The 54,609-nt window shown below is 65.1% G+C and carries 60 protein-coding genes; 32 read left to right on the top strand and 28 right to left on the bottom strand.

All coding sequences use genetic code 11. The features are described 5' to 3' along the window. Positions 1-54 precede the first annotated feature (54 nt). Together ABID26_RS00005 and ABID26_RS00010 are read left to right on the top strand one after the other, a co-directional pair. On the top strand, positions 55-3,672 hold the full coding sequence (locus tag ABID26_RS00005; protein WP_354413199.1) for a CheR family methyltransferase: 3,618 nt from the start codon (positions 55-57) through the stop codon (positions 3,670-3,672). Continuing rightward, entirely contained in the window at positions 3,659-4,021 is a 363-nt protein-coding gene (locus ABID26_RS00010; protein ID WP_245459999.1) for a response regulator, read from the top strand. The genes ABID26_RS00005 and ABID26_RS00010 overlap by 14 nt, the downstream gene beginning before the upstream one ends. 146 nt (positions 4,022-4,167) lie before the next feature. Here ABID26_RS00010 and ABID26_RS00015 read toward each other — a convergent pair whose 3' ends face one another. Beyond that, complete coding sequence (locus tag ABID26_RS00015) at positions 4,168-4,791, bottom strand: TetR/AcrR family transcriptional regulator (RefSeq protein WP_435528528.1); 624 nt, start codon at positions 4,789-4,791, stop codon at positions 4,168-4,170. A 473-nt stretch (positions 4,792-5,264) separates the two neighbouring features. Between ABID26_RS00015 and ABID26_RS00020 the strand changes: the two genes are divergently transcribed. Genes ABID26_RS00020 through ABID26_RS00030 form a run of 3 tightly spaced genes read left to right on the top strand, consistent with a single transcriptional unit; the run spans position 5,265 to position 9,003 of the window. Beyond that, positions 5,265-5,732, top strand: a complete 468-nt coding sequence (locus ABID26_RS00020; RefSeq protein ID WP_354414200.1) for a (2Fe-2S)-binding protein — start codon at positions 5,265-5,267, stop codon at positions 5,730-5,732. Next, on the top strand, positions 5,729-6,712 hold the full coding sequence (locus ABID26_RS00025) for an FAD binding domain-containing protein (RefSeq protein ID WP_292303981.1): 984 nt from the start codon (positions 5,729-5,731) through the stop codon (positions 6,710-6,712). Before ABID26_RS00020 ends, ABID26_RS00025 begins: the two co-directional genes overlap by 4 nt. Further along, positions 6,709-9,003: a xanthine dehydrogenase family protein molybdopterin-binding subunit gene (locus ABID26_RS00030; RefSeq protein WP_292303979.1), complete on the top strand. Its 2,295-nt coding sequence runs from the start codon at positions 6,709-6,711 to the stop codon at positions 9,001-9,003. The genes ABID26_RS00025 and ABID26_RS00030 overlap by 4 nt, the downstream gene beginning before the upstream one ends. A gap of 226 nt (positions 9,004-9,229) precedes the next feature. On the opposite strand, the gene ABID26_RS00035 is transcribed toward ABID26_RS00030, so the two are convergent. Further along, complete coding sequence (locus ABID26_RS00035) at positions 9,230-9,613, bottom strand: SgcJ/EcaC family oxidoreductase (protein WP_292303978.1); 384 nt, start codon at positions 9,611-9,613, stop codon at positions 9,230-9,232. A gap of 161 nt (positions 9,614-9,774) precedes the next feature. On the opposite strand from ABID26_RS00035, the gene ABID26_RS00040 reads away from it, so the two are divergent. Then, on the top strand, positions 9,775-10,260 hold the full coding sequence (locus ABID26_RS00040) for a hypothetical protein (protein ID WP_292303976.1): 486 nt from the start codon (positions 9,775-9,777) through the stop codon (positions 10,258-10,260). Positions 10,261-10,286: 26 nt separating this feature from the next. Here ABID26_RS00040 and ABID26_RS00045 read toward each other — a convergent pair whose 3' ends face one another. Next, positions 10,287-11,297 carry a zinc-dependent alcohol dehydrogenase family protein gene (locus ABID26_RS00045; protein WP_292303974.1) on the bottom strand — a complete coding sequence of 337 codons (1,011 nt, stop codon included), beginning with the start codon at positions 11,295-11,297 and terminating at the stop codon, positions 10,287-10,289. A gap of 98 nt (positions 11,298-11,395) precedes the next feature. On the opposite strand from ABID26_RS00045, the gene ABID26_RS00050 reads away from it, so the two are divergent. Next, a complete protein-coding gene (locus ABID26_RS00050; protein WP_292303972.1) occupies positions 11,396-12,400 on the top strand; it encodes a LysR family transcriptional regulator in 1,005 nt (334 codons plus the stop codon). On the opposite strand, the gene ABID26_RS00055 is transcribed toward ABID26_RS00050, so the two are convergent. Both ABID26_RS00055 and ABID26_RS00060 read right to left on the bottom strand, forming a co-directional pair. After that, entirely contained in the window at positions 12,369-13,127 is a 759-nt protein-coding gene (locus tag ABID26_RS00055; protein WP_126100830.1) for a slipin family protein, read from the bottom strand. The two genes, ABID26_RS00050 and ABID26_RS00055, sit on opposite strands and share 32 nt — an antisense overlap. Beyond that, a complete protein-coding gene (locus ABID26_RS00060) occupies positions 13,124-14,533 on the bottom strand; it encodes an NfeD family protein (RefSeq protein ID WP_292303970.1) in 1,410 nt (469 codons plus the stop codon). The genes ABID26_RS00055 and ABID26_RS00060 overlap by 4 nt, the downstream gene beginning before the upstream one ends. A 192-nt stretch (positions 14,534-14,725) precedes the next feature. Between ABID26_RS00060 and ABID26_RS00065 the strand changes: the two genes are divergently transcribed. The 5 genes from ABID26_RS00065 to ABID26_RS00085 all read left to right on the top strand — a co-directional run bounded on the left by ABID26_RS00065 (position 14,726) and on the right by ABID26_RS00085 (position 18,912). Then, positions 14,726-14,962, top strand: coding sequence for a DUF1127 domain-containing protein (locus ABID26_RS00065; RefSeq protein ID WP_292303969.1), 237 nt, complete (start codon positions 14,726-14,728; stop codon positions 14,960-14,962). A gap of 273 nt (positions 14,963-15,235) precedes the next feature. Continuing rightward, complete coding sequence (locus ABID26_RS00070; RefSeq protein WP_292303967.1) at positions 15,236-15,829, top strand: OsmC family protein; 594 nt, start codon at positions 15,236-15,238, stop codon at positions 15,827-15,829. Positions 15,830-15,902: 73 nt separating this feature from the next. After that, the gene (locus ABID26_RS00075) at positions 15,903-17,129 is read left to right on the top strand and encodes a flavin-containing monooxygenase (protein WP_354413204.1); all 1,227 of its coding nucleotides are present in this window, start codon (positions 15,903-15,905) and stop codon (positions 17,127-17,129) included. A 17-nt stretch (positions 17,130-17,146) separates the two neighbouring features. Then, a complete protein-coding gene (locus ABID26_RS00080; RefSeq protein ID WP_292303964.1) occupies positions 17,147-18,460 on the top strand; it encodes an NAD(P)/FAD-dependent oxidoreductase in 1,314 nt (437 codons plus the stop codon). Next, complete coding sequence (locus tag ABID26_RS00085) at positions 18,457-18,912, top strand: MaoC family dehydratase (protein ID WP_126100836.1); 456 nt, start codon at positions 18,457-18,459, stop codon at positions 18,910-18,912. Before ABID26_RS00080 ends, ABID26_RS00085 begins: the two co-directional genes overlap by 4 nt. 55 nt (positions 18,913-18,967) lie before the next feature. Here the strand turns inward: ABID26_RS00085 and ABID26_RS00090 are convergent, their stop codons facing one another. Then, positions 18,968-20,539: a bifunctional AfsR/SARP family transcriptional regulator/alpha/beta hydrolase gene (locus ABID26_RS00090; protein WP_292303962.1), complete on the bottom strand. Its 1,572-nt coding sequence runs from the start codon at positions 20,537-20,539 to the stop codon at positions 18,968-18,970. Between the two features lie 148 nt (positions 20,540-20,687). Then, positions 20,688-22,121, bottom strand: a complete 1,434-nt coding sequence (locus ABID26_RS00095; protein WP_354413207.1) for an MFS transporter — start codon at positions 22,119-22,121, stop codon at positions 20,688-20,690. Between the two features lie 134 nt (positions 22,122-22,255). Here ABID26_RS00095 and ABID26_RS00100 point away from each other — a divergent pair, with 134 nt between their 5' ends. Beyond that, complete coding sequence (locus tag ABID26_RS00100) at positions 22,256-23,182, top strand: LysR family transcriptional regulator (protein WP_126102758.1); 927 nt, start codon at positions 22,256-22,258, stop codon at positions 23,180-23,182. A gap of 173 nt (positions 23,183-23,355) precedes the next feature. Here the strand turns inward: ABID26_RS00100 and ABID26_RS00105 are convergent, their stop codons facing one another. Then, complete coding sequence (locus tag ABID26_RS00105; RefSeq protein ID WP_126100840.1) at positions 23,356-23,652, bottom strand: hypothetical protein; 297 nt, start codon at positions 23,650-23,652, stop codon at positions 23,356-23,358. Between the two features lie 51 nt (positions 23,653-23,703). Here ABID26_RS00105 and ABID26_RS00110 point away from each other — a divergent pair, with 51 nt between their 5' ends. Beyond that, positions 23,704-23,859, top strand: coding sequence for a hypothetical protein (locus ABID26_RS00110; RefSeq protein ID WP_292304553.1), 156 nt, complete (start codon positions 23,704-23,706; stop codon positions 23,857-23,859). Positions 23,860-24,582: 723 nt separating this feature from the next. On the opposite strand, the gene ABID26_RS00115 is transcribed toward ABID26_RS00110, so the two are convergent. Then, complete coding sequence (locus ABID26_RS00115) at positions 24,583-25,515, bottom strand: hypothetical protein (protein ID WP_292304551.1); 933 nt, start codon at positions 25,513-25,515, stop codon at positions 24,583-24,585. 239 nt (positions 25,516-25,754) lie between these two features. On the opposite strand from ABID26_RS00115, the gene ABID26_RS00120 reads away from it, so the two are divergent. The 4 genes from ABID26_RS00120 (at position 25,755) to ABID26_RS00135 (ending at position 29,564) form a co-directional block, all read left to right on the top strand. Further along, positions 25,755-25,976: a hypothetical protein gene (locus tag ABID26_RS00120; protein ID WP_292345977.1), complete on the top strand. Its 222-nt coding sequence runs from the start codon at positions 25,755-25,757 to the stop codon at positions 25,974-25,976. 296 nt (positions 25,977-26,272) lie between these two features. Continuing rightward, complete coding sequence (locus ABID26_RS00125; RefSeq protein WP_435528529.1) at positions 26,273-26,821, top strand: RidA family protein; 549 nt, start codon at positions 26,273-26,275, stop codon at positions 26,819-26,821. A gap of 60 nt (positions 26,822-26,881) precedes the next feature. Then, a complete protein-coding gene (locus tag ABID26_RS00130; protein ID WP_126100844.1) occupies positions 26,882-27,103 on the top strand; it encodes an alkylphosphonate utilization protein in 222 nt (73 codons plus the stop codon). A gap of 502 nt (positions 27,104-27,605) precedes the next feature. Beyond that, complete coding sequence (locus tag ABID26_RS00135) at positions 27,606-29,564, top strand: acyltransferase family protein (RefSeq protein WP_292345981.1); 1,959 nt, start codon at positions 27,606-27,608, stop codon at positions 29,562-29,564. 175 nt (positions 29,565-29,739) lie between these two features. Here ABID26_RS00135 and ABID26_RS00140 read toward each other — a convergent pair whose 3' ends face one another. Further along, positions 29,740-30,093 carry a cupin domain-containing protein gene (locus tag ABID26_RS00140; protein WP_126100846.1) on the bottom strand — a complete coding sequence of 118 codons (354 nt, stop codon included), beginning with the start codon at positions 30,091-30,093 and terminating at the stop codon, positions 29,740-29,742. 128 nt (positions 30,094-30,221) lie between these two features. Here ABID26_RS00140 and ABID26_RS00145 point away from each other — a divergent pair, with 128 nt between their 5' ends. The 4 genes from ABID26_RS00145 to ABID26_RS00160 all read left to right on the top strand — a co-directional run bounded on the left by ABID26_RS00145 (position 30,222) and on the right by ABID26_RS00160 (position 33,326). Beyond that, positions 30,222-30,677, top strand: a complete 456-nt coding sequence (locus ABID26_RS00145; protein WP_292339446.1) for a hypothetical protein — start codon at positions 30,222-30,224, stop codon at positions 30,675-30,677. Positions 30,678-30,940: 263 nt separating this feature from the next. Next, the gene (locus tag ABID26_RS00150) at positions 30,941-31,267 is read left to right on the top strand and encodes a hypothetical protein (protein WP_292339447.1); all 327 of its coding nucleotides are present in this window, start codon (positions 30,941-30,943) and stop codon (positions 31,265-31,267) included. A gap of 146 nt (positions 31,268-31,413) precedes the next feature. Then, positions 31,414-31,800 (top strand): hypothetical protein, encoded by a 387-nt coding sequence (locus tag ABID26_RS00155; protein WP_354413213.1) that lies wholly within the window; start codon positions 31,414-31,416, stop codon positions 31,798-31,800. A 260-nt stretch (positions 31,801-32,060) separates the two neighbouring features. Further along, the gene (locus tag ABID26_RS00160) at positions 32,061-33,326 is read left to right on the top strand and encodes a DUF763 domain-containing protein (protein WP_292339449.1); all 1,266 of its coding nucleotides are present in this window, start codon (positions 32,061-32,063) and stop codon (positions 33,324-33,326) included. 295 nt (positions 33,327-33,621) lie between these two features. Here the strand turns inward: ABID26_RS00160 and ABID26_RS00165 are convergent, their stop codons facing one another. From ABID26_RS00165 to ABID26_RS00180, 4 genes are all read right to left on the bottom strand, one after another. Next, the gene (locus tag ABID26_RS00165) at positions 33,622-34,218 is read right to left on the bottom strand and encodes a DUF6456 domain-containing protein (protein WP_354413216.1); all 597 of its coding nucleotides are present in this window, start codon (positions 34,216-34,218) and stop codon (positions 33,622-33,624) included. A 108-nt stretch (positions 34,219-34,326) separates the two neighbouring features. Continuing rightward, positions 34,327-35,139: a GcrA cell cycle regulator gene (locus ABID26_RS00170; protein WP_292339451.1), complete on the bottom strand. Its 813-nt coding sequence runs from the start codon at positions 35,137-35,139 to the stop codon at positions 34,327-34,329. 155 nt (positions 35,140-35,294) lie between these two features. Beyond that, the gene (locus ABID26_RS00175) at positions 35,295-35,690 is read right to left on the bottom strand and encodes a hypothetical protein (RefSeq protein WP_354413219.1); all 396 of its coding nucleotides are present in this window, start codon (positions 35,688-35,690) and stop codon (positions 35,295-35,297) included. Continuing rightward, positions 35,687-35,980 (bottom strand): hypothetical protein, encoded by a 294-nt coding sequence (locus tag ABID26_RS00180; RefSeq protein ID WP_292339453.1) that lies wholly within the window; start codon positions 35,978-35,980, stop codon positions 35,687-35,689. Before ABID26_RS00180 ends, ABID26_RS00175 begins: the two co-directional genes overlap by 4 nt. An 80-nt stretch (positions 35,981-36,060) precedes the next feature. Here ABID26_RS00180 and ABID26_RS00185 point away from each other — a divergent pair, with 80 nt between their 5' ends. The 6 genes from ABID26_RS00185 (at position 36,061) to ABID26_RS00210 (ending at position 41,902) form a co-directional block, all read left to right on the top strand. Beyond that, a complete protein-coding gene (locus ABID26_RS00185; RefSeq protein ID WP_354413221.1) occupies positions 36,061-36,705 on the top strand; it encodes a LexA family transcriptional regulator in 645 nt (214 codons plus the stop codon). 180 nt (positions 36,706-36,885) lie between these two features. After that, positions 36,886-38,274 carry a tetratricopeptide repeat protein gene (locus tag ABID26_RS00190; RefSeq protein WP_354413224.1) on the top strand — a complete coding sequence of 463 codons (1,389 nt, stop codon included), beginning with the start codon at positions 36,886-36,888 and terminating at the stop codon, positions 38,272-38,274. After that, positions 38,157-40,124, top strand: a complete 1,968-nt coding sequence (locus ABID26_RS00195) for a tetratricopeptide repeat protein (RefSeq protein WP_354414203.1) — start codon at positions 38,157-38,159, stop codon at positions 40,122-40,124. Before ABID26_RS00190 ends, ABID26_RS00195 begins: the two co-directional genes overlap by 118 nt. Before the next feature lie 47 nt (positions 40,125-40,171). Beyond that, complete coding sequence (locus tag ABID26_RS00200) at positions 40,172-40,942, top strand: hypothetical protein (RefSeq protein WP_354413227.1); 771 nt, start codon at positions 40,172-40,174, stop codon at positions 40,940-40,942. 148 nt (positions 40,943-41,090) lie between these two features. Continuing rightward, positions 41,091-41,435 carry a hypothetical protein gene (locus tag ABID26_RS00205; protein WP_354413229.1) on the top strand — a complete coding sequence of 115 codons (345 nt, stop codon included), beginning with the start codon at positions 41,091-41,093 and terminating at the stop codon, positions 41,433-41,435. Between the two features lie 257 nt (positions 41,436-41,692). After that, complete coding sequence (locus ABID26_RS00210; protein ID WP_126100858.1) at positions 41,693-41,902, top strand: hypothetical protein; 210 nt, start codon at positions 41,693-41,695, stop codon at positions 41,900-41,902. Positions 41,903-41,909: 7 nt separating this feature from the next. Here the strand turns inward: ABID26_RS00210 and ABID26_RS00215 are convergent, their stop codons facing one another. The 5 genes from ABID26_RS00215 to ABID26_RS00235 all read right to left on the bottom strand — a co-directional run bounded on the left by ABID26_RS00215 (position 41,910) and on the right by ABID26_RS00235 (position 44,217). Then, on the bottom strand, positions 41,910-42,410 hold the full coding sequence (locus ABID26_RS00215) for a porin (protein WP_292370010.1): 501 nt from the start codon (positions 42,408-42,410) through the stop codon (positions 41,910-41,912). A 16-nt stretch (positions 42,411-42,426) separates the two neighbouring features. Then, on the bottom strand, positions 42,427-42,927 hold the full coding sequence (locus ABID26_RS00220) for a porin (RefSeq protein WP_292303285.1): 501 nt from the start codon (positions 42,925-42,927) through the stop codon (positions 42,427-42,429). Positions 42,928-43,277: 350 nt separating this feature from the next. Next, positions 43,278-43,523 (bottom strand): DUF2934 domain-containing protein, encoded by a 246-nt coding sequence (locus ABID26_RS00225; RefSeq protein ID WP_354413233.1) that lies wholly within the window; start codon positions 43,521-43,523, stop codon positions 43,278-43,280. A gap of 108 nt (positions 43,524-43,631) precedes the next feature. After that, positions 43,632-43,841, bottom strand: a complete 210-nt coding sequence (locus ABID26_RS00230; RefSeq protein WP_059185484.1) for a hypothetical protein — start codon at positions 43,839-43,841, stop codon at positions 43,632-43,634. A gap of 76 nt (positions 43,842-43,917) precedes the next feature. Next, complete coding sequence (locus ABID26_RS00235; RefSeq protein ID WP_126100861.1) at positions 43,918-44,217, bottom strand: DUF1236 domain-containing protein; 300 nt, start codon at positions 44,215-44,217, stop codon at positions 43,918-43,920. 219 nt (positions 44,218-44,436) lie between these two features. Here ABID26_RS00235 and ABID26_RS00240 point away from each other — a divergent pair, with 219 nt between their 5' ends. Further along, complete coding sequence (locus ABID26_RS00240; protein WP_292303287.1) at positions 44,437-44,775, top strand: DUF982 domain-containing protein; 339 nt, start codon at positions 44,437-44,439, stop codon at positions 44,773-44,775. A gap of 83 nt (positions 44,776-44,858) precedes the next feature. Here the strand turns inward: ABID26_RS00240 and ABID26_RS00245 are convergent, their stop codons facing one another. Together ABID26_RS00245 and ABID26_RS00250 are read right to left on the bottom strand one after the other, a co-directional pair. Further along, positions 44,859-45,080, bottom strand: coding sequence for a hypothetical protein (locus tag ABID26_RS00245; RefSeq protein ID WP_292303288.1), 222 nt, complete (start codon positions 45,078-45,080; stop codon positions 44,859-44,861). A 230-nt stretch (positions 45,081-45,310) separates the two neighbouring features. After that, positions 45,311-45,610, bottom strand: coding sequence for a DUF1236 domain-containing protein (locus ABID26_RS00250; protein ID WP_292303289.1), 300 nt, complete (start codon positions 45,608-45,610; stop codon positions 45,311-45,313). Positions 45,611-45,827: 217 nt separating this feature from the next. On the opposite strand from ABID26_RS00250, the gene ABID26_RS00255 reads away from it, so the two are divergent. Together ABID26_RS00255 and ABID26_RS00260 are read left to right on the top strand one after the other, a co-directional pair. Then, the gene (locus ABID26_RS00255) at positions 45,828-46,634 is read left to right on the top strand and encodes a DUF1236 domain-containing protein (protein WP_292303290.1); all 807 of its coding nucleotides are present in this window, start codon (positions 45,828-45,830) and stop codon (positions 46,632-46,634) included. Positions 46,635-47,468: 834 nt separating this feature from the next. Continuing rightward, complete coding sequence (locus ABID26_RS00260; RefSeq protein ID WP_292303291.1) at positions 47,469-47,735, top strand: hypothetical protein; 267 nt, start codon at positions 47,469-47,471, stop codon at positions 47,733-47,735. A 307-nt stretch (positions 47,736-48,042) separates the two neighbouring features. Here the strand turns inward: ABID26_RS00260 and ABID26_RS00265 are convergent, their stop codons facing one another. The 5 genes from ABID26_RS00265 to ABID26_RS00285 form a co-directional block, all read right to left on the bottom strand. Beyond that, a complete protein-coding gene (locus ABID26_RS00265; RefSeq protein WP_292344322.1) occupies positions 48,043-48,450 on the bottom strand; it encodes a hypothetical protein in 408 nt (135 codons plus the stop codon). A 475-nt stretch (positions 48,451-48,925) separates the two neighbouring features. Beyond that, a complete protein-coding gene (locus ABID26_RS00270; RefSeq protein ID WP_292303293.1) occupies positions 48,926-49,711 on the bottom strand; it encodes a hypothetical protein in 786 nt (261 codons plus the stop codon). Positions 49,712-50,248: 537 nt separating this feature from the next. Beyond that, positions 50,249-50,680 (bottom strand): TadE/TadG family type IV pilus assembly protein, encoded by a 432-nt coding sequence (locus ABID26_RS00275; RefSeq protein ID WP_292303294.1) that lies wholly within the window; start codon positions 50,678-50,680, stop codon positions 50,249-50,251. Continuing rightward, a complete protein-coding gene (locus ABID26_RS00280; protein ID WP_292303295.1) occupies positions 50,670-51,110 on the bottom strand; it encodes a TadE/TadG family type IV pilus assembly protein in 441 nt (146 codons plus the stop codon). Before ABID26_RS00280 ends, ABID26_RS00275 begins: the two co-directional genes overlap by 11 nt. 5 nt (positions 51,111-51,115) lie before the next feature. After that, on the bottom strand, positions 51,116-52,372 hold the full coding sequence (locus ABID26_RS00285) for a pilus assembly protein TadG-related protein (protein ID WP_292303296.1): 1,257 nt from the start codon (positions 52,370-52,372) through the stop codon (positions 51,116-51,118). Positions 52,373-52,652: 280 nt separating this feature from the next. On the opposite strand from ABID26_RS00285, the gene ABID26_RS00290 reads away from it, so the two are divergent. Beyond that, a complete protein-coding gene (locus ABID26_RS00290; protein ID WP_354413240.1) occupies positions 52,653-53,870 on the top strand; it encodes a TadE/TadG family type IV pilus assembly protein in 1,218 nt (405 codons plus the stop codon). A 26-nt stretch (positions 53,871-53,896) separates the two neighbouring features. Here the strand turns inward: ABID26_RS00290 and ABID26_RS00295 are convergent, their stop codons facing one another. Together ABID26_RS00295 and ABID26_RS00300 are read right to left on the bottom strand one after the other, a co-directional pair. Further along, positions 53,897-54,133, bottom strand: coding sequence for a hypothetical protein (locus ABID26_RS00295; RefSeq protein WP_059185605.1), 237 nt, complete (start codon positions 54,131-54,133; stop codon positions 53,897-53,899). Positions 54,134-54,197: 64 nt separating this feature from the next. Beyond that, positions 54,198-54,449, bottom strand: a complete 252-nt coding sequence (locus ABID26_RS00300; RefSeq protein ID WP_292303298.1) for a polymerase — start codon at positions 54,447-54,449, stop codon at positions 54,198-54,200. Positions 54,450-54,609: the final 160 nt, after the last annotated feature.

Here is a 54,609-nt window from a genome sequence, read left to right on the forward strand (position 1 = left end):
ATGCGGCTCTCATCGAGAGCATCCTCGAAAGCAGACGGGTTCAGGTAACAGGCAATGGCTCGGTCGACGAGGAAAGCAAGCACAAGGAAGGCAAGAGCTAGTTCGCGCGAGGCCGGGGAACAGCCCGCGCCCTTCCCCATCATCGGCATCGGCGCGTCGGCTGGTGGTATCGCGGCGCTGCAGACACTCTTTCCGGAAGTTCCAGCCGACAGCGGCTTTGCCTATGTGGTGATCCAGCATCTCGACGCCGAGCACGAAAGCGTGCTCGCAAGCATCATTCAGCGCTGCACCGCAATCGAAACGAAAACTGCGGCCGAGGGGCTGGAGATCGAGCCCGACCACATCTACGTCACCCCTCCGGGCGTCTCGGTGACAGTCGAAGGGCAGCGTTTTCACGTAGCCAAGATGACCACCATGCGTGCCAGACGAACGCCGATCGACGATTTCTTCGCCTCGCTGGCGCACGACCAGGCTGAGAATGCGGCCGGGATAATCCTTTCCGGAACGGGCAGCGACGGCACCATCGGGCTGAGGGCAATCAAGGAGCGCGGCGGGCTGACGCTGGCCCAGGAGAGCGCCGAATATGACGGCATGATGCGCAGCGCCGTCCAGAGCGGCATGATCGACATGGTGCTTCCCGCGGAACAAATGGCCGCGAAGCTGGTCGGCTATTTCAGCCACGCCAACCGTACCGAAAGCGAGCGCGACCGGCGCAAGCGCGACGTGGCGGAACAGCTTTCGCGCATCGCGGCGCTGCTTCGCACACGCACCGGCCATGATTTCAGCGGCTACAAGGACAACACCATCCTGCGGCGTATCCAGCGCCGCATGCAGGTGCTTCAGATCGACGAGCCGGCCGCCTTCTACGAGCGGCTGCGCGACGAGCCGCAGCAGGTGGACCTTCTGTTCCAGGACCTGCTGATCGGCGTGACCAGCTTCTTCCGCGACCCGCAGGCCTTCGAGGCGCTCGAACGCTTCGTCATTCCCAAGCTTTTCGAGGACCGCAAGCCTGACGAGACGATCAGGGTCTGGGTGCCAGGCTGCGCCACCGGCGAGGAAGCCTATTCGATCGCCATGCTCCTGAAGGAGAACGCGCCGCGCGGTGCCGCCTCGCCCAACCTGCAGATCTTCGCCACCGACATCGACGAGCGCGCCCTGGAAGTGGCCCGCGCCGGCCGCTATCCGGCGACGATCGCGACCGATGTGACGCCCAAGCGCCTCAAGGAGTTTTTCTCGCGCGAGGACGGCACCTATCGTATCGCCTCCGATCTGCGAGAAATCTGCCTGTTCTCGGCGCATAATCTGTTGCGCGATCCGCCCTTTTCCAAGCTCGACCTGATCGCCTGCCGGAACCTTTTGATCTACATGGGACCGGAGCTGCAGGAGAAGATCGTCCCGATCTTCCATTACGCGCTGCGCAACAACGGCTATCTGTTCCTCGGCTCCTCGGAGAACGTCACGCGCCACGGGCGCCTGTTCTCGACCGTCGACAAGGCGAGCCGCATCTTCCAGAAGCGAAGCGGAGTCGCCATGCAGCGGCTGCCGGAATTCCCGCTGGCGGCCGCGGCCAGGCCGGCGCTCCCGCTTGCACGCCGGGGGGCGCCGGCGAGTACCTTGCGGGAGGTTGCGGAACGCGTTCTCGTCGAGCGCTATGCGCCCGCCTATGTCATCATCAACGCCGACGGCGAGCTGATGCACAGTTCGGGAGGCACGGGCAAATATCTGGAGCTCGCCGCAGGCGCCCCCGACCACAACGTCTTTTCCATGGCGCGCCGCGGGCTGCGCATGGATTTGCGGGCGGCGCTCCACAAGGCGGTCAGCACCGGACAGGTGGCGGTCCAGAACAAGATCAGCATCGGCACCAATGGCGGGCGCCAGACGATCAGCCTGGCCGTGCAGCCGCTGCCGCCCGACGGCTCGCCCGACCCGCTCTACATGCTGGTCTTCCGCGACATCGGCGGCATCAAGCCGGAGGCCGAGGACGAGCCGGTCCACACCACCGACGATGTCGAAAGCGCCAATGTCAGCCAGCTCGAAAAGGAGCTGAGAGAAACCAGGGAGCGGCTGCAGATCACGACGGAGGAGCTCGAATCCTCCAACGAGGAGCTGAAATCCTCGAACGAGGAACTGTCCTCGATCAACGAGGAACTGCAGTCCTCCAACGAAGAGCTGGAAACCTCCAAGGAAGAGCTGCAGTCGATCAACGAGGAGCTGCAGACCGTCAATGCCGAGCTCAATATCCGCGTCGACGAGCTCAGCCGCGCCAACAACGACATGGCGAACCTGCTCGAAAGCACGCAGATCGCCACCGTGTTCCTCGACCGCGACCTCTGCATCAAGAGCTTCACGCCGACTGCGCGCGACCTGTTCAGGCTGGTCGAGAGCGATGTCGGCCGGCCGCTCGCGCATGTGCGCCCGCGTTTCCCCGCCGACGGGCTGCAGGCCGACATGGAACATGTGCTGCATAGGCTCGGCACGATCGAGCGGCAGATCGAGGGCGCCGAGAACAGCAAGCGCTACATCATGCGCGTGCTGCCCTACCGCACGGTCGACAATGTCATCGCCGGCGTCGTCGTCACCTTCGTCGACGTCACACAGATCGCGCGGGCGGAGGAAAGGATCGGCGCGCTCTCGCATGATCTGCGCAACCGTGTCGAAAGCCTGGAAACGCTGCTGGACCTCGTGCCGGTGGGCATCTTCATCGCCGAAGACGGTAACGGCGAGGCGATCCGCGCCAACCGCCGCGCGACGGAACTCGCCGGACGGCGCGCCACGGACGGCAAGCTGACGCAGGTGCCGGCCGGGCTGCCGCTGATGATCGACGGCGCTGCAGTGGCAACGGGCGATCAGCTCCTGCAGAAGGCGATGCGAACGGGCAAGGCCATCCCCGGCTATGAGGCGCGGATCGCACGGTCGGACGGATCGAGCATCGACGTGATGATGTCGGCCAATCCGCTGTTCGACGAATCCGGCAAGGTGCGCGGCGCGATTGCGACCCTGGTCGACATATCGAACCACAAGGAAGCGGAACGCAGCCAGGAAAGGCTTCTGCACGAACTGCAGCACCGCGTAAAAAACATCCTCGCCACGATCACGGCGCTGGCCTCGCGCATGATCCGCTCGTCAAATTCGATGGGCGAATTCTCGACCTCGTTCCAGGATCGGCTGCACGCGATGGCCCGTACGCATGAGGTGCTGTCGTCCTACAATTGGGGCGATGCCGACCTCGAGCAGCTGCTCAGGGCGATGCTCTCTCCCTACAGCAGCGAACGCCAGAGCCTCGTTGTCCGCGGCCGGCCGCTCCACCTCGATGGAGTGACGGCGGCGACGCTCGGCATGGTGTTCTTCGAGCTTGCCAGCAACGCCGCCAAATACGGAGCGCTTTCCGTCGATACCGGGCGCGTCGAAGTCTCCTGGGGCTTCGCGAAGCCGGGCGTGCTGTCGGTCACCTGGAAGGAAATCGGCGGTCCAGCGGTAGAAAAGCCATCCCGCATGAATTTTGGAACAACTTTCATCCAGCAGAGTTTAGAGTACGAATTGAGGGGAAGTGTCGAATTGAACTTCAGACCTGCCGGCCTGGAGTGCCGGCTTGAGATTCCCTTGTCCCAAACGGAAACCGTCGACCAGTTGCCTGGCACGAATGAACAAGAGCGCCCCATTGTCCGGCCTTAAGATCCTCGTCGTCGAGGACTCGTTCCTGGTTGCGCTCGATCTCTCCGACGAATTGACCGATGCAGGCTGCGATGTCGTCGGTCCCGCGCCCTCCGTCAAACAGGCGCTCGAGCAGATCGATGGCGTCGAGCTGGACGGGGCGGTGCTCGACGTCAACCTGCATGGCGAACGCAGCTTCCCGCTCGCCGAGCACCTCGCCACGCGCGATGTCCCTTTTGTTTTCCTCACCGGCTATGACAGCTCCACGATCTTTCCCGAGCAGTTCCGGGATTCGCCAAGGCTGTCGAAGCCCGTCGAGACCAGACAGCTCATCGAGGCGGTTTCGCGGTTTGGCGAGCGCAAGCATTGAGGGTTTATTCCTTCTCCCCTTGTGGGAGAAGGTGGATCGGCGCGCAGCGCCGAGACGGATGGAACGCCAGCGTCTCATTCCGCTGGAACACCCCTCATCCGTCGCCTTCGGCGACACCTTCTCCCACAAGGGGAGAAGGAGAGGCGCTACCCCCTCGCCCCGAACCTCAGCCCATCCATCAACAGCTTCACCAGCCGTCCCGAGCGCTCGCGCCAGTCGGGCGTGTTGGGGGCGGAGTAGATGCCGCCGAGCGCATGCATCACATCCGAGGCGTCGACGTCGGCGCGGATTTTTCCCGCGGCGGCGGCCGCCTCGACCAGGCTTCGCATAGCGCCCGAGACGCGTCCGGACGTGTCAGAGAACAGCGTCGAGTTGGTGGTGAGCAGGATGCGAAGGCTTGTGGCCAGGCCGCGCTTGGTGGCGATATAGACGACGAAGCGCTGCATCCAGAGTTCCAGCGCGACGTCGGCCGGATGATCGCGGGCGAGTTCGTCGGCCGCCTGGCAGAGCCCTTCCACCTCGCGGCGATAGACCACCTCGACCAGATGCTCTCGCGTCGGGAAATGCCGGTAGAGCGTGCCGATGCCGACCCCTGCCCGTTTCGCGATCTCCTCCAGCGAGGCATCGACGCCGTCGGCCGCGAAAGCCTGCGCCGCCACCTCGACGAGCTTGTCGCGGTTGCGCTGCGCGTCGGCGCGCAGCGGCTTCTGTGCCGGCACCTCAGGCTTTTCGGCGGTCTCTGGCGGCTCGTCGGACAGTTTTTTCTCCACTCTGGCAATATGGGGCTTGAACCGACGCGGATCAGCCCCCACGTAAATAAACGGAGGCGCCTCCGTTTTAGTGGAGCACCTTTATCATATAATCAGGGGAAGCGGTATGTCACGTGTTGAGCGCCAAACCTCCCCCCTCGAGGGGGAGATGTCGCCGAAGGCGACAGAGGGGGTCGTTGCGCGTGAAGCGCCAGCGCCTTGCGCGACGACAGACCGCGCCGGCGCTCTACGTGAGACGACCCCTTCTGTCCTGCCGGACATCCCCCCCAAGGGGGGAGATTAGCAGCTTCCACGCCTTGCCCCTCTCCCTCCAAGCCCCATTTCCATCCGCCTAGCGTCCAGCAATCGGAGCCCGACGCCCCATGACAAGTCAAATCCACACAGGCCAGCCCATCATCGATCCTCCCGAAGACGGCCATTTCAGGAATGACGATGCCGCCAGCGGCTCAACCAACCCGCCCAGCCCGACCACCCTGTCCCTCCATCTCACCATCAACGGCGAGACCCATGCGCTCGACCTCGAGCCGCGCGTCACCCTGCTCGACGCGCTGCGCGACCGGCTCGCGCTCACCGGCACAAAGAAAGGCTGCGACCAGGGCCAGTGCGGCGCCTGCACCGTGCATGTCGACGGCGAACGCGTGCTCGCGTGCCTGACGCTGGCAGCGCAAGTCGAGGGCCGCGAGATCACCACCATCGAGGGGCTGGTCGATGAGGACGGCACGCTTCATACCGTGCAGGCCGCCTTCCTCGAACAGGACGCCTTCCAGTGCGGCTATTGCACGCCGGGCCAGATCATGTCGGCGGTGGCCTGCATCCGCGAAGGCCATGCCGGCTCCGACGAGGAGATCCGCGAATACATGGCCGGCAATCTGTGCCGTTGCGGTGCCTATCCGCACATCGTCGCCGCCGTCCGCCAGGCAGCCAGGGAGCTCCGCGCATGAGAGATTTTTCCTACCTCCGCGCCGACAGCGTCGAGGCCGCGCGCAATGCGGCTGCCCTTCCCGGCGCCATGCTGCTCGCCGGCGGCACGACGCTGGTCGACCTCGCCAAATGCGGCGTCGCCGAGCCCTCGACCGTCATCGACATCAGCCATATCGAGGGGCTGAACGCCATCGATGTCGACTCGGACCGCGCCGTCATCGGCGCGCTGGCCAAGATGAGCCATGTCGCCGACAGCGCCGAGATAAAGAGCTACTTTCCGGTGGTGTCGGAAGCGCTCTGGCAGGCAGCCTCGGCGCAGCTTCGCAACATGGCGACCATCGGCGGCAACCTGATGCAGCGCGCGCGCTGCCCCTATTTCCGCGATCCGCAAAACTTCCCGGCCTGCAACAAGCGTGCGCCGGGCAGCGGCTGCTCGGCGATCGGCGGCGTGACGCGCGGCCATGCGGTGCTCGGCACCAGTGAGGCCTGCATCGCCACCTATCCAGGCGACCTGGCAATAGCGCTCGTCGCCTTCGACGCCGAGGTCGATCTCGGCGAGCGCAAGCTCAAGGTCGAGGACTTCTTCCTCGCCCCCGGCGCCACCGCCGAGCAGGAGCACGACATCCGCCCCGGCGAGGTGATCACGGGAATAGAGATCCCGGGCTCGGCCGCAGCGCGGCGCTCGACTTATCTGAAGATCCGCGACCGCCAGTCCTATGAATTCGCCGCGGCGAGCGCCGCGGTCGGGCTGGAGCTCGAAGCCGACGGCCGCACCATCCGCGACATCCGCGTCGCGCTCGGCGGCGTCGCGACAAAGCCGTGGCGGGCACGCGAAGTCGAAGAGGCGCTGAAGGGCAAGCCGCTCGACGAAGCGACCGTGCGCAAGGCGAGCGAGCTCGCCATGGAGGGCGCCGTCGACCATGGCGCCAACCACTACAAGATCGCATTGGCGCCGCGCGTCATCGCGCGCGCCATCCTCAAATTGGGAGAGACGGCATGACCGTTCATGGCATGAAACACGCAGCGTCGGACAGCGCCCGCCTGGAAGCGGTCGGCGGAAGGCTGTCGCGCGTCGACGGCCCGGCCAAGATCACCGGCGCCGCCCATTACGCGGTCGAGCAGCAGCTCGAAGGGCTGGCGCATGCGGTGCTGGTCGGCGCGACCATCGCCGCCGGAAAGGTCACCGAAATCGACACGCGCGCGGCCGAGACCGCGCCCGGTGTGCTCGCAGTGCTGACCCCCGACACCATAATGGAGCTGAAGGGCGCATCGGACTGGTTCGGCAGACCGCCATCCGCTGAAACCTATTGCCCTTTGGCCCGCGATGTCACCTATTCCGGCCAGCATGTCGCGGCGGTGGTGGCCGAGACCTTCGAGCAGGCGGTGGCGGCGGCAGCGCTGGTCAAGGTCAGCTATGACGAGACGCCGGCCGTCGTCGATTTGAGCGACGGCAAGGCCGGCGACGGCATCCTGATCGACGCCATGACCAAGGAATGGGGCGACGCCGAAGCCGCCTTCGCCGAGGCGCCGGTGCGCGTCTGCGTGGCCTACAACACGCCACGCGAGTTCCAGGCGGCGATGGAGCCGCACGGGCTGATCGCGCGCTGGGAAGGCGACGCGCTCACCATCTGGGAGCCCAGCCAGTGGCTGGACGGCATGGCGCGCACCTATGCCGAATGGTTCGGCGTGCCGTTCGAAAACGTCCGGCTGGTCTCGCCCTATATCGGCGGCGGCTTTGGCTCGAAGGCGCTGGCGCTCGCGCATAGCGCGGTGGCGGCCGCGGCGGCCAAGATGCTGAACCGCCCGGTGAAGCTGGTGCTCAACCGCCCGCAGAATTTCACCTCCTATGGCGGCCGCGCCGCCACGCGACAGACGGTGGCGATCGGCGCCGACCGAGACGGCAAGATCCAGTCGATCGTGCATCGCGGCGTCAACGAAACGGCGGTCGACGGCATGTGGGTCGAGCCGCTCGGATCGGTCACCTCGATCATGTATGCGACGCCCAATTTCTCCTCGAAGCAGAATGTGGTGCGGGTGAACACGGTGGTGCCGGGGGCAAAACGCGCGCCAGGCGAGAACCCGAGCGCCTTCGGCATCGAATGCGCCATCGACGAGCTTGCTTATGAGCTTGGGCTGGATCCGCTGGAGATGCGGCTGATCAACTATGCCGAGCAGGATCCGGAAGCGAAGAAGCAGTGGTCGACACGACAGCTGCGCGAAGCCTTCGCTGCCGGCGCCGAGGCCTTCGGCTGGGCGAAGCGCTCGGCCGCGCCGCGCTCGATGCGCGACGGCCACCAGCTCATCGGCTGGGGTATAGCTGCCGGCACCTATCCGGTGCGGCGCGCCCATGGGGAGGCGGTTGTAAGAATCCTCGCCGACGGTTCGGTCGAGGTCGAAAGCTCCTCCATCGACATGGGCCAGGGCACCTACACGATCCTCGCCCAGACTGCCGCCGAGACGCTCGGCGTGCCAGTGGAGCAGGTCTTGGTGAGGCTGGGGGATTCCCACTTCGCCCGTGCGGGCGTCACCGGCGGCTCGCGGCTTGCCGGCGTCATGACCGGCGCCGTCTACAAGGCGGCCGGCCAGGCACTCGACGAACTGGTCGGGCTGGCGCTCTCCGATCCGCGCTCGCCCTTCCAGAAGCTGCAGGCGAACACGCTTGTCGTGAAGGACGGCCGCATCGCCTCGCCGCGCGGCGAAGGGCCGGAGCTCACGATCGCCGAGCTGATGGAAACGCTTGGCCGCGAGCGGATCGAGGCCAAGGGCGACACCGTTCCGGCCAGCTTCACGCCGGAGCAGCGCTACAACAACTACACCACCATCGCCATGGCGCTGCCGCACACCGAGGGCGACTATTCGCGCCATTCCTGGTGCGCGCATTTCGTCGAGGTGCGCGTCGACGAGGATTTCGGCACCGTGCGTGTCTCGCGCGTGGTGTCGGCGCTGGATTCCGGCCGGCTCTACAACCCGAAGCTGGCCGAAAGCCAGTGGAAGGGCGGCATCATCATGGGCATCGGCCAGGCGCTCCTGGAAGAAGGCATCGTCGACCGCCGCCACGGCCGCATCGTCAACGGCAACCTCGCCGACTATATGCTGCCGACCAATGCCGACATCCCCGATATCCAGACGATCTCGGTCGGCATCCCCGACCCGCATTCTTCCGCGCTCGGCGGCAAGGGCGTGGGCGAGCTCGGCATCGTCGGCGTGGCGCCCGCGATTGCCAACGCGGTGTTCCATGCGACGGGCAAGCGGGTAAGGGATTTGCCGATCACGCTGGAGAAGTTGATCTGAGGGTGGCGCGGTTGGCGGAGCGCTTAATCTCCCCCCTTGCGGGGGAGATGCCTGGCAAGGCAGAGCGGGGTGCTGTCCGCCATCATCTCAGCCGATCCCCGGCACTACCTCAGCGACCGCGCTAGAGAGTGTTGATCCTCAAGGTCTGCGTTCCTTCCCACCCCCTCTGTCCTGCCGGACATCTCCCCCGCAAGGGGGGAGATTGGCAGTTCCGGCGACGGCGCCCCTACACCTTCGGCGCCAGCAAATTCGCATCCCTTGCCAACCGCCAGCGCCCGTCGCCTTCCTTTCGCAAAATCGTCAGCGTGTAGCCCGACCGCCGCACGGCTTCGCCGCCCGGCGGCGTCGCCGTCATCTCGATGCGGTTGCGGATATAGGCCCAGTCGCCGAGCAGCTTGAGCTCGACGATCTCGCTAGTGCCGTCGATCTTCGTCTCGCCCATGCCTCTGGAGGCAGCGGCGAAGGCTTCCTTGCCGAAGGGTTCCTTACCGGGAACCATAAAGACGACATCGTCCGTCATCAGGCCAAGCACGGTCTCCAGATCGCCCTTGCGGCTCGCAGTCATCCAGGTCTCGACCACCTGCCGGATCGCAGCCTCGTCGTCGGTCATTGCGTCGTCTCCGCATGCAATCGTCGGTGGATAAGTGGAGCAGCTGCGGCCGGCGGCAAGCGGCGGCGAAGGTGCGCGTAATCGCAGCCCAAATGGGGGAGATTGGCGCTCGCGCGCTTTCGCTAATCTCCGTATGATCGCCCTATTGCAGGGGAAGGACCATGAAAACCGCGTTACCGACACTCATCCTGGCGCTTGCAATCACCATCCCCGCCCATGCCGCATCCTGCGCGTGGTCCGCCAAGATGGAGGAGGACGAAGGCGGCAGCGTGATGACGGCTTCGGTCTGCGGCGGGCCGAAGGGCGATGCGCATCTGATGCTGACCTGCTTTGCCAAGCCGGTGCTGAGCTATGATCTCGGTGCTGCGGGCGGGCAACTCGAGCCCGGCATCAACGCCTCCTTCACCTTCAAGGCCGGCGGCAAGACCGTGACGCGGAAGCTCGACCTGGAAGCGATGTACAACTACTTCACGGCCGAGCTTTCCGGCCCCGCCGACCCGCTGCTCGCCCTGCTGCGCGGCAAGGGCGAGGCGACGGTCGGTGCTGCCAAATATGGCGAAGCGAGCTTTTCGCTGGAAGGCTCCGGCGCGGCGATCGGCAAGGTGCTGGCCGAGTGCGGCAAGGGCTCGGGCGGCGAAGCGGATTGAGCCGCCGATCTCCGACGGCGCTTCCCCTACCACTCCAACCCGAACACCAATTTCCCGAAATGCAGGCCGCCGGCGGCCATGTGGGTATAGGCCTCGGTGACTTCGTTCTGTGAAAACACCTTGTCGACGACCGGCTCGATCCCCGCGGTGCCGATGGCGCGGGCGGCGTCGCGCAGGTCCGAGACCGATCCGGTGTTGTTGCCAACCACCTTCAGCGCCTTGATGATGATCGGCAGCAGGTTGACGGTCGCCTCGGCGCCGGTGACGAAGCCGATGGTGAACAGCGTGCCGCCCGGTGCGGTGGCGTTGACGGCGCGCGCGAAGGTGGCGGTGCCGCCGGTCTCGACGATGAGGTCGGCGCCGAGGCCGTCGGTCAGTTCCAGCACCTTGCCGTCCCAGTCCGGCGTTGCACGGTAGTTGATCAGGTGATCGGCGCCGAGCGCCTTGGCCCGCTCCAGCTTCTCGTCCGACGACGAAGTGATGATGACGGTGGCCCCGGCCGCCTTGGCGAGCTGCAGCGTGAAGATCGAGACGCCGCCGGTACCGAGCAGCACGACCACCGAGCCCGGCCCGACATCGGCGGCGCGGAGCGCGTTCCAGGCGGTGGTGCCGGCGATCGGTAGCGTCGCCGCGGCCTCGAAGGAGAGGTGCGACGGGATCGGCACGACCGAATTGGCCGGCAGCGCGACATATTCGGCGAGCGATCCGGGCAGCGAAATGCCGCGCATCTGCGTCATCTCGTAAGGACGCGGCCGGCCGCCGATCCAGCGCGGCTTGGCATGGGCGACGACGCGGTCGCCAGCGCTGAGCCCCGTCACGCCCTCGCCGAGCGCCACGATCTCGCCGGCGCCGTCGGCGACCGGAATGAGCGGGAAGACCGGTCCGGGATAATTGCCGCTCGCCACAGCGACGTCGACGAAATTCAGGCTCGCGGCGCGCTGGCGGATCAGCACCTCGCCGCGCTGCGGTTCGGGCGTGGCGACATTGGTGGCGCGGAAGGCGTCCAGCCTGGGTTGGCTCAGTTCGATGGCTTTCATGGTTCACTCCGTGGGTTGCCGTTTGGCGGGTTGAGTAAACCTATCTGCTGCGCTATTTCTCGATAATCCTTGATCTTTACATTTGAGTATTGCGCCCCATGCAGCAATCCTACGAACCGGCGGCCCTTTCGGAAATGGCGGCCTTCGCGGCCATCGCCGAGGCGCGCTCCTTCACCAGGGCAGCCGCGCAGGTCGGACGCGACGCCACCATCCTTTCGCGCCGCCTGCAATCACTGGAGGAGCGGCTCGGCGTCAGGCTGCTCCACCGTACGACGCGCAGCGTGTCGCTGACCGAGGCCGGAGCGGAATTCCTGCCGCGGGTGCGCGCCGTCCTCGCCTCGGTCGACGAGGCCGAGGCGGCCGCGTCGGCGCATGCAGCCGGCGGGCCGCGCGGCCTGCTCAGGCTTGCGCTGCCCGGCACATTCGGGCGCATGTGGATCGGGCCGCTCTTGCCGCAGTTCCTCGCGGAGTTCCCCGATGTCCGTATCGAGGCCGAGTTCTCCAACCGCTTCGCCGATCTCGTCGCCGAGAATTTCGACATCGCCGTGCGGCTGGGCAGCCTGGAGGATTCGCGCCTGGTGGCGCGCAAGGTGGCGACGCGGCGCCGGCTGCTCTGCGCCGCGCCCTCCTACCTCGCCCGAAGGGGCAGGCCGGAAACGCCGCAGGCGCTGCTTCAACATTCCTGCCTCGGCTTCACCGGCTTCCAGACCTTTCCGGCCTGGGAGATGACCGACCGCGAGGGCCGGCGCATGCGCGTCGAGGTTTCGGGGCCGCTGGTCAGCGATGATGCCGAGGTACTGGTCGAGGCGGCGGTGCAGGGCGTCGGTCTGATGATGAGCACCGACTGGCTGGTCGGACGCGAGCTCGCCGACGGGCGGCTGGTGCCGGTCCTGGAAGACTGGACGCTCGCCGACGAGGGCGCGGTCTATGTCGTCATGCCCTCGGCCAAGGGCCAGGCTGCCAAGACCCGCGCCTTCGCCGACTGGATCGGCAAGCGCTTCGCCCCGGAGCCGCCGTGGCGGCGGTGCAACGCTCCCCCTTCTCCCCTTGTGGACGAAGGAGGGCCGCGCCTCACTTCCCCTCCCCCTTCAGGAACTGCCTGAGCAAATCCATCGGCAGCGGGAACACCACCGTCGAAGAGCGCTCGCCGGCGATGTCGTGCAGGGCCTCGAAATAGCGCAGCTGCATGGCCTGTGGCTCTTCGGCCAGCATCTTGCCCGCCTCGACAAGCTTGGCCGCGGCCTGCTGCTCGCCGTCGGCATTGATGACCTTGGCGCGCCGCAGCCGCTCCGCCTCGGCCTGCTTGGCGATGGCGCGGATCATGCTCTCGTTCAGGTCGACGTGCTTGATCTCGACATTGGAGACCTTAATGCCCCAGGCATCGGTGCGCTGGTCGAGGATCTCCTGGATGTCGCTGTTGAGCCTGTCGCGCTCGGCCAGCATCTCGTCGAGCTCGTGCTTGCCCAGCACCGAGCGCAGTGTGGTCTGCGCCAGCTGGTTGGTCGCGGTCATGAAATCCTCGACCTGGATGATCGCCCGCTCGGCGTCGACGATGCGGAAATAGAGCACCGCGTTGACCTTCACCGAGACGTTGTCGCGCGAGATGACGTCCTGCGGCGGCACGTCCTGCACCACCACGCGCAGGTCCACCCGCACCATCTGCTGGATGAAGGGAACGAGGATGATGAGGCCCGGTCCCTTGACCCCGGTGAAGCGGCCGAGCGTGAAGACCACGCCGCGCTCATATTCCCTGAGGATACGGATGGCCGCCGACAGGAACATGATCACCAGCAGCGCGAGGATCAGATAGCCGACATAAGCGACTGTCATTGTTTAGCTCCGTCGTTTCCTGCCCCCGTAGATTCCCGCCCGTTGTTTCCCGCCCCGTCGTTTCCGGCACCGCGCCGCCGCACCGTCAGCACGAGGTCGCCGACGGCGGTCACCTCCGCGCGATCTCCCGGCGCGATCGGTTCGTCGGCCTTCGCCCGCCAACGTTCGCCGAGCGCCAGCACATGGCCCTCGCTGCCCTGCCAGTCGAGAATCTCCACGAGCAGGCCGCGCATGGCCTCGCCGCCGATGCGCGGCGGATTGCGCCGCGCCGCCCAGAGATAGCTGCCGGCAAGCAGCGCGAGCGCCAGCGTCAGCGCGGCGGCGGGGCCGATGATGGCCCACGATATGGCGAAGCCCGGCCCCTCGACCTTGAGCAGCATGGCCGCGCCGAGCAGGAAGGCGGCCGCGCCGCCGACCCCCAGCACAACCGTCGGATTGAAAGCCTCGACGATGAGGAAGGCGACGCCGAGCAGCATCAGGGCGAGCCCGGTATAATTGATCGGCAGCAGATCGAGCGCATAGAGGGCGAGCACGATGCAGATGGCGCCGATGACGCCTGGCGCCACCGCGCCTGGGCTCGTGACCTCGAAGACGATGCCGTAGAAGCCGATCAGCATCAGGAGAACGGCGACGTTCGGATCGGTGATGACGGCGAGAAGCCGGATGAACCAGCCGGGGTCCAGCGCCTCGACGGTCAGGCCCTTTGTCGCCAGCACCTCCTTCTTGCCGGCCACGTCGACGGTGCGGCCATCGGCCAGTTGCAGCAGCTCGGTGGTGTCGCGGGCGACGAAGTCGATGACATGTTGCTGCAGCGCCGCACTTGCCGAAAGGCTTGCCGCCTCGCGCACGGCCTTCTCGCCCCAGTCGCCATTGCGCCCGCGCAGCTCAGCGAGCGAGCGGATGAGAGCCACCGCGTCATTGGTCACCTTGGCCATCATTGGGTCGGCGGATGGCTGCCCGGTGCCCTTGTTGTCCTTCTCTCCGCCGGGAAGCGAGGGCAGCCCGCCGATCTCGACCGGCGTCGCGGCCCCCAGATTGGTGCCGGGGGCCATCGCCGCGACATGGGTGGAGTAGAGGATATAGGTTCCGGCGCTGGCCGCATGGCCGCCGGCCGGCGCGACATAGCCGATGACGGGAACCGGAGAGGCCAAGATGTCGGCGATCATCTCACGCATCGAGGTGACCAGCCCGCCCGGCGTGTCGAGCTGCAGGATGAGGACGGCGGCGTTGCGCTCGGCCGCGGCCTTGAGCGCCTCCTTCAACTGGCGCGAGCTCGCCGGACCGATGGCGCCGTCGATCGCGATGCTGACAGCAACCCTCTCCGCGGCCGTTCCGGCCGAGGAGAAGGGAAAAAGAAGGGCGGCCACGAAGGCCGCTGCCAAAAGGGCCACCCGCGCGAGTCTCACGCTCAAAGCTCCTTGGATTCAATATGGGGTTGTGCCGGGCGAAGTCCAATGAGCTGCTGATCTCCCTCCTCGAGGGGGGGAGATTACCTGCCCTCGACGATTCCACGGCAATTTCGACGCGGGCTCCAACGCTCGCTCCCTCGCTCATGCCTCATCGTCCCCATTGACCGCCAACGAACAATGGAGACGACAATGACGACTTTGGCTCGAACAACCAATGAAACCCGCAGCGCCGACTTCAGCCTGTTCGGCTTCGTCGGCCGCGCCGCGCGCCTGGCCTATCGCGCCATGAAGATGCGCAGCGAACGCGCCGCGCTGCAGGCGATGCCGGACCATCTGCTCAAGGATCTCGGCATCAGCCGCTCGCAGATCGAGTACTGCACCTCGATCCGCCTTCCGCCCTCCGACGCGGATGGGATGAGCGACTGAAGCATGGGTCGCTTCGGCGGCCGGAAACAGCTTGAAGGTCGATCAAAAGCCCCGGTATCGCCGGGGTTTTCGCGTTTGGCCCTGCCCCGTCGACCGACCTTCCCGGCGTTGGATTCCGGCCGCGGGCGCGCATGCGAAACGAAACGTCCGATGCAATTTCCACGGTGCGCGTACCAAAAATTCCACGCTCGCACCCACTCTCGCTCACACGCTCTTCCGCCAAAGAAAGGCGTCACGGCAACCAAGCCGCAAACAATCTTGGGAGTAGAGAAAATGCAACCCAACACCAAACCTGCCAACACCAAGCCTGCAAGACTTCCGCTCAACGGCGTCGACACGCCGAACCTCATGGCGACGATCAATTTCGTGGCGGGCCAGCCGGAGCTGGCGAAGTTCCAGTTTCGCGCCCACAACGAATGGATCGAGGGCACGCACAGCAAGAGCGTCATGCATGGCTTCTTCGGTGCCGGCCAGGAGCAGAAGCACGAGAAGCCCTATTACGCCGACAGCGACCATCCGGCGATCCTGTGCGGCGCCGACAATGCGCCGACCCCGGTCGAATGGCTGCTGCATGCGCTGGCGAGCTGCCTGATGTCGGGCGTCGCCAACATTGCCGCCGCGCGCGGCATCAAGCTCACGCGGGTCAAGTGCTCTGTCGACGGCGACATCGACCTGCGCGGCATCCTCGGCATCTCCGACGAAGTGCGCAACGGCTTCCAGAACATCCAGGTATCGTTCGAGGTCGAAGGCGACGCGCCGGCCGAGAAGCTCACCCAGCTCATCGAACAGGCCCGCGCCCGCTCTGCCGTCTTCGACGTGCTGACCAAGGGCGTGCCGGTCACGGTCGGGATCAAGACCATCCAGTGACGCCGACACTCCAATGACCCTATGGGAGACGGTTCGCACACGGCCGTCTCCCTCAACGCCATCGGAAAGAACCATGAAACGGGCTGACGTCGTCATCGTCGGCGGGGGCCAGGCCGGCCTTGCGCTCAGCCATTGCCTCGGCCAAGCCGATATCGAGCATGCCGTGCTCGAGCGCGGCCGCATCGGCGAACGCTGGCGGTCGCAGAGCTGGCGCTCGCTCCGGCTCCTGACGCCGAACTGGCTGAATGCGCTGCCCGGTTCGCCCTATGGGGGCGACGATCCCGACGGCTTCATGGGCAAGGCCGCCTTTGTCGAGACCCTGGAGGCCTATGCGGGGCGCTGGCAGGCACCGATCGAATGCGGCGTCGAGGTTCTTTCCTGCAAGCGTGTCGGTAGCGGCTTCGCCTTGCGCACCAGCGCCGGCGACTGGTCCGCCAAGGCCGTCGTGGTGGCCACCGGCCATTGCGACCGGCCCATGATCCTTTTCGCGTCCGACACCGGGGGCGGGCCGCTCTCCCTCCACGCCTCGCAATATCGTTCCCCCGGCGAACTGCCCCCCGGCGGGGTGCTGATCGTCGGCGCCTCCTCCTCCGGCGTGCAGATCGCCGACGAGCTGGCGCGGACCGGCCGGCGCGTGACGCTATCGGTCGGCAAGCATACGCGCCTGCCGAGGCTGTGGCGCGGCAAGGACATCTTCTTCTGGCTCTGCCGGATGGGCTTCATGGCGCAGCGCCCGCAAGATCTCGCCAATCCGGAGAGCGCCAGGCGCCAGCCTTCGCTGCAGCTCGCCGGGCGGCCGGACAGGGCCGATGTCGACCTCGCCACCCTGCAGGCGCTGGGCGTCGAGCTGACCGGGCGCGTGCGCGGCATTGCCGATCGCGAGATCGCCTTCGCCGACGATCTTGCGGCGCAGATCGCGGCGGCGGAAGCGAAGCAGGCCCGCCTGCTCGCCGAGATAGACCGCTTTGCCGGCGACGCGCGACCAGGCCGGCCCGAACCGGTGGCGGTGCCTCCGGTCCGCCGCCGGCAACTCTCGCTGACGGACGGATCGATCCGCACGATCATCTGGGCGACCGGCTATCAGCGGTCGTTCGGTTGGCTGGAGCCGCTGGCGCTCGGCGCCGACGGCGAGCTCGCGCATCAGGGCGGCGTCACCAGCGTTCCCGGGCTCTACGCGATTGGGTTCCGCTTCCTGCGCAAGCGCGATTCCAATTTCATCGGCGGCGTCGGCGCCGACGCGCAAGCGATCGCCGCCGAAATCTCCCGCTATCTCGACCGCAAGGGCCAGCAAGCCGCCTGAGGCTGAGGACAATGACGATGCCGACAACCCCGCTCCGTTCCCTTCCGCCCACGCCGAAGCGCGCCCATTACGACGCCATCATCGTCGGCGCGCGCTGCGCCGGCGCGTCCACAGCCCTGCTGCTCGCCCGCGCCGGCCTGAAGGTGCTTTCGATCGACCGCAGGCCCTATGGCTCCGACACGCTGTCGACGCATGCGCTGATGCGGCCCGCGGTGCTGCAGCTGTCGCGCTGGGGCCTGTTCGAGGCGCTGCTCGAGGCCGGCACGCCAATCGTCGAGGCGACGACCTTCCACTATGGCGACGAGGGGATCACCATTCCACTCAACGCCGGACCGGATCTTCCCGGCCTGATCGCGCCACGGCGCACCGTGCTCGACCGTACCCTCGTCGACGCCGCGCGCAAGGCTGGCGCCGAGTTCCTGCACGACATGGCGGTCGGCGACCTCTTTGCCGACACGCGCGGGCGCGTGCGCGGCGTCGAGATCCGTGGTGCCGGCCGCGCCGCCCTGCGGGTGAGCGCCGACATCGTGGTCGGCGCCGACGGCATCGGCTCGCTGGTGGCGAAATGCTGCGACGCGCAGTTGCTCAGAAGCGGTACGGTCTCGGCCGCTCATGTCTATGGCTACGCGCCCGTCGATCCCGGCGTCGGCTACCACTGGTATTTTCGCGACGGCATCGCCGGCTCCCTCATTCCCACCAATGACGGGCTTGCCTGCATCGTCGCTTCGGTGCCGACAAAACTGTTCGACCAGCGCTTCCGCCTCGGCCATGCGCGCGCCCGCACGGAGGTGCTGGAAGCGCTTTCGCCGGCGCTTGCCGAACAGGCGAGCCGCGCGCCGAAGGACGCCCGCCTGCAAGCGTTCCGCGGCGTTCCGGGCTACATCCGCCAGGCCTATGGCCCGGGCTGGGCGCTGGTCGGCGATGCCGGCTTCTTCCGCGACCCGATCACCTCGCACGGTATTTCCGATGCGCTGCGCGATGCGGCGAGCCTGGCGCGCGCAGTCCTCGACGGCTCGGCAGCGGCCTTCGCTGCCTGGCAGCAGGAGCGCGACCTCTTCGCCAACCAGGTCCTCGACACCACGGATGCCATTGCCGGTTTCGACTGGACGCTGGCCGATATCGGCGAGCGGCATCGCAGCTTCAGCGCCGTCATGAAGGCCGAGGTGCAGACGCTCGCCGGACAGCCGATGCCGGACCGCCATGCCTCGCCCACCATGGGGCAGCCGACCTACCGGGCGCCGGCCAACCAGGACGAGCCGCAGGCCCCAGCCGGCGTTTCAAATCCCGGCGCCTCGAACCATTATCGCAACCGAATGGGAGCAAGACCATGACTGTGCATCTGATGAAGGACGGATGGATCGGCGTCATCAAGGGACGGCCGCAGGTGGGCGCCGTCGCCGAGCGTTCGCGGCGCACCCAACCGCAGGATATCGACGCGTTCGCGGACATGACCGGCGACCGCAACCCGCTGCACTACGACAAGCGGCTCGCCGAAGCTTCGGTGTTCGGCAAGCTGATCGTGCAGGGCGGAGTCACCTCCGGCATCCTGAACGCGGTGGTGGCGGAGGACATTCCCGGCCCGGGTTCGGTATTCCTCGAAGTCTCATGGAAATTCGTCAAGGCGGTCGGCGTCGGCGAATTGATAACCGGTCGCGTCGAGGTCAAGGAGGTGCGCGCCGACAAGCCGATCACCAAGCTGGAGACATCGGTGCGCAACGAAGCGGGCGAGATTTGCCTGACCGGCACCGCGACGGTGTTCACCGTGCCGCTCGCCAAGGGCTGAATGCGCCTGGCCCCGGGGCTGAAGGCCAGAAGCGATGACGGGCGGCAAGCAGGCCCTACGACCCCGCCGTCTCGGCGACGAAGGCCCGGACATGGGCGATGAACTCGTCGAAGGCCGGCTCTCCTTCGAGCAGGATGTGGTTCTGGCTTTCCAACTCGAAGAAGCGCGCCCCGGGAATACCCGCCGCCATGGTGCGCCCGGATTCGACCGGGGCCACGTTGTCTTCCCGCGCATGCAGCACCAGGGTCGGCACCCGCACCTTTTCAAGCAGATCGCTGACGTCGATCACGGAGAAGGCGCTTTGCAGGCGCCAGGCGTCGTCCGGCGACACGGTGCGCAGCATCAGATCGTCCATCCAGGCGAAATGTTCGTGCGTGGCACCGGGGATGAACATCGAGCAGAAGGCCTGGCGGAACATCGGATTCGACTTGCCCCAGCTCTCGCGCATCAGTGTCGCCACGGCCTCGCGCGTCGCGATCTCGCCGGCGTCGCCGCGCGCCCGCCAGCCTTTGACATAGCCGCCATAGAGGATCATGCCCGAGACCTTCTCGGGATGGCGAATGGCATAGGCGATCGAAACCGCGCAGCTCTGCGAGAGGCCGAGAAGCGTGAAGCGATCGAGCCCTGCTGCCTCGACCACGCATTCGAGGTCCGACACCATGGTGTCGAACGAGACGTCGACCACATGGCGCTGCGATAGTCCGTTGCAGCGCTCGTCGTAGCGCACCAGCTGGTTCTCGCTCGACAGTTCCGACATCCAGTGCCGCCAGATCGGGCTATCCCAGTCGAAGGTCAGATGCGACATCCAGTGCGCGGCGCGAAGGATGGCCGGGCCGCCGCCGGTCTTTGCGAAAGCAAGCCTCGTGCCGTCGAGAGCCCGGCAGAAGTGGATGGCGCGGCCAGGGTCCTGCGTGGTTGTCGGGCTCTTTGCGGGCGGAGGCGATTGCGCCTTCGCCACGCGGGTCGCGCCGGGTGGCGCAGAGCGTGTCGTGGGCTGGGCGGCAGCAAGCCGTACCTTCTCCTCCAGCGCCTCGATCTCTTCCGCCAGGCCGATATCCTCCGGCAGCAGGCGGCGCAGGCGCCGGGCAAAGGGCAGCGCCCGCCTGGGCTCGCCGGCCAGGCGCTCGACCAGCTCGCGCAATATGCCGAGCTCGACGATCTCGACCTCGCTGGCGACGCCCGCGCGCCAGGCCTGGTATTCGAGGCAGCGCTCGAGCGAGAGGTCGGCGAGGAAATCTCCGCGGATCGAACCGGCGACGGCCTCCAGTTCTTCCGTCGACCAAGAGGAAAGGTCGCCTCTCACCAGCGGCAGTAGCCGGACATAGTCCGTTCCGACCTTTAGCGAGACCGTGTTGCGGTCGGCTACCAAAGCGGATTCGTCGTCGCCCAGCACCTGGCGGATCTTGGACAAGCTCCAGCGTAAAGCGCCGCGCGGATCGTCGGGAATGTCCCAGAAGATCTCGCAAAGCCGCTCGCGCTGGTGCGCCTTGCCGGTTACCGCGAGATAAGCGAGCAAGGCTCTCGTCTTGCGCGACGGCGGCAGGTCGATGAGTTCGCCACCACGGGCCACCTGGAAATCACCGAGCACGCATAAATCCAGCAGCCCGGCTTGCGGACTATCGATCATGCGGCCAGGCTCCCTTCCACTGCCATCTGGCATCTCCTCGACGCGGCGAGAGAGGACCGCATCGCAATATCAAAATCGGCTAATTTACGAAAGCCGATACGGCAAGATGGGCGTGGGGAATGTGGGGTGGGTTACATTGGCGAGGGCACTAGTCTCCCCCCTTGAGGGGGAGATTACGCGCGCCAACCACCGCAATCATCATCGCTGTCACCACCAACCCCGCCGCCACCGCAAATGTAACGCGCATCCCGCCCGCCACCGCCTCCGGCGCGGCGCCTGTGATATTCCCCGCCCCCACCGCGAACGCAAACACCGCGCCCATCACCGCCGTGCCGGTGATGAGGCCGAGATTGCGCGAGAGGCCGAGCATGCCCGACACCACGCCGCGCTCGCTGCTGTCGACATCGGCCATGACTGCGGTGTTGTTCGCCGCCTGGAAGAGCTGGTAGCCGGGCGTCAGCAGGATGATCGCCGCCGCATAGCCGGCGACGCCGAACAGCGTCGGCAGCAGAGAGAGCGCAGCGCAGCCGACGACCATCATCGCCAATCCGGCGACAACCATCGAGGATGCACCCAACCGGTCGACGACGCGGCCGGCGACGACGCCGCACAGCGCCGAGACGACCGGACCGATCGACAGGACGGCACCGACCAGCGCTTCGCTCAAGCCGAGCGCGCGCGACAGGAAGAAGGGCCCGACGACAAGCGTCGCCATTATCACGGTGGAGACCAGCACATTCGCGGCGAGGTTCGGCGCCAGCACCGGGTCGCGGAACAACGCGAGCTTGACCAGCGGCGAGGTCACCTTGCCCTCGGCGTAGAGGAACAGACCGGCGCCGAGAGCGGCCATGCCAAGCAGCGCGGCGTTCATGCCGCCGAAATGGCCGCGCCCCGTCGTCATCGCCAGCGCGTAGGCGGCGAGCGTCAGCGCCAGCAGGATCGTGCCTGGCACGTCGAAGCGTCCCCTCATCGCGCTGCGATCTCCCCTCGCCTCGCCCGCAGGCAGGAAGCGCCGGGCGGCGAGCATGGCCGCGACACCAAGCGCAGCATTGACGAGGAAGATCGAGCGCCAGCCGAGAGCGGCGATGAGCACGCCGCCGAGCGACGGCCCGAGCGCTGTGCCGATCGCCGACATGGTGCCGAGCAGGCCCATGGCGCTGCCGGTGCGCTCTCTCGGCACCGTCTCGCCGACGAAGGCAATGGTCAGCGCCATCATCACCGCGGCGCCCAGGCCTTGCGCGGCGCGTGCCGCGATCAGCAGCGGCAGGGTCGGCGCGAGCGCGGCCGCCAGCGAGGCGGCGCTGAACAGCACCAGGCCGGCGGTGAGCAGCAGCCGGCGGCCGACGAGATCGCCCAGCCGACCGACGCTGACGATCATCGAGGTGATGGCAAGCAGATAGGCGAGCACCACCCACTGCACCGCCGGGAAGGACGCTGCGAAGGCGGTGCTCAGCGTCGGCAGCGCGACATTGGCGATGCTGGTGCTGAGCGAGGACAAGAGCATCGCAAGCGACAGGCTGGCCAGCGCGCCGGTTGCCGAGCGGCTTGCTTGTACGGCGCGCGGATCTGCAATGTCGGCCATGGTTCTTCTCCGGCTGGTGTAAGATTTGCCGGGAAGATAAGCGTGCTAGTGACATGGCGGAACGCGCAGCATTTGCATTGTATTCGTGCATGAAGCGCCATGTCATCTTGCCGGAACCGTGCTATGGTCGCGCCATGTCGCGCCCCGATCTCAACCTGCTCGTCACGCTCGATGTGCTGCTCGCCGAAGGCAGCGTGGCAAGGGCCGCGCGGCGGCTGAAGCTCAGCCCCTCGGCGATGAGCCGTGCCTTGGCGCGCCTACGCGAGGCAACCGGCGATCCGCTGCTGGTGCGCGCCGGGCGCGGCCTGGTGCCGACGCCGCGCGCCATCGAGCTCAGCATGGACGTCGGCCGGCTGGTGAAGGAAGCGGAAGCCGTGCTGAGGCCCGCCGAGCGGCTCGACCTGAAACGCCTCGCGCGCTGTTTCACGCTGCGCAACAGCGACGGTTTCGTCGAGAATTTCGGCCCTGCCGTGCTTGCGCGCGTCGCCGAGGAGGCGCCCGGCGTGCAGTTGCGCTTCGTGCCGAAGCCCGACAAGGACAGCGCGCCAATGCGCGAGGGCAGCGTCGACCTCGAGACCGGCGTGGTCGGCGGTTCGACCGGGCCGGAGGTGCGGGCGCAGGCGCTGTTCCGCGACCGTTTCGTCGGCGTGGTCCGCATGGGCCATCCCTTGTGCGAGGGCAAGATCACGGCCACCCGTTTCGCCGCCGGTCGGCACATACTGATTTCGCGCCGCGGCCTCGACCGCGGGCCGGTGGACGACGCGCTGGAGCTCGCCGGGCTGACACGGACGATCGCGACCGTGGTCGGCGGTTTTTCGGAAGCGCTGGCGCTCACCCGCGGCTCCGACCTCATCGCCACCGTGCCTGAGCGCTACACGGGCAAGCTGCGCGAGAGCCTGTTCTCTTTCGCGCTGCCGATGAAGCTCGCCCCGCTCACCATCTCGCTGCTATGGCACCCCCGCCTCGACGCCGACCCCGCCCATCGCTGGCTGCGCGGGGTGGTGCGGGAAGTGTGCGGGGGGCAGAAACAGCCGACGAAGCAGCTCGGCGGCGTGAACTGAGGCGTTGGCGGGCTACCGGAATTCCCCCACGTCCCAGGGTGAGGAGAGGCGACCCGGCAAAGCCGAGGCGGAGAGAGGGAACGCGCTACGAAGGCCCCCTCTCCGCCCGTTTCGCTGCCACCTTCACGGCGCTGTCGTCACTGGCTTGTTCTTGCGCATCGTGATCTCATAGTTCAGCCAGTAGTGGCCGTCGTCGAAACTCGCGCACGCCGGTGAGGTACCCGGCCTGCTTCTCGGTCCGGCCCGTGGATCTGCGCCAGGCAGCCGACGAAATTCGGGTTGGCGCATTTGAAGATCGGCGACAGCGGATAGGCGTTGAAAGCGGTGACGCGCACCTTCTCCAGCTCCTGCGCGCTGGCGCCGCCCATGAGACCGGCGATCAGCGTTGCGAGAAAGATGAGCAGCCCCAGCGCCACCCTGTCCAGCCAGGACTTGCGCCTGGCAAGCACTTCGAGCAACCGATCGCCCATCGCCGCCTCCCCGCTAGCTGTCATATCGTAGCACGCCGCAGCGACCGCATCATGAAGCAGTTCACAGAGAGTGGCGGCACCACCTCGGGAATTGGCGAAAGCTGCCGCGACGCCCGATCTCACCCACAGGTGGAGATTGGCGGTTTTGGCATCTCGGCCGCCCTCGATGTTGCGCTGCGGAAATGCACCCAAAAAAAGTCAGGTTGAGAACCGGACCCAAAAACGCCTCAGCCGGCGAAAAACGAGCTTATTCAAGCGGATAGGCATACAGGCCCGCGCCGGCTCGCGAGATGGCCGAAAAGCCCGGAAATCCGCCATTTTCGGGCTTCCGCCAACCGCAATGGCGCGATAGCGGCAGAACGATTTCGGCCCTGCACAACGCGAAAAAAGCGCCTCGCGCAGGGGCGTTGACAGCAGGTCCGGCCGATGGCACTCCGCAGTGACTGGTCACGCCATGACCGTTGCTGTTGGGGACGGACGGGGTTTCAGCAGCTTGGCGGCGGCGCCGGACGGGCGGGCACCTGCGCAGTGTACCGCCCGCTCCTGGCCGGCTGGACGCGCCTCCGCCACATCGATGAGATGGAGCGCACACCCTTTCCTTCGTCATCCGCGCGGCGATGCCCACCCTTCCCTGACGAGGATCAGCAAAGATTCCCTCGGCCCAGCGGCCTCAGAACGAGAAGCCGGATGACGGCGCGGCAGCTGTCGCGGCCGAAAGCCTGTCGCGCTTTTGCAGCCTGGGCTTCTCATAGGTCTTCTTCATCGTCCGTTCCTGCGCGGGTCAACGATCGGCGCAGGTGAACGCGATGCGGCCGCCCTGTCAAGACTCGCCCGGCCCGCCCATCGTCGCCGTTCCTGCTCCTCGCCGTCATGTTCTGGCGCGAAGCCAGGGCGTAAGCTCGTAGCTTGAGGGCCCTTATCTCAAAAGGCCTAGCCCGCGTGCTGCAGCCAGTGGCGGTCGAACACGTCGAGGACGGCGCGGAAATCGGCCGGCGGGATCTGGTTGGCGCCGCCGCCGCTGTCGGCGCCGAGGAATTGCTCGAGCTGCCGGTCGACCGTTTCCGGATGCTCCACGGCGATACCGAGGTCCGCCAGGTCGGCGGTGATCGAGCCGCCGGCCGGCAGATACCCGCCCCATGCTTCGGCGCCCAATCCTGCATCGCGCAGGCGCACCAGAAGGATCCTCGTGATCGACGGCTGCGCCTCGGGCCCGATGATGGCGGCGCCGCACATATAGCCGCCGAGCACACTGACCGGCTGCGTATGCGGGAACAGGCAGAGGAAGAACTGGGCGTCGCCGCCGACCTCCTTCAGATGCACGTAGAGGCCGCGCTTTGCCGGGTTGACCGGACCGCCGAGCTGTAGCTGGCCGGTCGGCAACGTCTCGCGGTAGGTGGCCGTCAGCCCATGCACGCCGGGTCCGGCCTCGATCGCCAGGCGGCCCTTGATGAGCTGGCCGCGATAATAGGGCGACCAGGCGCGCGAATAGCAGGCATAGATCCCGGCAAGCCCGGAGCCGAGGCCGCGCTCGTCATGCGCGGAGGCCTCGAACTGCATGCCGGCGCGGCGCTCCAGCTCGGCGCTGTCGATGCCGTGGCGGGCCGCGATCGCGGCGGTGAAGCTTGTCAGGTCGCTCTCGGCGATCCAGGCGCCGGCCTGCTCCAACTCGAGCAGCCTTGCCCAGTCGTCATAGACGCTCATCTGGCGCGGCCGGGCGCGGCCCTGCAGCCATTTGTCGGCGCGGCCGAGATCGAACGCCGTCTTCGGGTTGACGGCGCGGAACGCCGCCGCCAGATCCTTGCGGGTGACCGTCCCCAGCAGGGCAGACGTCAGCCTTAGTTTTTGCGCGATATGCTGCGCCATGCCACAAGTCCCTCAGTGCTTTGTGCCGTCGGAGCAATCCGGCGTTCGGCAGGAATCGTTGAGCTGTCCAACTATCTGCTTTAGCACGCCTGCATTCAGTCTCCATTCCCGGCCACGCCGATTTTCCACCGTCTAATATTCCAAGAATTCCAGAGAATTCCACGGCCTTCCGCGTGCGCGACCTTTGCAGCGAGACGGCCGGCGCTAGGTTCGCCGCGGGGTGGGTGCAGGGAGCTGTCATGAAAGTCGTTCTATTCGCGCTTGGCCTGGTGCTTGCGCTGTCGCAAGCCGCTGAAGCCAAAACGAAAATCCTTGTGACCGAGACGAAGACCAGCATCGAGAAAAACCTGCCGCCGCTCGATGAAACAGCCACCGGCGGCATCGTGCCTTCGACCGGCCCGACGGCGAAGGCCGCCGAACCGGGCCAGGCCTATCCGCCGGCGCTGGACCTGCATTTCTAGAAACGATCCGGGAAAATGCTCAGCGGTTCTTCGTCCGGAATTGCGTAAACAAAAGGGAGCCATTGCCGGACGACCGCGTGGCGGTCGCCGGTCGATCGGCGAGGAAAAACGATCGGCCGGGCAAAAAGGCTGAACCAAACAGCCACCCGGCCAGCCTGAGGGTTGGGGGGCTTGGCGCCGCCGCGGGGGCAGGCGCCCGCCCGCGCGGATCGCAAAGCTGCGGTCCGCGCGGGCCATGCCAATTGGGCCAATTCTTGCGGTCTTGACGAAAGGACGGCGAAACCGGAAAGCTCGGCATGGTCGCGGCCAGGACGCTGCAATGGCGCTGTGCGACGAGGCTCCGAGGGAGGCCATGCCATGGGTGCCGACGAAAAGCTGGCCGCGCTCTGCATCGTCTTGCCGCCGCTGAAGCTGCCGCCGGGCATGGTGCTGCCCTTTCCCTGGGTGAACGGCGCGGCGACCGCGCCTATGTCTCCGGCCACGGGCCGCAGGAGCCGGACGGCTCGCTCGCCGGCCCGTTCGGCGCCGTCGGCGAGAGCGTGTCGCTGGAAGAGGCGCGGGCCTCGGCCCGCAAGGTCGGGCTGTCGATGCTCTCCAGCCTGAAGCGCGAGCTCGGCAGCCTCGACCGGATCACCGGCTGGTGCCGCGTGCACGGCATGGTCAATTCGGCCCCGGGCTTTACCCAGACGCCGGTGGTGATGAACGGCTTTTCCGACCTCATCCTCGAAATCTTTGGGCCGGAGATCGGCCGCCACGCCCGCACGGCCATCGGCGTCGCCGCCCTGCCGTTCGATCTCCCGGTCGAGATCGAGGCCGAGGTGATGATCAAGGAGCGAATGGCTTGACCAAGTTATCGTCGGCGCGATAGGCGGGCGCACCGCCATCCAACCGATGAAAGACCTGCCATGACAGACGCGATCGTAAGAGACAGCAACGGCACCCCGCTCAATGACGGCGACTCCGTGACCCTGATCAAGGACCTCAAGGTCAAGGGCACGTCCGAGACGATCAAGCGCGGGACGCTGGTGAAGAACATCCGCCTGAACGGCAATCCCGGCGAGATCGAATGCAACACCAAGCAGGTGAAGGGCCTGGTGCTGAAGACAGAGTTTTTGAAGAAGGCGTGATTGCGGGCGCGCGACGCCGACTTCTTCGTCAATCCTACGGCGGAGCAACGAGCGACGCGCGCACACCTAGGAAATGGCGACCCCCACTCCGTCGAGCTTCGCTCGACACCTCTCCTCCGATCGACGGGGTAGAGGAAGGGTGCTAGGTCATTCCAGCCGGCGCCCTTCCTCTCCCTCCGGAGGGGGGAGAGGTGGCGCTAAGAAGCAGCGACGGAGTGGGGGAAGCCGTCGCTCAAACGCGCTGCTGCCGCAAAATAGGTATAACCCGGCGAGCACGGAAACTCAGGCAAGCTGGCAATCAGGCAGAGGCGTCGGTTCGCTCTCTGTTGTGCCTAAAAGGAGGGAGATCGGCAGCTTCGACGCCGCGCCGCCCCTCGTTTTCGCCTTCGCACCCTCCGCTTATGTTGCACTGCGTTAGATTTGTTGCATTGCGGTATGAACCCGTAGGCGCAAGTCTTGACCCCAAGGCGGGATACGAACGACCGTTGCGAGGTCCGTCTTCGTGTCAGCACCATCGCCGGACTTCCGGCCAGACATTGAGGGGTTGCGAGCGCTTGCCGTGGCAGGCGTGGTCGCCTTCCATTTCGGCCTCACCGCGCTGCCCGGCGGTTTTGCCGGCGTCGACATCTTCTTCGTCATCTCCGGCTATCTGATCACCCGTCATCTCACCACCGAGATTTCCGTGACCGGCCGGCTCGACCTTCTGCGCTTCTATGCCCGGCGGGCGCGCCGGCTGCTGCCGGCGGCACTCTTCGTCATCGCCGCGACGCTCGCCGCCGGCGCCGTCATCCTGTCGCCGGAGGAGCAGGCGCTCTATTCCAAGGGCGCGATGTGGGCCTCGGCCTATATCATCAATCTGTGGCTGATCCGCTGGTCGTTCGACTATTTCGCCAACGACGCCGCCAACAACCCATTCATCCATTACTGGTCTCTGTCGGTGGAGGAGCAGTTTTATCTCGCCTGGCCGGCGCTGTTGATGCTGGCCGCCTGGCTGAAACCCGGCAAGCGGACAATCGTGCTTGCGATCGGCCTTATCGGCCTCGTCTCCTTCGCGGTCTGCGCGTGGCTGACAACCGTGTCACAGCCTTGGGCTTTCTACTTCTCGCCGCTACGCGCCTGGGAGTTCGCCGCCGGCGGACTGGCCTCGATGGCGCCGGCATGGCTGCTCCAGAAGCGCCCGCGGCTTGCCCTGGCGTTCAGCCTGGCCGGGCTGGCGCTGATCGCTTTCGCATACCTCACCTTCAGCGAGGAGGCTCCCTTCCCCGGTTTCCTGGCACTGGTGCCGGTAGCCGGCACTGTCCTTCTTTTGCTGGCGGGCGCGGCCGGCGCGAGGAGCGGCCTCAGCGCCTTCCTCGCGCTGCCGCCCTTGCAGTGGGTCGGAAAACTTTCCTATTCGCTCTATCTCTGGCATTGGCCGGTCATCGTCTATGCCGGCATGCTGGTGGAGGAGCTGACGCTCGTCCAACGCCTCGCCTGCCTCGGGCTAACGTTGGCGCTCTCCGCGCTGAGCTACCATTTCATCGAGAATCCGATCCGCCGCAACGGCTGGCTTATGGCCAATGCGGCGCGGGCGCTGGTGCCGGCCCTCCTCCTGACCGGCACCGGCGTCGCAGCCGCCTACGGCAATGCGGCGCTTGCCGTGCGCCACCAGAACCCCGAGCAGCGCGAGATCGCGGCAAGTGCCGCCGAACCCGCCACCGCGCGCGCCAAAGCCTGCGTCGAGGGCTACGATACGGTGACGCCGAAGCCATGCGTGTTCGGCGATGGCCGGCGCATGATCGCACTGTTCGGCGATTCCCATGCCGACCACTGGTCGACGCCGCTGATCGAGGCGGGAAAGAAGAACGGCTACCGCGTCGAAACCTGGCTGAAGAGCTCGTGCCGACCCTCACGCTTCTCCTACTTCGTCACGAAGCTCAACCGCGACTACCGCGAATGCGACCAATGGCGCGAGCAGGCGATCAAGGAGATCATCGCCGCGAAGCCTTCGCTGGTGGTGATCTCGGAGTTGGCGCTGACCTCTTCGCGCAAGATGGCGGCCGGCAAGGGCCAGCCGGACACGCCGGACGCCACATGGCGGGCTGGCCTGCGTTCGACGCTGGTGAGCTTGAGCAAAGCCGGGCTGAAGATCGCCTTCATCCGCGACGTGCCGTTCAACGACGAGAACATCGACACCTGCGTGTCGCGCGCGCTGTGGCGCGACAAGGCGCCTTCGCTCTGCGACCAGACCCGAGCCGATGCCGCCAACGACAAGATGGCGGCGGTCGAGCGCGAGATCGTCACCAGCGTGCCCAACGCCTCTTACGTCGACCTCACCGACCGCTTCTGCAACGCCACCACCTGCCACGTCTTCATCGACGGCAAGCTCGCCTTCCGCGACCAGCACCATCTGGCGACGCCGTTTGCGGAATCGCTGGAGCCGGAGGTGGAAAAGAGGGTGATCTCGAAGGTGGGGAGGTAGGGCGGGGCGGCAGAGCGCGTGATCTCCCCCCTTGCGGGGGAGATGGCCGGCAGGCCAGAGGGCTCACGTAGAACGCCAACGCTCTCCCTCATCGTAGGGCGCTGGCGCTTGACGCTCGGCGCCCCCCTCTGTCGCCTTCGGCGACATCTCCCCCTCAAGGGGGGAGATCAGCCTTTCACCCCACCACAACGACAAAATGCTTGGTCACCGGCTCGAGGATCTGCCAGGTGCCCTTGAAATCCGCCTCGACAACGAAGGCGTCGCCGGGGCCGACCTCGACCGGCTCGCCGCCATCCGGCGTGATGACGATGCGGCCGGCGATCATGTGCACGAATTCATAGTCGGTGTAGGTGGCATGATAGGTGCCGGGCGAAGCGCGCCAGGTGCCGGACATCACCTTGCCGTCCTCGGTGGTGTGCTGGACGGCGGTCTGCATGGTCGGCCTGCCCTCGACGACGACCCAGCCCGGCAGGTCGCCGGCCTCTGCATGCTCGACGGCGCCGAATTTGAGCATGGTGGGTTTGGTCATGAGTGGCTCCTGCGGTTGGATTTGGGTTGGTTGGACGTGGCATAGCCGATGGCTCCCGGGCTCCGCGCGCGATAACGCGACACGGCACGACGGGATGGCGATTGCCAATCTCCCCTTTGTGGACCCTTGTGGGCGAGATCGGCAGCTTCAGCGCCGGCTCCCGCTCCGCCCAGGATGTCGCGCCACGTTTTCCCGGGAACACCGGCCGTCCCGAAACCGTTTACTCCCTGAAGGGGCATCTATCGAACCTCAAGGAGGCAGCGATGAAACGGCTTCTGTTTGCTTCGATGATCGCCATCGCCTCGGCGTTTGCGATCGCGCCGGCCAGTGCCGGCAGCGTCCAGTTCGGTATCGGCGTCGGCCCGTCTTACGACCCGTACTATGGAGACGACTACTATGGCGGGTATTATCCTCACCGCTATTACCGACACGTCTACGATGACGACTACTACACTCCCTATCGTGAGCGTTATGTGGTTCGCTATCATAACCGGTATTATAGCGATAATTGCCGGATCAAGATCGTGAAGCACTGGCGCCACCACCACCGCGTCATCGAAAGAATCCGCATCTGCGAGCGCTGACCGACTAGAGCCGGATGATTTCAGGTCGAACCGACCTGAATCTGAATCCGGCTCTAAATCAAAGAGATAGAGCATGATGTCGCCCGAAAACCGCTTCACACTTTTCGGCATCATGCTCTAAGGCCCGCGACTGGCTGATCTTCCCCGCGAGGGGAGATGGCCGCCCGCCCATTCCCAGCGATGGGCGGGCGAATATTAGCGATTGGGAACGTAGGCTGCCTCCGGCGCGTTTATGGGGTGATCAACCTCAGGAGGAGGTAGCCATGAAAAAGCTCCTGCTCGCCTCCGTAATAGCCATTGCGTCGGCTGCCGCCATGATTGGCCCGGCCAATGCCGGTCGCATCGAGTTCGGGATCGGCATCGGCGACGGCTACAATGACTACTACAATGACTACGGGCCCTACTACGGTGACTATTACGGCGATCGCTACATGTATCGCCCGTATTACGGCGAATATTACAGCTACAGGCCACACTACTACCGGCACCACTACTACTTCCGGCACCACAGGCGTTGCCACGTCGAATATGTGAGGCACTGGCGGCATCACCACCGGGTTTACGAGGCAATCCGCGTCTGCAGGTATTGAGCCTGACTGGCACGGCAAGCGGGCTTAATAGCCGCTTTTGCGAGCCATCCTTGAGGGCCGCTCGGCATTGGCGAACATTAGCGACCCGGAACGTAGGCTTCCTGCGGCGCGTTTATCCGATGATCGGCCTTCAGGAGGAGGTTGCCATGAGAAAACTGCTACTTGCTTCGGTGATTGCCATCGCCTCCGCGGCAGCCACGGTCGCGCCTGCGGATGCACAGTTCTTCGGTCTTGGCGGCGGCTTTTTCGGTCCGTTTGGCGGCTTCGGCCCATATCCGTTCTATGGTGGCCCGTTCTACGGCGGCCCGTTTTACGACTATGGCCCCCGCTATTACGGCCCCCGCTATTACGGCCCCCGCTATTACGGCCCCCGCTATTACGGCCCGCGCTACTACGGCGGCCCCCGATATCTGATGCGCTATCCGCACCGCTACTACCGGCACCATCATCGCCGCTGTCACCGGGAATGGGTGAGGCATTGGCGTCATCACCACCGCGTGGTGGAACGCGTGTGGGTGTGCGGATATCGATGAGGGCTGGCTGATCTCCCCTTTGCGGGAGATGGCCGGTAGGACAGAGGGGTGCTGTCCCGCCAGCGTTTCAGCCTATGGCCGCAGCAATTCTTTTCACGTTGGTATCCGTCGTACGGCCGAGACCGAGAGGCCGCGATCCTTCGCGCCCCCCTCTGCCCTCCGGGCATCTCCCCTACTTGGGGGGAGATCGGCAGCTTCAACGCCTTGCAAATCCCTCCCAAAATGCCATCTAAGTCGCCGGCATCCACGGAGAACACCACGTGACGCAGCGAAGCGGCAGCGCCGACCTGCCGCTGCATGGCGGGCGGGTCCCGAAATGGCTGGGCGAGCGCATGACCAAGCTCGGCGCGGTGCTGTGCGAAGCCATCATCCACCATTACGGCCGCGACGAGCTTTTGCGGCGCCTGGCGCATCCCTTCTGGTTCCAGTCCTTCGGCGCAGTGATGGGCATGGATTGGCATTCCTCCGGCATCACCACTTCCGTTATCGGCGCGCTGAAGCGCGGGCTGAACCCGATGTCCAGTGAGCTCGGCATCCATGTCTGCGGCGGACGCGGCGCGCATTCGCGCAAGACGCCGGGCGAGCTCATCGCCATCGGCGACCGCGTCGGCCTCGACGGCGATGCCCTTGCCACCGCCAGCCGCCTCGTCGCCAAAGTCGACAGCGCCGCCGTGCAGGACGGCTACGACCTTTACCTGCACGGCTTCATCGTCACCGATGACGGGCGCTGGGTGGTGGTGCAGCAAGGCATGAACGGCGACGCCCGCCAGGCCCGCCGCTACCACTGGCTGTCGGAGGGGTTGACCAGCTTCGTCGACCGGCCGCATGCGGCGATCGAGGGCGAGAGCCAGGGCGAGATCGTCAACCTCACCGATCATCGCGCGGAAAAAGCGCGCGGAAGTCAGATCGAGGTGCTCAAGACGATGAGCCCTGAGAAGATCCTGACCGAGCTTGCCGTGCTGGAGCCGCAGCCTGAGCCAGTGAAACCAGCAAAGGGGCCCGCCGCGCAGCCGCTCTTACCCAACCTCGTCATGCCCGCGCATCACGACGTGCGCGAGAGCGACATTGTCATGCGCCGCCTGCACGGCAACATTTCCGCCGCGATCGAAAGCGGCCCCAAGGATTTCCCAGAATTGCTCCTGGTGCCCGGCGTCGGCCCGCGCACGGTGCGCGCGCTCGCCATGGTCTCGGAGGTGGTGCACGGCGCGCCCTACCGCTTCTCCGACCCGGCCCGCTTCTCGCTCGCCCACGGCGGCAAGGACCGCCACCCCTTCCCCGTGCCGCTCAAGGTCTATGACGAGACGATCGCGGTGCTGAAATCGGCGGTGAGCAAGGCCAAGCTCGGGCGGGACGAGGAATTGCAGGCGCTGCGGAGATTGGACGGGGAGTCGCGCCGGATGGAGAGGTACGTGACGGGGCCGAGCTTGAACGAGATCGTGGCGGGCGAGATGGACCAGGCGCATCTGCTGGGGGGAAGGAGTGTGTTCGGGTGGGAGCCACCACCTGACAGCGAGCCGAAGCGCTGAAAGGCGCTTGAGGCGCCGCTGAACAACGCGACACAAATGCATGCCGATAAGGGCCGTCGGCCGGCGCCGCCCCTCATTGCCCTGCCGGGCATTTCTCCCCGTGTAGTGACGGGGAGAAAGGGGGATGTCGTCGCCGCTTTCGCCAATTTTCAACGTTGCAGAATAGGTGCCGGCGTCGCGGCCAGCCCCTTCTCCCCGCTCACGGGGAGAAGATGGCGGCAGCCAGATGAGGGGCGGCGCCGTGCTTGCGCGATCTGGGACTTCAAAGCGGTAGCGCAGCATCATTCTTGTCGCCTCACCCCGCCTTCCTCCCCATCATCCCGTAATGCACCGCCAGCAGGTCGAGCCCGATCTTCAGCAGCTTCACCACCACGTCGCGCCCGTCGCCGGTGCGTTCGGCGATAGACTTCACCGACTGGCCTTCGAGGCAGATCTTGCGCACCACTTCCGCCACCTCCCAGTGCGCAAGCGCTGCGGCGGCGTGGGCATGCGCCCGGCCGGCTGACAGCACGCGGTCGGGGATGCCGCCGCCCACCCGGCCGCCGTCGACGCGCTCGCTCCAGGACTGCGGCTGCAGGCCTTCGCGGGCGGCGCGCTCGAAATCGTCGCGAAAACGTTGGCCGGCCTCGCGCTGCTGCCGCGACAGCGACGTGATGCCGGTGAGCGGATCGACGTTGCGCAGGCGCACGATGCCGCCGGTCGAGGTGTAGCCGCCGTTCGAGACCTCGTAGACGCGGCGCGCTTCCGCTGTGCCGGGGGTGAGGCGCTGGCGGCCGAAGGGGTCGGCCTTCAGCGCGAAATCATGGCCGATCTCGCGGCGGATGCGCACCTGCTCGGCCTCGCCCTTGGGGAGTTTCGGGGGCTGGGGTTTCTTGGCGGATTTGCGGGGCATGGGGGTTCCTTGTGTGGGCGGCAATTGGAAAGGCTGGCGGGACAGCGCCCCCCTCTGTCGCCTTCGGCGACATCTCCCCCTCAAGGAGGGAGATTAGCGGCGCTCCCCTCACATCCCCCTCACGCGATGGCCATGGAACCGCGCGTGGTGATGCGCGCAGTAGGAGCGCGTGCCTGTGGTGCGCAGGCCGCAGCAGAGCATGTCCGCGCCGGGCCTCGCGCCGAGCGGGTCATCATCTGCATCCTCGCGCAGCGCGAGGTCGATCGGCGCGCGGCAGCGGCCGAACAGACAGTCGAGGAAGCGCATGGCCGCGACATGCGGCTGGCGGCCGGGCGCCACTGGGGGCGGCGGCGCGGGGAGCTTGTAAAGCAGGGCTTCGGATTTTTCACGGGTGCCGGGGGCGAGCCAGGCGGGGGGCAAGCTGCGCGCCGGTTTGCGCGGCCTGGGTTTTTTGGGCTTGGGCGCGCGAGACGTGACGGCGCGGTCTGCATTCGCGGAGACCCCATACACTGAGAGGTCGGCGGGACAGCACCCCCCTCTGCCCTCCCGGGCATCTCCCCCGCAAGGGGGGAGATCAGCAGTTCCGGCGCTGGCGACCTCGACCAACTCGACATGCCTGGAAAGCGCCGTCGCCTCGGAGAGCGTGATTCCTCCAGCCGGCCTGCCCCGCCGACCGGCCCTGCCCTGCGCCTGTAGCCGCGCATTCTTCCTTGGACGGCCGCCGGCGCGGCCGCCCTTGGGGTTGGCGAAGCCGATGGCTCGCAGGCCTGCGTTGCGGTGGACGATGCCGATGATGGCGTTGCGTGAAACCGGGCTGCCGCGCAGCGCGCTGAAGCGTCCGGCGATGCGTGAGGCGGACAGCCCCTCCTTCAGCCAGGCGGCGATCTCGTCGATTTCCTTTTCGGTGTAGGCGGCTGCCATGTGTCATTCCATCGATTTGCGAAAGGCTTTGGGCTTGCGAAAAGCTTGGGGCTTGCGTGGGGTCGGTCGGGCCAAGCGCCAGGGTTCGGCCGCGAGTCCGTTGGTCGGATCAGGAAAAGGGGTTGGGTCAGGCGGCGGATGGAGCGTTCGCCGTTTTACGGAAACGGCGAACGCTCCATCTCGTTGTTTTGACGCAATTCCGGACGGAAAACCGCTTCGCACTTTTCCTGGAATTGCTCTGGCGCCGCGCCAAGCAGTCGAAGAAGTGCCGCCTCGGCGGCGGCGCGCGTCAGCCCCGACACCGCCCGGCCCGACGCGCGGTCGAACAGGATGACTGTGCCGTCCTCGGTGCGGATGCAAGAGGCGCCCGAATTGGGGGCCGGAGCCGAGGGAGGAGCGGCTCCGGCCGTTCCGGTGAACCGGGGTGCGGGCGGTTCAGCCGGATCCGGGGCGAGCGCCCCGGAATGCGTCCGGACCGGGGAGGAGGACGGCCCGGACGATTGGAATTCGAAAGGCGATCTGAATTCGAAAGAGGGGGGAAGCGCGTTCATGCCGCCTCCCCCAGCGAGGCGCTGTGACCGGCCAGCCATTCGTAGCTGACGCCGGCAATGCCGCGCCTGCGGCTTGCAGCCACCACATGCGGCCAGTGGTGCGGCGCGATGCGGCCGCAACGGCGCATCTGGCGGGCCGCTTCATAGCCGCAGCCGACATCGGCGGCGAAGGCGCCGATGCTCTGCCAGCGGTCGATAAGCTCCGAAATATTCGTGGGCGGCCCCGAGACGCTCGTGGGCTGCGCCGGAATCACGGACGATGCGGAAATGCTTGCGGGATGCTCAATCATGCGCTAAGCGTACGTTATGTACGAAAGGCGCGCAAGCGAAATCGTACACTTTGGACGATAATTTTCAGGCATTTTGTACGATGATGGATTCTCGGCACAGATTGCAGCAGGCGCGCGCCCAGGCGGGCTATGCCTCGCCCAGCGATGCGGCGCGGGCGCTGCGCGACATCAACAAGAACACGCTGATCAGCCATGAGAACGGCAACCGGCCGCTGTCGCGCAAGGCGGCGGAGAAATACGGCCGGCTGTTCGGCGTCGACCCGGGCTGGCTCTTGTTCAATGGTGGTTTGGGGGCCGATGGCGCCGAGGCCGCGCCGGTCCACCTTGCCCCCTCGCCCGTCACTGTCGACGTACCGATCGTGTCATGGATCAGCGCCGGCGAGCTCGGCAGCCAGGAGGGCGTGGTCAATCTCTCCGACTATCCGACGATCCCCACCGCCGACCTCGAGGAGGGCGAGTGGATTGCGCTGCGCGTCGACGGGCCGTCGATGAACAAGATCTCGCCGCCGGATTCGATCATCTTCGTCAATCTGCGCGACAAGCGGCTGGTGACCAATGGCTGCTACGTGATCGCCGACGAGACCGGACGCGCCACCTACAAGCGCTACCGTCCGAACGAGACCCCGCCCTTCCAGCCGGCGTCCTATCTCGACATCCCGCCGCCGGAGCTCGAGGGGGCAATCACCATCATCGGACGGGTGAAGCGCTCGATGATCGATATGTGAGGGTGGGCCGACGGTTGGCGCGAGCGGCCACTCAGCCAATCTCCCCCGCAATCGGCCCGCAAAGCGGAGATCAGCTGTCTTCGACTGCCGTTGCAATTTCTGCTTGCATTCTGGAACAAAAACAGAACTATATAGGCGACTGCAGCCGCCACCGCGGCAACTCCGGGGGGAGGATCCGTCATGTCACGCCGCACCGGCGCCTTTGCGCGCGCATTCGTCGCTTGGCTTTCGCGCGGGCCGCTGCTGGCGCTGGCGGGGATGGCGATGCTTGGCGGGCTGGCCAGTCCGACGCTCGCCGCCGTCAGGGACTATGCCCTTTGCTTCGGCGACGACAAAGGTCCGAGTGACGACCAAGGCTTGGGCGGCCTGAGTGGCCCGACATACAAAAAGGAAGCCGGCGTCGACAAAGGTGCGGCCGAGCAGCGCATCGCTGCCTGCACGGTGATTGCCGAGGACGATACGGAGGCGTCGCGCCTGCGCGTCTCGGCCTATTTCTACCGGGGCGTCGCTCGGGACGACCTGGAGGACTTGGACGGCGCGATCGCCGATTACAGCGAGGCGATCGCGCTCGACCCCAAGCGGGCTTCTGTGTATTTCAACCGTGGCTCCGACTGGTACAACAAGGGCGACGACGAGCGCGCGATCGCGGATTTCAACATCGCCATCAGCCTGGAGCCGTCAGCCGGCGACGCCTATGCCAGCCGCGGCTGGGCGTTTTTACGCAGAGGCAAGGTCGACGCGGCCATCCTCGATTTCCAGCAGGCGATCGAGGCCGAGCCGCGAAGCAACAGGGGTCATACCGGCCTCGGCGCGGCCTGGGCCAAGAAAGGCGAGCGGGAAAAATCGATCGCCGAATATGGCGAGGCAATCCGTCTCGACCCGGCGGACCTGATTGCCTTGGTCAATCGCGGCATTGCCCGCGCCGCCAGGGGCGAGTTCGACAGCGCCATAACCGACTACGATGCCGCGATAAGAGCCGATCCCCAAAGCGCCGATGCCTATGTCAATCGCAGCGCCGCCTGGATCGGCAAGAACGACTGGGCGCGCGCGATCGCCGATGCGAACCAGGCGATCGCGCTCGATGCGGGGATCGTCGACGGTTACTACTCCCGGGGCGTCGCCTGGGCGAACAAGGGCAACAACGATCGCGCCGTCGCCGATTTCGACAAGGCCGTCGAACTCGATGCGACCGATGCCAGGGCTTGGTTTGGCCGTTCGCTAATTCGGTCACGCAACGGGACACCGTCGGCGCCGCCGCCGACTGCCAGCGCGCTGTCGAGCTCGACCCGAAGCGGGCCGGCTCCTGCCGCGAAACCGCGCCGGCCGAAGCAACCCAGCCGGCAACCGCCACGACAAGGGATCCGGCGGCCGCCAGAACTCTGCTCGAGCGCGCCCAGATGCGGCTATCGAAATATGGCGTGGACGGCGCGCTGCTCGATTTCGACAGGGCGATCAGCCTCGATCCCGACAATGCCGACGCCTATTTCGGCCGCAGCCGCGCCAGGATGCTCAAGGGCGATCAGGCCGGCGCTGCAGCCGATTGCCGGCGCGCCATCGAACTCGACCTGAATCGGACGGGGACCTGCGACGAGCAGGTCGCCGGCGACGAAGGCAGACCGGCTCCGCCGCCAGTCATGCAACAGTCGCGACCTTCCGCTGCGGCAGCCGTTGAAACCCTGGCCAAGCAAATCGGCCAAGGCAAAGCCGAATCAACCGGCAAGCTGTCCGTCTCAAAGATGTCGGAGTTGATCCAGGCGACAGATCCGCAGGTTCTGGTCGCGGTGCAAAAGGGCGACGGCCTGTCGGACGCCGGCAAATACGACGAAGCCATCGGCGCTTATGGCAAAGCCATCGCGCTCGATCCTCGTAGCCCGCTCGCCTATTTCGGCCGAGGCAAGGCGTGGGACGCCAAACATGACTATGGCCGCGCCGTCGCCGATTACGACCGAGTCATCGAGTTCCTCCCAAATCTGGTATCGGCAAGGATCTTTAGGGGCTTGGCCAGGGCCATGTCGGGCGATGTCGAGGGCGCCCTAGCCGATTGCGGTCAGGCCGCCGCGCTCGACCCAAAGGCGCGAGACGCGTTCTTCTGCAAGGGCATGGCCTGGCACGCCAAGGGCGATACCGGGCTTTCGATCGCGGCCTATTCGGCAGCGATCGAAATCGATCCGAAAGACGCCGCCAGCTACTATGGGCGCGGTATGGCGCGAGCCGAAAGGAAGGACTACGGCGGCGCCATTGCCGATTTCGACATGGCGCTCAAGCTCGACCCTCGCAATTCCAATTATGCCGTCAGCCGCAAAGCGGCGGTGGCGGCGAAGGGACAAAGCGATGAAGCCGACGCTGCGGCCAGCGCGGATCTGCAGGCTGTCATGGCAGTGTTGGAACGCGGCGACGCCTTCTATGCGAAACGCAAATACGATCGCGCCATCACTGAGTACAGCCGCGCCGTGGCGCTCGCGCCAAACGAACCGTCGACGTATTCGGCGCGCGCTAGGGCGCGCCTGCAAAAGGGCGACTATGACGGGGCCCTGGTCGACGTCAACCGAGCGCTTGAGATCGATCCATCCTACATCCAAGCCTATCACGGCCGCGCTCTTACGCTGGTGAAGAAACGCGAGCCGGAAAAGGCCATCGCCGATTTCAACCGTGCGATCGAAATGAAGCCGGACTATGCCCCGTTTTATTTCGGGCGCGGCAGCGCCTGGTACTATATGGGCGACTTCGACCGCGCCATCGCCGATCTCGACCGGGCGCTCGAGCTCGATCCCAAATCCGACATGGCCCGTCAAGGCCGAAAATTGGCAATGGCTGCGAAGGAAAAAGCATCTCGCTCGAAAAAGCCCGGCAAGCCTACCAAGGGGACGCTCGACGGGGACACCCTCTCCCAGGGCCTCAGGCAGGCAAGCGCGATGGTGTTCTTCAACATGGGCCGCGCGCTGCAAGAAAAGGGCGACTATGACGGCGCCATCGCAGAATTCGACCAGGCAATCGACCTCGATCCGAACAATGCCTCAGCCTATTACTGCCGTGCTCAGAGCCTTACCTTGAAACGTAACTTTGAGCAGGCTCTTGCCGATTACGACAAAGCCATCAGCCGTGCCCCCACCGAAGCGAAGATTTATGCCGATCGCGGTTTAGTGCGGATGAGCCGGCATGACAGCGATGGCGCATACAGCGACTTCCAAAAGGCGCTCAGTCTCGATCCCAAAAACGTGTCCGGCTACTATGGCCGAGGCGTGATCCGGAAAACCAGAGGGGACTATGACGGCGCCATTGCCGACCTCAGCAAAGGCATCGAGCTCAATCCGAACTTCGCCCGGCTATATGAGGCGCGAAGCAAAGCATGGGAAGCCAAGGACAACCGCAAGCACGCCGAGGCCGACCGCAAGAAGGCGCTGAGCCTCGGAGCGGAGTGAGCAGGGTGTCGGAGCGCAGGCGGATGTCGCGTTGGAAATGGCTGCAAGTGGCGGCGGTCGTTCCTTTGAGCTTCGTTGAGGCGAAAGTGCTGCCAACGATGTTCGGCGGCAGCAGATATCACCACGAGTCGGTGGCGAAGCCGCCCCAGCCGGTGACCATCGCCGACGTCGATGCCGAGATCCGGAAGCAGGATCTCCGGATATTCGAGGCGATCGCCCGGGAATTTCCGGACGACTACGATGCGATGCTGCGCAAGATCACTGCCGCGGCTCAGACCGGAAGCGAAGCAGACGTGCGCAATACCAGCAGACAGGCGGTCGCCGATCTGAGGCACAGATATGCACCGCTCTTGCCTTCAGCGCCGAACAGCGAGGTCTCGCAAGCGCTTTCCGCACAGCTTGACATGCTCAATCATGTCATGGCGCGCGAAACGCCGGCCACCTGCAACAATTACCTGCGCAACGGGCCGGACGCGATCAGCGCGCCCGGCCACGATTTCCTGGCTGACCTGGACAGGATCGGCGCCACGCTGTTCCACGCCTTCGGCGCCGCCAAAAGAGGCGGCCTGCCGGCGGCCGTGCCTAGCGATCGGGACTGGTCGCTGGTCGCCGACGTTTTCACAAAGATCGGCGGCACGCCGGCCGAGATGGAGGCTATCTCGAACGCCAAGCAGGACTTCCCGGGCCTGTGCCCGGCCATGGCGAAATTCTATGAGGCCGCCCTGTTACTGCGAGCCTGGGTGGCACATCAAAACCGCGCTGCTCCACGCCATCGTCAAGAATTAGGCTCCGCACCGGATTTTGGGGCGGGCGCTTGACGAAATCGGCACGCAGCTCGAAGGCTTTCCGATGCGGCCCGCATGATCGTTGCCTCAAGGCGCGACTTATCGTTCAATTTGTACGAACGTTACTTGACTGTATTTCGTACATAAAGTACGATACATTCCTTCCTTCGAGGGGACTTGCGTGAACACCGCGAACCATGCCGCTTTCGCCGACCTCTCTCGCCCGCTGTTGTCGCCATTGCCGTTCGCCGAGCGCGAGCGCCTCGCCGGCGCCTGGCGCATGGCCAGCCAGGACATCGCCGACGACATCCGCTTCATCCGCCAATATCTCAAGGTGATCGCCGAAAAGGACGAGCGGCTTTCGACCGGCACGCTGGTCCATGGCCGCGCCTATGTCGAGGCCTGCGCCGCCTGGCTGCCGGAGATGGTGGCGCGGTATCTGAGAAACCTCAGGCTGATCAGCGAATGCGAGTGCGCGATGCTTGCGGCCGGCGTGCGGTTTGCAAGGTCGAGCGATGCGTGGTGAGGCGCCTTCTGCCCTTGCGGAAGAAGGCAGGGCGCCCGCAGGACAGAGGGGCGCGACGGAACGCTGCGAAGACAGCCGCCGCGCCGGTCCGCCCCACGTAGAGCGAGAAAAAAAAGCAGCCGCTGCAACCTTCGGCTCTCCGCCTCAAAAAATGCATCGTTTCACACAATTGCCAATTGGTGGACGCCAGCGAGTGGCGGGTAGTTAATTCCTCTCAGGCTAGGAGGAAAGCCGCATACCAGGGAGGAACTCGTTTGATGGATTACCAAATCGACATCGGCATACAGCCTGACGATCAGCCCTACGAAGTCACCTCATTTGCCAGGAAGCATGGCCTGACGATCCCGGTCGCGGACGCAGTGCTTTTCGCCAAGGGCCCGTCGCCGTCGCGGGCTGCCTGCGATACAGCCGCGCTGGCCTTCCTCTGCGCGGTCGCGCAATACGCCAGGAAGCAGGGAGCGCGCTAGCCTCTCCCTACCAGCTGAACTGCAGCCCCGCATTGCCGCCGACGACGCCGCCGGAGAAAGCGACGCCGAGCGTGCCGGTCAGCCGGCCGCCGTGGGCGAAGCCTTCGCTCAGCACCGCAGCACCCGTAATGCCGAAGGCGTCGGCGTCTCCGGCATTGCCCCAGTTGACGCGCAGCCCGAAATGCTCGCCCTGGACAAGATCGGGAGCGGCAAGGGCGGCCGAGATCGAGGCGTTCTCGAAGGCGCGGGTGACGCGGTTGTCGATGTCGTCGACCTGGCTGGCCAGAGCCGTCTTGCCGGTGACGGTGGTGGTCCCGCCTTCGCCGTCGTCGACTGTCCGCTTCGTCTCGCCGGTCTGGGCGTTGATGCAGGTATTGGTGCCCGGGCTGTAATAGTAATTGGTGCCATAGGCGGCGCAGACCCTGACATATTCGACCGCGGCCTTGGAAGGTGCGGCGAAGAGCGTTGCCGCGCCGAGGATCGCCGGCGCAAGGAAATGTCTGAACATGGTTGCCCCCCGGCTCTTACCAAGTGAGCTGCAGGCCGGCGTTGCCGCCGACGGTCTTGCCGGAGAAGGCGACGCCGGCAGCGCCGGTCAGCCGTCCATTACCGCCGGAGAAAAGGCCCTCGCCCAGCACGGCCGCGCCGGTCACGCCCATGGCATTGGACTGGCCGGCATTGCCCCAGTTGACGCGCACGCCGAAATGCTCGCCCTGCACCAGATCCGGGCTGGTCAGCGCCGAAGCCACCGAAGCGCCCTCGAAGGCGCGCTGGACGCGGGCGTCAATGTCATCGACCTTGCTCGCCAGCGCGGTCTTGCCGACAACCACGCCGTCTTCGGTCACGAGGCGCGTCTCGCCGGTATTGGCGTTGATGCAGGTGCTAGTGCCGGGGCTGTAATAATACTGCGCGCCATAGAGCGAGCACACCCTGACATACTCGACCGGCGCCGCCGGCGCGGATGCCGAAAAGCCGCTTGCCGCGGCTAGAAACGCACATGAAATAAGACGGTTAATGCCGCGCATACCCTGGTCCCCGAAGTTGGATTGAGAAACGCCCTCACGCGAAAGGCACCATTTGGGCGCGAACCGCGTCAATGGGAGCTCCAGCCTCAATACCTGACTTTTACTGGGAGTATTTCACTGAAAGCGCTACTGTTGCCGCAAGGTAACAGTGGATTGCTCGATCTGTTCAGCAATCCTCGGTCGTGCGAAGCTTATTTATTAAAGGAAGCTAATTTTAGCTTTATCTAATATTAATCATCTGCGCCTTCAAAGGCTTCCAGCGTATCCAGGCGCGCCTCGACCTTCTAGGCGCGTGCTCCCCGCGTCCTGATTCACCGGTTGCGAGAGGGGCGGCGGCTCGGCCGCCGGAATCAGGCCTTGGCTTTCGGCTTGGCTGGCTTTGCCTTGGCGGGGGCCTTGGCAGGCTTTTCGGCTTTGACCGCCTTCGGCCTGGCGGCGGCCTTCTTCGGCGCGGCCTTGTCCTTCGGCTTCTTCTCGGCGTCGATCTCCGCGGCCGCCCGGTCCCAGTGCTCCATATGCGCGCCTTCCGGCCGGCCGGCCTGCTCCCAGATCTCGTGCGCCCGCCGGCGAATGCGTTCCTGCCTGTCGTCCGTCACTGTCGCCTCCTTTAGCTGGGGCCGTTCCCCGACGGAAACATTAGCCGAATTTTCCGGTGGCGTCTTGCACTCGACGCATGGGTGGCTGAACTTCGGCAGCGATTTCCTTCAGTGCGCGTCGGAGATGACGGCGACGCCCAGATAGGCTGCCTTTTTTGTGATCAATCCGGCCAGATCGGCATCAGAACGCTCGGTCCCGGTACGCTCGCGCAGAATGGCGATCGCATCTTTCATCGACAGCAGGCCGGTGCAATGTTCAGCGAGAAGCTTGTCAACATTCCTGGCAATATCAGGGGATTCGACATGGGGATGATGCATGGCTGCGACTCCTTTCTAGGAGCCGGCATCCCCCCGCCGGAATGGCGGGAGGATCGGGGCTCGTAAGCACGTAAGGTTACTCGATGACCTGCACTACTCTACGCGTGCCCGGGTCGACCAGAACCGTATGGTCGTTGACGATCGTGTATCTATACTGAACGTCCGGAACCGTCTGCAATTCGACCGTATCAGGCACGGTCGAGCCGACGCCAAGCTCCAGCCCCAGAACATTGACTGAGGCGATCGGGTGCTTGTGGACATATTCCTTGACGACGGTCTGCTGCTCAGGGGTGACGATCACCTCGTCCGCAGCCGCAAAGCCGATGCCGGCCATCAGAGCCAGGCCGGCGACAGCAGGAATGAGGGTGGTTTTCATCGTAATTCTCCTGTTGCGTTGGCGAGCTCCGCGATGGCTCCGCCAGAGCGGAAACATCGGCAGATCGAACATAGGAGCTCGCGGAGCAAACGCCTGCGGAAGGCTCTTGTTCCGTCAGCGGCGGCTAATTGGTTTCTCTCGCGGCGGCCGACTGGGAACCGTCGCGGCGGCTTTCGCATTGTTCGCGTTGAGCAATTTGACAAGCCGAAGGCCCTCGCCATGAAGGAAGCCCTCGTCACAAGCGACATGCCGCTTCGGCGCCCGGTGGCGATCGCTGTCGGCGCCGGTTTCAAGCGCGAGATCGCTTCGCTGACGGCGATGCAGAATTTCCTCAAGGAATGGCCGGAAACGATGCGCGGCGACTACTATTGCGCGGCGGTGCAGGCTTGCGAGGCAGCGCGAACCGGAGGGATGAAACTCGAGCAGGCACGGCGGGCCTTCCTCTCATTCGCGGAGAAGGCCGGCATCCTGTGGACCGGCGTCGATCCGGTGACGGCGCTGCGCGAAGCCAAGATCAGGCGCGTCAGGGCAAGGCGCGAGAGCGAGGCGCGCCACTAGTTTCCCGCGGGCGCCCAACGACGTTGCGCTGCCGCCCATGGCGGACGGCAGCCGATCAACGTCGGATGACGGGGAAAACGCTGTCAGTTCCGCGAAGCTTCGCTGAACGATTCGGTGAGGAAAGATGCGGCGATCAGGTCGTCCGCATCGATGCGTAGGGAGCCCTCGCCGCCCCCCATGATGGCCGCGACCTTCTGGAAGGTTTTTATCTCATGTTCGGTGATCCGGGCGTCCTGCATCCGGGCTTTCAGATCGGCGACGCGCATCCCGAGCGAGCGGGATGTTCCGATTTCTCGTTTCGACATGTTGACTAGTCCTCCTCGCCCCCAGCCCGTGCCTGTTTTCGCCGCCGCCCGAATCTGCACCCTGCCAATGGTTTGTGTTGTCTATGAGACAGAGCGGACCCAGAGCGCGAAACTCCAACGTAGGCGGAAGGTTCCGTTAGCGTATGGTAACAAAATAATACTGGGTAAATGGCCCACCGCCCGTGGAGGGCGACGGGCCATTCCGGCTCGCTGGCCGGTTACCGGCTCACTTACTGCATCACCTGCACGATCTTGCGGGTGCCGGGATCTACGATCACGGTCTGGTTATCGATGACCACATAGCGGTATTTGACGTTCGGCACTTCGTGCAGTTCGACCGTGTCGGGAAGAGCGCTGCCGATACTGAGCTCGACGCCGGGGACCTTCACTGAGGCCAGCGGCTGCTTGTGCACATATTCCTTGATGACGGTTTCCTGCTCAGGTTCGATGACAACGTCCTGAGCGGCTACGGCGCCGGCGCCGGCCAGAAGCAGAAGCGCTGCGGCGGCTGTCGTGAGGTGCATTTTCATGGTCGTCTCCTTTGTGGACAAAGTCGCCTTCGCTGCGCCTGCGATTTTTCCACAGCCGTTCGGCATTGGTCCAACGCCAGCGGCCGAGCCTTGTTCCTGCAAAATTGCCGCTGGCGTTTCACAAAACGTCACCCGGGGTTTGCGAGGCAATTCGGAACAATGCTTTTCACCTCGGGTTTACCCAAATGAAGGGACCGACTTTCCGAGGAGAAATCCCATGAAACATCTGCTTATCACGAGCATGATCGCGCTCGGCGTCGGTTGCGGCGCCGCGATGGCGCAGACCGAATCCGTGCAGCCGAGCGGCGACAACAACTGTGCCGCCGGCCAGGCCGACTGTCAGAAGGGTGGCAAGGCGGGCGAACAGGCCCAGGGCAAGATGAAGTCGCAGACCGAGCAGAAGGCCCAGGGCAAGGCCGGCGCCAACACCGAAGAGCAGGCCCAAGGCAAGACCAAGATGAAGACCGATGAGCAGGCCCAGGGTCAGGCCGGTACCAGCACCGAGCAGCAGGCTCAGGGCAAGACCAAGATGAAGACCGATGAGCAGGCTCAAGGTCAGGCCGGCACCAAGACCGAGGAGCAGGCTCAAGGTACGGCCAAGTGTAAGACCGGCATGGCCAATTGCCCGAAGACGGGCGAACAGGCTCAGGGCAAGACCAAGATGAAGACCACTGAGCAGAACGCCCAGGGCAAGACCGGTACAACCACTGAGCAGAACGCACAGGGCACCGTCCAGACCGACCAGAACAAGACGGCCTCGATCACCAATGTGACAGTCGAGCAGAAGACGCAGATCACGCAGATCATCCACGAGACCCACGTCCAGCCGGTTCGCGATGTCAGCTTCGACATCTCGGTCGGCGTCGAGATCCCGCGGCACAAGATCCGCCTGCACCGCGTGCCGGCCCGCATCGTCAAGATCGTCCCGGCTTACGAGGACTTCGAGTACTTCGTGCTGGCCGACGGACGCATCATCATCGTCGATCCGAACACTTACACGATCGTCGCGATCCTCGAGGCTTGATCCGGGAGAGCATCGCGACAGGAGGAGGCCCGCCGCGCCGCAAAGGCATGGCGGGTTCTTTTTTGTTCCTGCGCCGGCACGCTGTCGAAGCTGCGTTGTCTCCCGAACGCGGCGGCACGCCGTCGATCTAACGCGGCGGCACGCCGTCGATCCGGCGACAGATCGGGCAAGGTTATTTAGGGAAGCGGGAACCCGGACAGCCCGACCTGCTTATCGTGATGACACAGGATTTCGCAGGCCGGGCCGTGTCCAGCAGTTGAATGCCAGGCATGAAGAATGTGCATCTGTTAAGCCGGACGCGCAACTCACGGTATGCGAGAGGCTGAAATCTGGTCTGCCTTGCAATCGTCACCACATATCGTCGGCCGGCATCCTGAGAAACAGAAACCGGCCCCCGCCGCCTTAGCAGGAAAGCAGCGGGTCGGCCCTTCCGCCGATGAAGGGACGTTCTCGGCGGTTGTAGGGAGTGCGGAATCGTAGGGGCAGGTTCTAGCTGAACAGGATTGCGGCGGTCGCGAAGGCGACGCACAAGCCAAGCAACGGCGCTAGAAGCCAGCGCGCCTCATAGACGCTGCGATCCATTAGTTCCTCCTGATCCATGTGATGAAGGGAACGGATCGATCCTGGCTTGGTTCCTGAAGCAGAAGTCCCGGACCGCAGGTCCTGACGGCATCGGCCCTAAGACCTATGGCTGGGAGGCTCCGTGAAGCCTTGCGATCCTGCCGGAAAAGGTGCAAGGGTCGGGACGGGTAGAAAATGGGCGAGATCGCCGGAACCGGAAGCGGTCGCGGCGCTCGGGTTGGGCAAATGTATTTTCCGCAGTTTCTTGTGGGAATGACGGCAACGCTCCTGGTGGTCCTGGGTTGGACGTACACGTCCACGGGATCGATCTGGGCATCGCTCGGCTGGACGTTCCTGGCGGGCGTGGTGCTGCAGGCAGGCTACTTCGTGGCCGTGCTGTGGCTCGTGCAGGCCGAAGGCCGGGTGACGGACGAGACCAAGGCGCCCGACACCAACGCCGCCAAGCTGCCCGGCCCGTTCGAGCGGGACGGCATCATCCACGCGCTGATCTCGCTTCTGTTCCCAAGGCTGCTGCCGTAATTCAACGGTTCGGCGCCTGCGGAAGGCGCGCAACTCCCGACACTCGTCTTAGCCCCCGGGAGCGGCCCGGCACCCTTAGTCTCACGGAGCAAGAGCACCAGGCCTGACCGGCGAGGACCGCTTACGGGACTTCTCTAGTTGGGTGCACCGGCTAGCAAAGAAATATACGCAATCGCTAATGTAATCGGAATGCATCCATAAGGAGAAAAGCAGGAGTAGCTCGCCGTGTGGGTGCGGAACAGCTCGGCAAGATTGCCGCGGCACAGAATTCTGCACCGTGGCAATGCTTTGATGGAAGGGTGCGGCGTCAGCGCGCGGTGGCGGCTGTGGCCGAACGCACGGTTTCGGCAGCCGAGAAGACCACGAAGGCAAAGACCAGCACGGCGGCGGCGACGATCAACGAGCCGATCGCCACGGCCGGCTCGATCTCCGGATGGCCTCCCGCCAGCATCCAGTAGAGCGCCGGCAGCATGATGACGAGTCCGACCGTATAGAGGCCGTAATGGATCATGGCGACGCGGCGCTCGGCCTTGGCCGGATTGAGCGCATAGTAGCCGCCGAAGATGGCGCTGGTGACCCAGCCGAGAAGGTTGATGTGGGCATGCGCCGGGAAGGCGCCGTGGTCGCCCGAAATCGCCATCTGCAGCCCGGCGGCTACGCCCAGGATGAGAAAGACGATGGCAGTCTTGAAGAAAAGCTCCGAAACCCGCGGCATTTTGTTGTCCTCCCAATGCCCTGTGGAAAATCCCTCACCCGCCAAGTCTACACGCTGCAAGGCATATTAGCCACGACGCACTGAGGGCGGCGGCGCGTTTTGGTGTGGATTGCTCCATTCTCCACTCGAGGAGCGTCTCGTCGCGCAAGGCGTTGGCGCCACGCGCAGCCGCGATGGCATCAAAAGATATTGCTCGTTGCCCTTTCAATGATAATTGTATCGTACTACGATGTTAAATCTCGGGCGGCAACCAGGAACGGGCGCCGACATCCAACGCTGCGGCTCCCGCTTTGGCTCGCCTTGAAAGAGGCGAGCTTTTTCTTGTAATTTTTTTCTTGTCGTGGGTGGCTCGGCTCGCGCCGCTTCGTTGGTTGCCCATCTCCCGCCGTTCCGAATAGTTTGCCCACCAAGCCAACAAAATGCCGCCGAGCGAGGCCCGGCGGCATGGCAGTCCACCCTCTGGCAGGCTCGCGCCTTACGGCGTCGTCATCGATGCGGCTTCCTGGTCGATCTTGTCGGCCAGCACGCCCTTGGCCCAGTCCGTCACCTCCTGATCGACCGGCTTGTTGGCCATGTCCTGGAGAGCGGCGTCGAGCGAAGCGTCATCGGGGGCAGGGGCGTTATCAACCGCGGTCTGGGCATCCGCGACCGCTTGGGTATCATCGGCGATTGCCGTGTTCTGCGCGTCGATCTGCGCCTGCACGTCGGCGATCTGCGCGTCGAGAGCCGTCTGCTGTTCGGGCGTGAAGCCGGTTGTGTCAGTCGCGTTGAGGTCGGCGAGCTGCGTGGTGAGGTCGGCGAGCGTGGCCTGGTCGGCGGCCAGCTTGGCGTTTGCCGCGTCGAGCTTGGCCTGCGCATTCTGGGCTACGGCCGCCTGAGTCACATAGGCCTGAATGCTGGCGAACTTCTTGCTCTTGGAGTTCATGTAGGCGTTGATGTTGCGCTGCAGCGAGTTCAACCGGCCGAGCTTGGCGTGGATGTTCTTTTCCTTCGGCGTGGCGGCCGTAGCCGTGTCATCCGTGGTGTCGTCCTGCGACTTCGCCACCTGCCCGGGAGCCGACGCCTTGCCATGCGTGCCGCTATTGCCCTTGCCGCCGGCATTGCCGCCACCGTTGCCGTTACCGCCGCCGTTTCCGTTGCCGCCGCCATGGCTGCCACCATTGCCGTGGCCGCCGCCATTGCCGCCGGCCCCGGCAAGCGCCGGAGCTGCCGCGAGCGCCAGGACGGCAAGTGATGCTAAAAGAGTTTTTCGGATCGTCATCGTGTTTCTCCGCAGGTGAATCGCCACCACTGCCCAACCGCTAGGCCGCGTCATATGAGAATTCCCTAACGGCTTGGAGTAACTTTTAGACAAATACCGTCGCGGCAAGAGAGCAAACCTGGGAAGCGTCCCCGGAACCGGCCACGTTCCTATATTAACTTATTGAAATCATTTCATAAATAAATGGCCCATGCTCCTATCCGCCCTCTGGAACAATGAAGGCCCATGCCGCATCGGACCATGGACCCAAGATCATGCGGCCGGGGTCGGCGTCAGAGTTCCAAACCCTTGTTTATGTAGAGGTTTTCGCAAAAAACGCCGCGCCAGTCAGGGGCCCCGCGCGTGGGAGCCGTCAGCATTTGGCCGCTCAAGCGCGTCGGCGGTTTGTCTTACGCAATCCCGGATGAATATCGACATATACTTTTATATAGTTTTCCTGGAATCGCGATCTTGCTTGGCGCAATTCCGGACGAAAAGCCGCTACGCAATTTTCCTGGAAGTGCTGATCAGCTCGATGGTCGACCGTTTCAGTTCCGGCTATGACGGGCAAGCTCCTTTCACGCTGTTGAGCAGCGGCACGTTCACCGTGGTCGACTGGCTGATCGGGAAGTCGCTGAAAAACGGGAAATCGATGACGAAGGCATAGCTGGCGTTCACATGCGCTATGCAGAAGCCGCCGCTCGGCGGATCGGTAGCGATCGTGACGTTCACATTCTGCAGACCAAGCGCCTGCAGCTTCTGCGTCGCGATCGTCTGAATCTGCGATTGGGTCATCGTGTTGTTGAGCTGCAGCGAGCGCGCGGAGGCCTCCAGCGCATAGCGCACGCTGGACATGTTGTTCATCGACCAGCCGAAGGCAAAGATGCCGAACAAGAGCATGATCAGGAAGGGCACGATCAGCGCGAATTCAATCGCAGCTCCGCCGGAGCTGTCGCCGGCAAACGCCTTTGCTCTTTTGTTAACGGACACGGACCACCTGCAGATGGCCGATGGCGGTGTTGTTTGGGAAGGGGCCGAAGGTAAAGGGCGGAACCCAGGTGCCCGACGCCTGGATCTGAACGTAGATCGAGGACACTTTCGATCCCGCGCACACGGTCGATGCGTCTACCACTGTCGTTCCGCATCTGTAGGTGCGGCTCACCGTTACTGCAGCATCTGCAGGTTTATTTTGCCAGCTTGCGAGCGCTGCGGCCTGGGTGGCGTTGTCGTCGGTGGAGCCGGACAGGACCAGGTTCGCCGACGTCTTCACGCCGGCGCGCATCGCCATCGAGTTCGTGACGTAGGACCAGCCATCGGCGATGCCGAAGAGAGCGGTGCACAGCACCGGCAGCACGAGTGCGAATTCCACCGCGGCGGCGCCGGAGCGGTTCTTGCGGAAGCGGATTGCCAACGGCTCCATGCCCGCTACTCGACGATCGCGACCGACGGTGCCGCCGGGATGCCGTCCCCGCCCCCGTGTTCCCTGCAGTCCTGGTTGATGGTCGCATTGCCCGACCACACGATGGTGTCGGCCACAACCTGCGTGCAGCCGTCCAGACCTGAGAAATTTCCGAGATACTTGACCTGCTGCCGGGGGAAATAGATGGCGCCGGTCAAAAGCGAGTCCGCTGTGCCGTTGAAGGTGCTCTGCGCCGTAGTCCCAGCCCTGTCGCCGTAGAACAGCACGCCGGAATAGGTGCCTGAGGTCGGCGCGCTGAGGGTCACCGTGGCGTTGCCGTTCATGCTGATCGTGTTGCTGCCGGCCATGTAGATGGTCACGCCATCGGTGCAGGGGGCGGCGCAGGTGACGACCGCGCCCGCGTTGATCTTCAAATTGCCCTGGAGAACATAAACGCCGGAAGAAAGCTCGACATTGCCGTTGAGGTTCATGCCATTGCAGTAGGTTCCGGGTTGGAGTGTTTGCGTCGACTTGCCGCCGTTGACATTCTGGCAGGAGCCGCTGGCCGCGGGCGCCGGCAGGCTGGAGAATGGATCGGCCGCCGGCAAGGCCTGGGTGATCGGCGACTTGCAGACCGTGGTCACCGGGTTGCTAAGTGAAACGCCGCCCACCGAGATCAGGCAATCCGTCTGGAGCCCCGCCGATCCCTGCACCTTGATGGCATCCGGGGCTATAGAATCCGACATCACCGAGCAGCCGTTGAATTTGACGCTGGTGCTGCCGGAGAAAAGCGCTGCCTGCGCGGCCGAAGAATTGAGCGCCAGCACGCAGGCCTTGGAGGCGTCGGTGATGAGCGCCACCGCCCTCGCCCGCTCCGGCACCTTGGTTTGCGTGAAGATCGAGGTGAACACGCGGTCGAGGTTCTGGTTGAGGATCACCTCGACCGCCTTCTTGGCTGTGTTCGGCCCCGAGGTGGGCGGCGTGTGGACGGTAATGGTGCCATTGCCAAGGCCGTTATCGGTCGCCGACTGGGTCGCGGCTGCGGTGATCGTCGCCGCGTCGGATCCCTGGATCTTCTCTAGCGCGCCCGCATAGGCGGCGGCGTCCGCCGTCGCCTGCAGCTTTAGGCTCGAATAGTACCAATAGGATGTCTCGACCCCGAGCCCCGCCCCGCCGACCACGACCGGCAAGGCAAGCGCGAAGATGGTTGCAACATTGCCGCCCTCGCCGCCGCGCAGGCGACGGGAGACGAACTGTCTGAAAATTCGACTAAATGAGGCCATGGCCGAGTTCGCCCAAGCTATCCCGGCTAACACGTTCAACATCCGCCGATAAACGAATGGCTAATTTTTTTCCTCGACTTGCGGCATTTGGACCCCTGAGGGCGTATTTGCCACCTTACGCCGCAGGACATCGGACTTAGGTCCCATTTTGTATCAGACTAAGGTGCAACTATTAGAAAAAGCTGCTATTTTAGCATTTCCTGCATTTTATCTTTTTCGGAAATCCCTCGTAGAGACAGGATGGCGTATCGCTCTTCCATATCCGGCGAGGGCGGCTCCGATGATTGGACAGTTCTGGGCTTCGAAGCGCGGCAATTTCGCCCTGGCGACCGCGATCGCCATGGTGCCGCTGATGCTCGTTGTGGCCGGCGTCGTCGACCTGGTGGGCACCAGCGACGACGCCGCGCAACTGCAGAACTCGCTGGACGCGGCCGGGCTCGCGGTGGGCACGAAATACCAGCCGAGCATGTCGGCGAACGATGTGCGGCAGCTCGGCCAGACTTTCTTCGCGGCCAATATGAGCGCGGCCGACGCCCAGGAATATTCGGGCAGCGTCGATGCCTTCCAGGCGACCGCCAGCGGCGATCCGAGCGCCTACTATATTTCTCTGTCGTCGAGCATCAGCCGGCCTGCCTTCGTCAGCGGCGCGCCCGCCTGGCAGGCGACGCGCTCGGCTGCCATCGAGGTCAAGCCCGGGGCGCAGGCATGCGTGCTGGCGCTCGATCCGCACGCCGACGACGCCGTCAGCCTGCAGGGGTCCACCAATGTCGCGATGAACGGCTGCGTGATCGCCGCCAATTCGGACGCGGCCGACGCCGTCAGCCGCGGCGGCTCGGCGATCGTCAGCGCCGGATGCGTCTCGACGGTAGGCACGACCTCCGGCCTCACGCCGCCCAATGCCACGTTTTCCTGCGACGCGCCGCTGGAAAACCAGTATGCGTCCTTCGATCCGCTGGCCAATGTCACGCCTCCCCCCTACGGGCTCTGCACCGCAATGCCCAACGGCAAGACGATCACGATCTCGCCCGGCACGTATTGCGACAAGACCTGGTCGGGACAGATCACGCTCAATCCGGGCGTCTACATCCTGCGAAACGTCGCCATAAAGCCCGGCGGCAACGGCAGCCTGACGGGGCACGGCGTGACGATTTTCCTGATGGAGGGATCGCAGATCACCATCAACGCCAACGAGACGGTGGACCTCTCGCCGATGACCAGCGGTCCTTATGCCGGCATCACCATCTTCCAGGCCCACGGCAACACACAAGCGCTGACGCTGAACGGCGGATCCGGCTCGGTGGTGAGCGGCTTTATCTATGCCCCCGACGCGCCCATCACCTATGCCGGTAACTCGGACATGAATGCGCAGGGCAGTTGCCTGCGGCTGGTCGGCAAAACCGTCGCCATGACGGGGAATTCGGCGGTGAAGTCGGACTGCACGGCCGAGCTCGGCAATCGCGAGATGTATGCCGGCAGGATGATCACCCTGGTGAAGTAGCGCCAATCTTTCCCTCGAGGGGGAGATCACAACTCGCCCACGATATCGGCGCCCGGCTGCTCGTCGAACAACACCGCGCAGCCGCGCTCCAACGCCACCTGGCTCAAGGCGTTCGCCGCCGCCTCGTCCGAGGAGACGAAGTCGCCGGTCAGGACGCGCAGTTCCTCGACGGCTTTCGACATTGAGATGAAGCGCCCGGCCGCGCGATCGCTCGCGCAGGCATCGACGACGCAAAGAAGATCGATGAGTTCGAAGCTATCCATGGCGGCCTCCGCCGACAGCATCCCTTCGCGGGAGTTAACGGCGCGGTGTGCGGCCAGGTTCCGCTCACGAATTAGACGACGGCCTCGACAGCGGCCTCTGGGGCGCGAGCTTGAGATCGAAGCGCGGCGGCAGGCAAGGCTCGAAGCAGACCTTGCGCACGGATCCGGTCGTGGCCGGATCGATCGGAAGCAGAATGACCATCTGCGCCTGACGTTCCGGCCAGAGCGGCTTGCCGAAGACGAGGAAGATGCCGGCGATCACGGCTGCCAGCAAAAGGGCGGCGAACAGGTTCGCGATAAACTCGCCGGGCTGCATTGGGCATCTCCCAGGAGCAGTTCGGCGAACTGCTCCAACCATTTGCTTTTAGGAAGCTGCCCGCCACATCGCAGGAAATGGCGGGCACTCCACTCTGAGCCGCCGATGAAGGGACTTTGTTCGACGACCTGTCAGGCAATGAATTGCCGGCGTACTTGTT

This window comes from Mesorhizobium shonense, assembly GCF_040545255.1.
In the GTDB taxonomy this organism is placed as follows: Bacteria; Pseudomonadota; Alphaproteobacteria; order Rhizobiales; family Rhizobiaceae; genus Mesorhizobium; species Mesorhizobium shonense.

Bases quoted from the DNA above. Each gene is read 5' to 3' on its own strand.
- ABID26_RS00290 (WP_354413240.1), top strand. From the start codon at position 52,653: ATGATTGGACAGTTCTGGGCTTCGAAGCGCGGCAATTTCGCCCTGGCG.
- ABID26_RS00090 (WP_292303962.1), bottom strand. From the start codon at position 20,539: ATGATCGATAGTCCGCAAGCCGGGCTGCTGGATTTATGCGTGCTCGGT.
- ABID26_RS00215 (WP_292370010.1), bottom strand. From the start codon at position 42,410: ATGTTCAGACATTTCCTTGCGCCGGCGATCCTCGGCGCGGCAACGCTC.
- ABID26_RS00240 (WP_292303287.1), top strand. From the start codon at position 44,437: ATGAAGGAAGCCCTCGTCACAAGCGACATGCCGCTTCGGCGCCCGGTG.
- ABID26_RS00100 (WP_126102758.1), top strand. From the start codon at position 22,256: ATGTCGCGCCCCGATCTCAACCTGCTCGTCACGCTCGATGTGCTGCTC.
- ABID26_RS00110 (WP_292304553.1), top strand. From the start codon at position 23,704: ATGAAGCAGTTCACAGAGAGTGGCGGCACCACCTCGGGAATTGGCGAA.
- ABID26_RS00050 (WP_292303972.1), top strand. From the start codon at position 11,396: ATGCAGCAATCCTACGAACCGGCGGCCCTTTCGGAAATGGCGGCCTTC.
- ABID26_RS00035 (WP_292303978.1), bottom strand. From the start codon at position 9,613: ATGACCGACGACGAGGCTGCGATCCGGCAGGTGGTCGAGACCTGGATG.
- ABID26_RS00030 (WP_292303979.1), top strand. From the start codon at position 6,709: ATGACCGTTCATGGCATGAAACACGCAGCGTCGGACAGCGCCCGCCTG.
- ABID26_RS00065 (WP_292303969.1), top strand. From the start codon at position 14,726: ATGACGACTTTGGCTCGAACAACCAATGAAACCCGCAGCGCCGACTTC.
- ABID26_RS00295 (WP_059185605.1), bottom strand. From the start codon at position 54,133: ATGGATAGCTTCGAACTCATCGATCTTCTTTGCGTCGTCGATGCCTGC.
- ABID26_RS00130 (WP_126100844.1), top strand. From the start codon at position 26,882: ATGACAGACGCGATCGTAAGAGACAGCAACGGCACCCCGCTCAATGAC.
- ABID26_RS00280 (WP_292303295.1), bottom strand. From the start codon at position 51,110: ATGGAGCCGTTGGCAATCCGCTTCCGCAAGAACCGCTCCGGCGCCGCC.
- ABID26_RS00150 (WP_292339447.1), top strand. From the start codon at position 30,941: ATGAAAAAGCTCCTGCTCGCCTCCGTAATAGCCATTGCGTCGGCTGCC.
- ABID26_RS00040 (WP_292303976.1), top strand. From the start codon at position 9,775: ATGAAAACCGCGTTACCGACACTCATCCTGGCGCTTGCAATCACCATC.
- ABID26_RS00025 (WP_292303981.1), top strand. From the start codon at position 5,729: ATGAGAGATTTTTCCTACCTCCGCGCCGACAGCGTCGAGGCCGCGCGC.
- ABID26_RS00055 (WP_126100830.1), bottom strand. From the start codon at position 13,127: ATGACAGTCGCTTATGTCGGCTATCTGATCCTCGCGCTGCTGGTGATC.
- ABID26_RS00085 (WP_126100836.1), top strand. From the start codon at position 18,457: ATGACTGTGCATCTGATGAAGGACGGATGGATCGGCGTCATCAAGGGA.
- ABID26_RS00230 (WP_059185484.1), bottom strand. From the start codon at position 43,841: ATGCATCATCCCCATGTCGAATCCCCTGATATTGCCAGGAATGTTGAC.
- ABID26_RS00075 (WP_354413204.1), top strand. From the start codon at position 15,903: ATGAAACGGGCTGACGTCGTCATCGTCGGCGGGGGCCAGGCCGGCCTT.
- ABID26_RS00265 (WP_292344322.1), bottom strand. From the start codon at position 48,450: ATGCCGCGGGTTTCGGAGCTTTTCTTCAAGACTGCCATCGTCTTTCTC.
- ABID26_RS00070 (WP_292303967.1), top strand. From the start codon at position 15,236: ATGCAACCCAACACCAAACCTGCCAACACCAAGCCTGCAAGACTTCCG.
- ABID26_RS00245 (WP_292303288.1), bottom strand. From the start codon at position 45,080: ATGTCGAAACGAGAAATCGGAACATCCCGCTCGCTCGGGATGCGCGTC.
- ABID26_RS00185 (WP_354413221.1), top strand. From the start codon at position 36,061: ATGATGGATTCTCGGCACAGATTGCAGCAGGCGCGCGCCCAGGCGGGC.
- ABID26_RS00220 (WP_292303285.1), bottom strand. From the start codon at position 42,927: ATGCGCGGCATTAACCGTCTTATTTCATGTGCGTTTCTAGCCGCGGCA.
- ABID26_RS00260 (WP_292303291.1), top strand. From the start codon at position 47,469: ATGACGGCAACGCTCCTGGTGGTCCTGGGTTGGACGTACACGTCCACG.
- ABID26_RS00270 (WP_292303293.1), bottom strand. From the start codon at position 49,711: ATGACGATCCGAAAAACTCTTTTAGCATCACTTGCCGTCCTGGCGCTC.
- ABID26_RS00005 (WP_354413199.1), top strand. From the start codon at position 55: ATGGCTCGGTCGACGAGGAAAGCAAGCACAAGGAAGGCAAGAGCTAGT.
- ABID26_RS00115 (WP_292304551.1), bottom strand. From the start codon at position 25,515: ATGGCGCAGCATATCGCGCAAAAACTAAGGCTGACGTCTGCCCTGCTG.
- ABID26_RS00255 (WP_292303290.1), top strand. From the start codon at position 45,828: ATGAAACATCTGCTTATCACGAGCATGATCGCGCTCGGCGTCGGTTGC.
- ABID26_RS00300 (WP_292303298.1), bottom strand. From the start codon at position 54,449: ATGCAGCCCGGCGAGTTTATCGCGAACCTGTTCGCCGCCCTTTTGCTG.
- ABID26_RS00170 (WP_292339451.1), bottom strand. From the start codon at position 35,139: ATGGCAGCCGCCTACACCGAAAAGGAAATCGACGAGATCGCCGCCTGG.
- ABID26_RS00120 (WP_292345977.1), top strand. From the start codon at position 25,755: ATGAAAGTCGTTCTATTCGCGCTTGGCCTGGTGCTTGCGCTGTCGCAA.
- ABID26_RS00190 (WP_354413224.1), top strand. From the start codon at position 36,886: ATGTCACGCCGCACCGGCGCCTTTGCGCGCGCATTCGTCGCTTGGCTT.
- ABID26_RS00210 (WP_126100858.1), top strand. From the start codon at position 41,693: ATGGATTACCAAATCGACATCGGCATACAGCCTGACGATCAGCCCTAC.
- ABID26_RS00155 (WP_354413213.1), top strand. From the start codon at position 31,414: ATGAGAAAACTGCTACTTGCTTCGGTGATTGCCATCGCCTCCGCGGCA.
- ABID26_RS00125 (WP_435528529.1), top strand. From the start codon at position 26,273: ATGGTCGCGGCCAGGACGCTGCAATGGCGCTGTGCGACGAGGCTCCGA.
- ABID26_RS00165 (WP_354413216.1), bottom strand. From the start codon at position 34,218: ATGCCCCGCAAATCCGCCAAGAAACCCCAGCCCCCGAAACTCCCCAAG.
- ABID26_RS00175 (WP_354413219.1), bottom strand. From the start codon at position 35,690: ATGAACGCGCTTCCCCCCTCTTTCGAATTCAGATCGCCTTTCGAATTC.
- ABID26_RS00080 (WP_292303964.1), top strand. From the start codon at position 17,147: ATGCCGACAACCCCGCTCCGTTCCCTTCCGCCCACGCCGAAGCGCGCC.
- ABID26_RS00105 (WP_126100840.1), bottom strand. From the start codon at position 23,652: ATGGGCGATCGGTTGCTCGAAGTGCTTGCCAGGCGCAAGTCCTGGCTG.
- ABID26_RS00140 (WP_126100846.1), bottom strand. From the start codon at position 30,093: ATGACCAAACCCACCATGCTCAAATTCGGCGCCGTCGAGCATGCAGAG.
- ABID26_RS00095 (WP_354413207.1), bottom strand. From the start codon at position 22,121: ATGGCCGACATTGCAGATCCGCGCGCCGTACAAGCAAGCCGCTCGGCA.
- ABID26_RS00250 (WP_292303289.1), bottom strand. From the start codon at position 45,610: ATGAAAATGCACCTCACGACAGCCGCCGCAGCGCTTCTGCTTCTGGCC.
- ABID26_RS00045 (WP_292303974.1), bottom strand. From the start codon at position 11,297: ATGAAAGCCATCGAACTGAGCCAACCCAGGCTGGACGCCTTCCGCGCC.
- ABID26_RS00285 (WP_292303296.1), bottom strand. From the start codon at position 52,372: ATGGCCTCATTTAGTCGAATTTTCAGACAGTTCGTCTCCCGTCGCCTG.
- ABID26_RS00180 (WP_292339453.1), bottom strand. From the start codon at position 35,980: ATGATTGAGCATCCCGCAAGCATTTCCGCATCGTCCGTGATTCCGGCG.
- ABID26_RS00235 (WP_126100861.1), bottom strand. From the start codon at position 44,217: ATGAAAACCACCCTCATTCCTGCTGTCGCCGGCCTGGCTCTGATGGCC.